At 68.2% G+C, this 56,628-nt stretch carries 54 protein-coding genes and 1 pseudogene (1 of these 55 only partly in view); 25 read left to right on the top strand and 30 right to left on the bottom strand.

The window, feature by feature from the left end; genetic code table 11:
* The 11 genes from FO059_RS18205 to FO059_RS18155 form a co-directional block, all read left to right on the top strand.
* Positions 1–1,100: the 3' portion of a cutinase family protein gene (locus FO059_RS18205; protein WP_143910931.1), read on the top strand. It extends 871 nt beyond the left edge of the window; the window shows 1,100 of its 1,971 coding nt (coding positions 872–1,971); its start codon lies beyond the left edge, outside the window; it ends in the stop codon at positions 1,098–1,100.
* 84 nt (positions 1,101–1,184) lie between these two features.
* Positions 1,185–2,348 carry a C40 family peptidase gene (locus FO059_RS18200; protein WP_143910930.1) on the top strand — a complete coding sequence of 388 codons (1,164 nt, stop codon included), beginning with the start codon at positions 1,185–1,187 and terminating at the stop codon, positions 2,346–2,348.
* 11 nt (positions 2,349–2,359) lie between these two features.
* The gene (locus tag FO059_RS18515) at positions 2,360–3,061 is read left to right on the top strand and encodes a hypothetical protein (protein ID WP_168226670.1); all 702 of its coding nucleotides are present in this window, start codon (positions 2,360–2,362) and stop codon (positions 3,059–3,061) included.
* A complete protein-coding gene (locus tag FO059_RS18190; RefSeq protein ID WP_143910928.1) occupies positions 3,058–4,302 on the top strand; it encodes a MinD/ParA family ATP-binding protein in 1,245 nt (414 codons plus the stop codon). The genes FO059_RS18515 and FO059_RS18190 overlap by 4 nt, the downstream gene beginning before the upstream one ends.
* Positions 4,299–4,610, top strand: a complete 312-nt coding sequence (locus FO059_RS18185) for a hypothetical protein (RefSeq protein WP_143910927.1) — start codon at positions 4,299–4,301, stop codon at positions 4,608–4,610. The genes FO059_RS18190 and FO059_RS18185 overlap by 4 nt, the downstream gene beginning before the upstream one ends.
* 49 nt (positions 4,611–4,659) lie before the next feature.
* On the top strand, positions 4,660–5,382 hold the full coding sequence (locus tag FO059_RS18180; protein ID WP_143910926.1) for a hypothetical protein: 723 nt from the start codon (positions 4,660–4,662) through the stop codon (positions 5,380–5,382).
* Between the two features lie 32 nt (positions 5,383–5,414).
* Complete coding sequence (locus FO059_RS18175) at positions 5,415–7,568, top strand: hypothetical protein (protein WP_143910925.1); 2,154 nt, start codon at positions 5,415–5,417, stop codon at positions 7,566–7,568.
* Positions 7,561–9,156: an SCO6880 family protein gene (locus tag FO059_RS18170; RefSeq protein ID WP_235671158.1), complete on the top strand. Its 1,596-nt coding sequence runs from the start codon at positions 7,561–7,563 to the stop codon at positions 9,154–9,156. Before FO059_RS18175 ends, FO059_RS18170 begins: the two co-directional genes overlap by 8 nt.
* Before the next feature lie 16 nt (positions 9,157–9,172).
* Entirely contained in the window at positions 9,173–10,699 is a 1,527-nt protein-coding gene (locus FO059_RS18165) for an ATP/GTP-binding protein (RefSeq protein WP_235671157.1), read from the top strand.
* Positions 10,699–12,474, top strand: a complete 1,776-nt coding sequence (locus FO059_RS18160) for a type IV secretory system conjugative DNA transfer family protein (protein WP_143910923.1) — start codon at positions 10,699–10,701, stop codon at positions 12,472–12,474. Before FO059_RS18165 ends, FO059_RS18160 begins: the two co-directional genes overlap by 1 nt.
* Positions 12,467–13,030, top strand: a complete 564-nt coding sequence (locus FO059_RS18155; RefSeq protein ID WP_143910922.1) for a hypothetical protein — start codon at positions 12,467–12,469, stop codon at positions 13,028–13,030. Before FO059_RS18160 ends, FO059_RS18155 begins: the two co-directional genes overlap by 8 nt.
* A 142-nt stretch (positions 13,031–13,172) precedes the next feature.
* On the opposite strand, the gene mobF is transcribed toward FO059_RS18155, so the two are convergent.
* Positions 13,173–17,804: a MobF family relaxase gene (gene mobF, locus FO059_RS18150; RefSeq protein ID WP_235671161.1), complete on the bottom strand. Its 4,632-nt coding sequence runs from the start codon at positions 17,802–17,804 to the stop codon at positions 13,173–13,175.
* 270 nt (positions 17,805–18,074) lie between these two features.
* Between mobF and FO059_RS18145 the strand changes: the two genes are divergently transcribed.
* The 5 genes from FO059_RS18145 to FO059_RS18125 all read left to right on the top strand — a co-directional run bounded on the left by FO059_RS18145 (position 18,075) and on the right by FO059_RS18125 (position 21,836).
* Positions 18,075–18,545 (top strand): hypothetical protein, encoded by a 471-nt coding sequence (locus FO059_RS18145; RefSeq protein WP_143910920.1) that lies wholly within the window; start codon positions 18,075–18,077, stop codon positions 18,543–18,545.
* On the top strand, positions 18,542–19,045 hold the full coding sequence (locus tag FO059_RS18140) for a hypothetical protein (RefSeq protein ID WP_235671156.1): 504 nt from the start codon (positions 18,542–18,544) through the stop codon (positions 19,043–19,045). The genes FO059_RS18145 and FO059_RS18140 overlap by 4 nt, the downstream gene beginning before the upstream one ends.
* Before the next feature lie 16 nt (positions 19,046–19,061).
* Positions 19,062–19,508, top strand: a complete 447-nt coding sequence (locus FO059_RS18135; RefSeq protein ID WP_143910919.1) for a hypothetical protein — start codon at positions 19,062–19,064, stop codon at positions 19,506–19,508.
* A gap of 102 nt (positions 19,509–19,610) precedes the next feature.
* A complete protein-coding gene (locus tag FO059_RS18130; RefSeq protein WP_143910918.1) occupies positions 19,611–20,231 on the top strand; it encodes a hypothetical protein in 621 nt (206 codons plus the stop codon).
* A gap of 423 nt (positions 20,232–20,654) precedes the next feature.
* Complete coding sequence (locus FO059_RS18125; protein WP_143910917.1) at positions 20,655–21,836, top strand: ATP-binding protein; 1,182 nt, start codon at positions 20,655–20,657, stop codon at positions 21,834–21,836.
* Between the two features lie 493 nt (positions 21,837–22,329).
* On the opposite strand, the gene FO059_RS18120 is transcribed toward FO059_RS18125, so the two are convergent.
* The 9 genes from FO059_RS18120 to FO059_RS18080 form a co-directional block, all read right to left on the bottom strand.
* Complete coding sequence (locus FO059_RS18120; RefSeq protein WP_143910916.1) at positions 22,330–23,871, bottom strand: acyl-CoA synthetase; 1,542 nt, start codon at positions 23,869–23,871, stop codon at positions 22,330–22,332.
* Between the two features lie 100 nt (positions 23,872–23,971).
* On the bottom strand, positions 23,972–25,540 hold the full coding sequence (locus tag FO059_RS18115) for an ABC transporter substrate-binding protein (protein WP_143910915.1): 1,569 nt from the start codon (positions 25,538–25,540) through the stop codon (positions 23,972–23,974).
* Positions 25,541–25,637: 97 nt separating this feature from the next.
* The gene (locus FO059_RS18110) at positions 25,638–26,387 is read right to left on the bottom strand and encodes an enoyl-CoA hydratase-related protein (protein ID WP_143910914.1); all 750 of its coding nucleotides are present in this window, start codon (positions 26,385–26,387) and stop codon (positions 25,638–25,640) included.
* Between the two features lie 28 nt (positions 26,388–26,415).
* The gene (locus tag FO059_RS18105; RefSeq protein ID WP_143910913.1) at positions 26,416–27,114 is read right to left on the bottom strand and encodes a nitroreductase; all 699 of its coding nucleotides are present in this window, start codon (positions 27,112–27,114) and stop codon (positions 26,416–26,418) included.
* Between the two features lie 29 nt (positions 27,115–27,143).
* Complete coding sequence (locus FO059_RS18100) at positions 27,144–28,091, bottom strand: TauD/TfdA dioxygenase family protein (RefSeq protein ID WP_143910912.1); 948 nt, start codon at positions 28,089–28,091, stop codon at positions 27,144–27,146.
* A gap of 17 nt (positions 28,092–28,108) precedes the next feature.
* Positions 28,109–28,723 carry a helix-turn-helix domain-containing protein gene (locus FO059_RS18095; RefSeq protein WP_233267128.1) on the bottom strand — a complete coding sequence of 205 codons (615 nt, stop codon included), beginning with the start codon at positions 28,721–28,723 and terminating at the stop codon, positions 28,109–28,111.
* 9 nt (positions 28,724–28,732) lie between these two features.
* Positions 28,733–29,677, bottom strand: a complete 945-nt coding sequence (locus tag FO059_RS18090) for a MaoC/PaaZ C-terminal domain-containing protein (protein ID WP_143910911.1) — start codon at positions 29,675–29,677, stop codon at positions 28,733–28,735.
* A complete protein-coding gene (locus FO059_RS18085; protein WP_143910910.1) occupies positions 29,677–30,873 on the bottom strand; it encodes a CaiB/BaiF CoA transferase family protein in 1,197 nt (398 codons plus the stop codon). The genes FO059_RS18090 and FO059_RS18085 overlap by 1 nt, the downstream gene beginning before the upstream one ends.
* Before the next feature lie 169 nt (positions 30,874–31,042).
* Complete coding sequence (locus FO059_RS18080) at positions 31,043–32,536, bottom strand: ABC transporter substrate-binding protein (protein WP_168226669.1); 1,494 nt, start codon at positions 32,534–32,536, stop codon at positions 31,043–31,045.
* 283 nt (positions 32,537–32,819) lie between these two features.
* Between FO059_RS18080 and FO059_RS18075 the strand changes: the two genes are divergently transcribed.
* Complete coding sequence (locus tag FO059_RS18075; protein WP_143910908.1) at positions 32,820–33,440, top strand: TetR/AcrR family transcriptional regulator; 621 nt, start codon at positions 32,820–32,822, stop codon at positions 33,438–33,440.
* A gap of 280 nt (positions 33,441–33,720) precedes the next feature.
* The gene (locus FO059_RS18070; protein WP_168226668.1) at positions 33,721–34,428 is read left to right on the top strand and encodes an IclR family transcriptional regulator; all 708 of its coding nucleotides are present in this window, start codon (positions 33,721–33,723) and stop codon (positions 34,426–34,428) included.
* Positions 34,429–34,896: 468 nt separating this feature from the next.
* Here FO059_RS18070 and FO059_RS18065 read toward each other — a convergent pair.
* A pseudogene (locus FO059_RS18065) lies at positions 34,897–35,502 on the bottom strand (recombinase family protein); the annotation flags it as partial.
* Between the two features lie 303 nt (positions 35,503–35,805).
* On the opposite strand from FO059_RS18065, the gene FO059_RS18060 reads away from it, so the two are divergent.
* Both FO059_RS18060 and FO059_RS18055 read left to right on the top strand, forming a co-directional pair.
* A complete protein-coding gene (locus FO059_RS18060) occupies positions 35,806–36,243 on the top strand; it encodes a hypothetical protein (protein WP_143910906.1) in 438 nt (145 codons plus the stop codon).
* Positions 36,243–36,797 carry a DUF3800 domain-containing protein gene (locus tag FO059_RS18055; protein ID WP_143910905.1) on the top strand — a complete coding sequence of 185 codons (555 nt, stop codon included), beginning with the start codon at positions 36,243–36,245 and terminating at the stop codon, positions 36,795–36,797. Before FO059_RS18060 ends, FO059_RS18055 begins: the two co-directional genes overlap by 1 nt.
* A gap of 696 nt (positions 36,798–37,493) precedes the next feature.
* On the opposite strand, the gene FO059_RS18050 is transcribed toward FO059_RS18055, so the two are convergent.
* From FO059_RS18050 to FO059_RS18040, 3 genes are all read right to left on the bottom strand, one after another.
* On the bottom strand, positions 37,494–39,425 hold the full coding sequence (locus tag FO059_RS18050; RefSeq protein ID WP_143910904.1) for an AAA family ATPase: 1,932 nt from the start codon (positions 39,423–39,425) through the stop codon (positions 37,494–37,496).
* A 90-nt stretch (positions 39,426–39,515) separates the two neighbouring features.
* Entirely contained in the window at positions 39,516–41,633 is a 2,118-nt protein-coding gene (locus FO059_RS18045; RefSeq protein ID WP_235671159.1) for a hypothetical protein, read from the bottom strand.
* Positions 41,630–42,391, bottom strand: coding sequence for a hypothetical protein (locus tag FO059_RS18040; protein ID WP_210416626.1), 762 nt, complete (start codon positions 42,389–42,391; stop codon positions 41,630–41,632). The genes FO059_RS18045 and FO059_RS18040 overlap by 4 nt, the downstream gene beginning before the upstream one ends.
* A 125-nt stretch (positions 42,392–42,516) precedes the next feature.
* Between FO059_RS18040 and FO059_RS18035 the strand changes: the two genes are divergently transcribed.
* Positions 42,517–43,017 (top strand): hypothetical protein, encoded by a 501-nt coding sequence (locus FO059_RS18035; protein ID WP_143910903.1) that lies wholly within the window; start codon positions 42,517–42,519, stop codon positions 43,015–43,017.
* Positions 43,018–43,216: 199 nt separating this feature from the next.
* On the opposite strand, the gene FO059_RS18030 is transcribed toward FO059_RS18035, so the two are convergent.
* The 7 genes from FO059_RS18030 to FO059_RS18005 all read right to left on the bottom strand — a co-directional run bounded on the left by FO059_RS18030 (position 43,217) and on the right by FO059_RS18005 (position 46,976).
* Positions 43,217–43,621 carry a helix-turn-helix domain-containing protein gene (locus FO059_RS18030; protein WP_143910902.1) on the bottom strand — a complete coding sequence of 135 codons (405 nt, stop codon included), beginning with the start codon at positions 43,619–43,621 and terminating at the stop codon, positions 43,217–43,219.
* Positions 43,618–44,133 (bottom strand): DnaB-like helicase N-terminal domain-containing protein, encoded by a 516-nt coding sequence (locus FO059_RS18025; RefSeq protein ID WP_143910901.1) that lies wholly within the window; start codon positions 44,131–44,133, stop codon positions 43,618–43,620. The genes FO059_RS18030 and FO059_RS18025 overlap by 4 nt, the downstream gene beginning before the upstream one ends.
* Before the next feature lie 83 nt (positions 44,134–44,216).
* A complete protein-coding gene (locus tag FO059_RS18985; RefSeq protein ID WP_143910900.1) occupies positions 44,217–44,627 on the bottom strand; it encodes a glutaredoxin family protein in 411 nt (136 codons plus the stop codon).
* 217 nt (positions 44,628–44,844) lie between these two features.
* Positions 44,845–45,117: a hypothetical protein gene (locus tag FO059_RS18015; protein ID WP_143910899.1), complete on the bottom strand. Its 273-nt coding sequence runs from the start codon at positions 45,115–45,117 to the stop codon at positions 44,845–44,847.
* A gap of 23 nt (positions 45,118–45,140) precedes the next feature.
* Positions 45,141–45,314 (bottom strand): hypothetical protein, encoded by a 174-nt coding sequence (locus FO059_RS18510; RefSeq protein WP_168226667.1) that lies wholly within the window; start codon positions 45,312–45,314, stop codon positions 45,141–45,143.
* A 196-nt stretch (positions 45,315–45,510) separates the two neighbouring features.
* Positions 45,511–45,891 carry a hypothetical protein gene (locus tag FO059_RS18010; RefSeq protein ID WP_143910898.1) on the bottom strand — a complete coding sequence of 127 codons (381 nt, stop codon included), beginning with the start codon at positions 45,889–45,891 and terminating at the stop codon, positions 45,511–45,513.
* An 872-nt stretch (positions 45,892–46,763) separates the two neighbouring features.
* Positions 46,764–46,976, bottom strand: a complete 213-nt coding sequence (locus FO059_RS18005; protein ID WP_143910897.1) for a hypothetical protein — start codon at positions 46,974–46,976, stop codon at positions 46,764–46,766.
* A 222-nt stretch (positions 46,977–47,198) separates the two neighbouring features.
* Here FO059_RS18005 and FO059_RS18000 point away from each other — a divergent pair, with 222 nt between their 5' ends.
* The 4 genes from FO059_RS18000 (at position 47,199) to FO059_RS17985 (ending at position 50,271) form a co-directional block, all read left to right on the top strand.
* Positions 47,199–47,771, top strand: coding sequence for a hypothetical protein (locus FO059_RS18000; RefSeq protein WP_143910896.1), 573 nt, complete (start codon positions 47,199–47,201; stop codon positions 47,769–47,771).
* Between the two features lie 286 nt (positions 47,772–48,057).
* A complete protein-coding gene (locus FO059_RS17995; RefSeq protein ID WP_143910895.1) occupies positions 48,058–49,230 on the top strand; it encodes a GmrSD restriction endonuclease domain-containing protein in 1,173 nt (390 codons plus the stop codon).
* Positions 49,231–49,239: 9 nt separating this feature from the next.
* Entirely contained in the window at positions 49,240–49,713 is a 474-nt protein-coding gene (locus tag FO059_RS17990; protein WP_143910894.1) for a hypothetical protein, read from the top strand.
* A gap of 189 nt (positions 49,714–49,902) precedes the next feature.
* Positions 49,903–50,271 (top strand): hypothetical protein, encoded by a 369-nt coding sequence (locus FO059_RS17985; RefSeq protein WP_168226666.1) that lies wholly within the window; start codon positions 49,903–49,905, stop codon positions 50,269–50,271.
* Positions 50,272–50,359: 88 nt separating this feature from the next.
* Here the strand turns inward: FO059_RS17985 and FO059_RS17980 are convergent, their stop codons facing one another.
* The 9 genes from FO059_RS17980 to FO059_RS17945 form a co-directional block, all read right to left on the bottom strand.
* Positions 50,360–50,800: a hypothetical protein gene (locus FO059_RS17980; RefSeq protein WP_143910892.1), complete on the bottom strand. Its 441-nt coding sequence runs from the start codon at positions 50,798–50,800 to the stop codon at positions 50,360–50,362.
* A 356-nt stretch (positions 50,801–51,156) separates the two neighbouring features.
* Positions 51,157–52,035 carry an ArdC-like ssDNA-binding domain-containing protein gene (locus FO059_RS17975; RefSeq protein ID WP_143910891.1) on the bottom strand — a complete coding sequence of 293 codons (879 nt, stop codon included), beginning with the start codon at positions 52,033–52,035 and terminating at the stop codon, positions 51,157–51,159.
* A 236-nt stretch (positions 52,036–52,271) separates the two neighbouring features.
* Positions 52,272–53,189, bottom strand: coding sequence for a DUF4192 domain-containing protein (locus FO059_RS17970; protein ID WP_143910890.1), 918 nt, complete (start codon positions 53,187–53,189; stop codon positions 52,272–52,274).
* Positions 53,190–53,391: 202 nt separating this feature from the next.
* Entirely contained in the window at positions 53,392–53,625 is a 234-nt protein-coding gene (locus tag FO059_RS17965) for a hypothetical protein (protein ID WP_143910889.1), read from the bottom strand.
* 433 nt (positions 53,626–54,058) lie between these two features.
* Positions 54,059–54,346, bottom strand: coding sequence for a hypothetical protein (locus FO059_RS17960; RefSeq protein WP_143910888.1), 288 nt, complete (start codon positions 54,344–54,346; stop codon positions 54,059–54,061).
* Positions 54,347–54,449: 103 nt separating this feature from the next.
* The gene (locus FO059_RS17955) at positions 54,450–55,055 is read right to left on the bottom strand and encodes a thermonuclease family protein (RefSeq protein ID WP_168226665.1); all 606 of its coding nucleotides are present in this window, start codon (positions 55,053–55,055) and stop codon (positions 54,450–54,452) included.
* Between the two features lie 86 nt (positions 55,056–55,141).
* Positions 55,142–55,294, bottom strand: a complete 153-nt coding sequence (locus FO059_RS18505) for a hypothetical protein (protein ID WP_168226664.1) — start codon at positions 55,292–55,294, stop codon at positions 55,142–55,144.
* Positions 55,295–55,374: 80 nt separating this feature from the next.
* Positions 55,375–55,713 carry a hypothetical protein gene (locus FO059_RS17950; RefSeq protein WP_143910886.1) on the bottom strand — a complete coding sequence of 113 codons (339 nt, stop codon included), beginning with the start codon at positions 55,711–55,713 and terminating at the stop codon, positions 55,375–55,377.
* The gene (locus FO059_RS17945) at positions 55,703–56,536 is read right to left on the bottom strand and encodes a ParA family protein (RefSeq protein WP_143910885.1); all 834 of its coding nucleotides are present in this window, start codon (positions 56,534–56,536) and stop codon (positions 55,703–55,705) included. Before FO059_RS17945 ends, FO059_RS17950 begins: the two co-directional genes overlap by 11 nt.
* Positions 56,537–56,628: the final 92 nt, after the last annotated feature.

The raw sequence follows: 56,628 nt of genomic DNA, 5'->3' as shown, positions 1-56,628 counted from the left end.
TCGGCGAGAATCCGCAAGCGCCGGTGGGCTGGTCACGCCGCTCGGCGGTGGCCTCCCAGGCGGCGATGATCGCCGACACGCTGACCCCGGTAGGGCAGACGCAGGCGTGGTTGTCGACGAACCCGGCCGCGCAAGACAAGATCGCCGCCGCCGACGGCGGCACCCCGTTGTCGGCGGCAGGCGATCTGCTCGCCGGCCTCGCCGACGTGGACGTGGCCTCGCTGGCGGCCACGGCCGGCCAGATCGCCGACGTGCTCGGGTCGACGCCGGGCGCGGGCGGCGGGGTGTCGGCGGCGGCCGACACCCTTGCCGAGGGGCTGTCCGGGATCGCCGGCATGGACACCTCCATGCTGACCGCCGCGGGCACGGCGCTACGCACCGTGCAGCCGGTCACCCTGCTCGACCAGGCATTGCAGATGGTCGCGGACGTGACCTCGGTCGACTACCTCGGAGTCGCAGGCGACTTCGGCTTGCTCGGTGGGCAACTGCTTGCCGGGGATATCCCCGCGGCACACGCCACCGCCGGCCGGATCAACAACAACCTGTCTCCCCTGGTGGAAGCGGCATCCAAGCTGCCGCTCGAACAGGTGGCGCAGGTACTCGCGCTGATCCCGGACCCGGTCTCGCAGGCGGTGGCGCTGGTGTGCCGGCTGCTCGACAACGTCGACGTGATCGGCCTGGCCAAGGCAGTCGGCCAACTCCAAGAAGTCGCCTGGCAGGTCGTCGAGACCGGCAACCCCCTTGCCCTGGGGCAACTCCTGCCGATCGGGCTCAACATCGCCCATATCGCGCTCGGAGTGTTCACCGGCGGCCAGGAAACCCCGGCCTCGGCGCTGCACTCGGGGCCGACGGCACTCACCGCGCAGATGGGCCAACAGGCGGCCGCATCCGATCTGGTCGGGCTGGGCCAGTCGGTGGCGGCCGCGGCCACCAGCGACGGGGCGGCCGACCTCGCGCAGCTCGTCGACGCGGGTTTCACCGCGGCCACCTTCTACGGCTCGCAGGTGCACCAGAAGTACACGACCTGGTCGCCGCGCGGCGATGGCACACCGGCGACCGCCGTGATGGCGGGGAAGTTCCGCGACGCCATCGGCGGCTAGGGCACGCCGCACATAACCGAATAGAGCCACCGATTTTGTGTTCCTGGTCGGGCACAACAACACACGCGAAGGGAGGTGGCGGCAGTGGCATCAGGAAAGGCGGCCTCGGGCGGGGCGCTCGCAGTGGGCGGCGTGCTGCTGCTGGCCGCCACCTTCATGGGCGGATTCTCCGGCGACGGGCACCGCGACGCCGCCTACCTGTGCCCGGGCGGCGAGGACACAGGAACGCGGACCCGCAGCGGTTCCGGTCTGCACGCCGAATCGCTGGGCCCCGGCTGCGGCACCACCGCCGGCGGCGACCGGCTCGATAAGAAAGCACTGCTGGCGGATCACCCGGCCGCCGCCCCGTTCATCCCGTGGATCACACAGGCCGCAGGCACGTGCGCGGCGGTGACCGCGCCGCTGCTCGCAGCGCAGATCGACAACGAATCCGGCGGGTTCAACCCGGCCGCCTACAACGCCGAGTCCGGCGCCCAGGGCCCGTCACAGTTTCTGCCGGCCACGTGGGAGGTATACGGCGTCGACGGCGACGGAGACGGGACGAAGGACCCGTACTCGATCGCGGACGCGACCATGTCGATGGCGAACTACGACTGTGCGCTCGCGGCCCTGGCCGAGCAGGACTTGGCGGCCGGCACCGTGTCGGGGCAGATCACCGAGCTGATGCTGTCGTACTACAACTGCGGGCCGGGAAACTCGCGGGCCGCGGGTGGGGTGTGCGGCAACGGGCAGACCCAGGGCTACATCGTCGATATTCCCGCCCAGGCGGCGGCCTGGACGCTGGCGGCGCCGGCATCGTCGGAGTTCGGGGCGCGGGTGGTGGCCGCGGCCCGCTCCCAGATCGGATTGCCGTATGCGTGGGGCGGGGGCAACCAGTTCGGCCCCACTCTCGGTATCTCCGATAACGGCGGTCCGGCCGATGCGCACGGCGACTACGCCAAGGTCGGCTTCGATTGCTCGGGGCTGGTGCAGTACGCGGTCGCGCAAGCCTCCGGCGGCAAGCTCAACGTGGTGCCGCCGGATTCCGCGCAGATCGTCTCGCCGCTGGGCACCGCGATCACCGACCCGGCACAACTGCGTGCGGGCGATGTCATCCAGCCGCATCCCGGCCACATCTTCATCTACTCGGGCGCGGGCACGGTCATCGAGGCGCCGCAGTCCGGCGAGTTCGTCTCCGAACGGCCCTACACCCCGCCGGCGACGGTGCGGGCGATCCGCTTCGGCCCCGACCAGGCAGACAAGCAATGAATGGAGAGTCGATGCGTACTCGTACTGGCAGGCGTGCCGTGGCCGCGGCACTGATCCTCGCCGCGTCCGCGGCGACCGTGGCGGGCTGCGGGTCCGGCCCGGGCCAGGATGCGGACTCCACGGCGAGCCGTACTCCGGCCCCGGCGCAAATGTGGGAGCCCTCGGCGGTCCCCACCGCCCCGCCGTCCGCGGCCCCGTCGACGACGGTGTCGGAGCCGCCGGCGCTGCCGACCCGCACCGTGCCGACGGTGCCGGCCACCCCGGCGGCGGCCATCGCGCAGGTGGACCGGACCGACTCGGACGCGGTCGCCGCCGAGGCGCTGCGCCAGTGGCTTGCCTGGCGGCCCACTAGTGACGGCGGAACGCTCGACGCGATGGCGCGAGCGGCGCCGCTGCTCACCGACGACTACGCCGACGCCACGCTCGGCGAGGCGCCGGTGCGCGGCCCGGGCGGCGATTTCGCCGCCTGGCGGGCCGATGGCGCCGACCGGGTCGAGGTGACAGTGACCGCCCAGCCGAACCAGGGCATGCGCGATGACTCCGACTCGCACATGCGGCATCTGGTGTTCACCGCCACCCAGACCGCGAAGGACGGGGAGCGCACGGTCGGGACCGCCGAGCAGGTCGTCTACGTGATCGTCCGCGAGCAGCCGGGCGGCGTGTGGGCGGTATCGAAGATCGTCACCCGCAGCACGGGAAGGAGCACCCGATGAGCGAGCCAGTGTATGGGCGCGAGACGCCGGTGAACCTGCGCAGCCAGCGGCTACGCCGCGCGGCCGGCAGCAACCAGGGGGACGCCGATCCGGTCGAGGTCGATGCCGCGGACGCCGACACCGATACTGCGGTCGGCCCGCCGCCGGCCGACCCGTACGGGGTGGGACAAGAGGCCCTGGCCGCTGCTACGCAACCCGCCCCGGCTCCGGCGGCCGCGGTGCCGGGCCTGTTCGACGAGGCGGCACCAGCCGCGACGGCCGAACAGGCACGGAGCGGCTGGCGCGGCCGGGTCAACGCGGCGATGGGCCTGCACCTGCGGGCCACGCCGACCGAACGCGATGCGGCCACCTCCGAGCGGGCACGCCGCGCGGCGATCCAATCGTCCCCGCCGGGGGTGGTGGTCATCGCCTCCCCGAAAGGCGGTGCGGGTAAGACGCCGACCGCGCTGATGCTCGCGGCCGTGTTCGGCAGCCACCGACGCGGCGTGGTCGCCTGGGACGGCTGCGAGTCGCCGGGCACCCTCGCCGACCGGGCGGCGCTACGCCAGCCCGGCGGCATCGCCGATGTACTCGCGTCGGCGGGCCGGCTCGCCTCGGGGCAGGCGGCCGCGGCCGAGCTGGCCGCCTATCTGACCGCCCAGCCTGCCGGGCACGAAGTGCTCGGCACCGCCCTTGACGGCAGCCAGGACCCGATCGCCGTCGGCGCCGACGAGTGCGCCGCGGTCATGGCGGTGCTGCGCCGGCACCGCGACTTGATGGTCGTCGATACCGGCAACAACACCTACGCGCCCGCGTGGCGGTGGGCGGTAGGGCACGCCGACCAACTGGTGGTTCCGGTGCCGCTACGCGTCGACGCGGCCAAGGCCGCCTATTGGATGCTCCACCGGCTGCGTGCCGAGGGCTACGAGGAGACGGCGGCGGCAGCCCGGGTTCTGCTGGTCGCGGTGCCCGGCGCCGACGGGGCCCTGGAACAGCGCATCGCCGAACAGCTCTCCGCGGCCGGGGCCACCCGGTTTTCGCGGGTGCCGTATGACTCGTTGCTCGCCGCCGGTGGCCGGATCGATTTCGGCCAGGTCGCGCCCGCGACGCGGGCGGCGTTTACGGACCTGGCCGCCCGCGTGGCCGGGGACCTGGCGGCCCGGGCCAGTGGGTCGGTGCTCACCGGCCGGGCCCCGGCGGGCGGATACAGCAGCAGTGATGGGGAGTTTCCCCGGATCGTGACCGAAGGAGACGCGTGGTGAACAAGGCCGTATTGGCGGTGGACAACCCGTTCGAGAAGATCAGCCCCGATCTGTCGATCCTGGGCCCGGCGATGAACGACACGTGGGCGCGGGTCGGGTCGGCCGCGTGGGCGGTGGCCCTGCTCTTCGTGGTGATCAAGTTGATTGTCGGCGTGGCGAAGATGAAATCGGCCGAGAAGCGCGGCTACGCCCAGGACGCGAGCGAATACACCGGGGAGGCGAAGGTCGCCGGCATCGCACTGGGGGTGCTGGTGATGCTCTCGGTGATCGTCGGGAGCATCTTGTTCGTCGTGCAGCCGGGGGCCTAGCGATGACCACCGAGTATGCCGCAGCGAAGGCGAGGGAGGAAAGGCAGTAATGAAGGCGAAGACGGATTATTCGAAGGTGGGCCCGGGTATCGACGGCGCGGCGGCGCCGGGGAGGAAGACCGGGCCGCGGCGGTGGCTGTGGCCGGTGGCGGGTCTGGCGGTGCTGGCGGTGCTGATTATCGTGGTCGCCGTCGCCTGCGGCGGCTCGGATTCGGGCGATTCCGGCAGTAAGACCGAGGCGATCAAGACGGCGCACGGCCCGTCGGCGTTGGTCGACGGAGTGCCCCGCGGCTATACCCACGACAAGGCCGGTGCCCTCACCGCCGCGGTCAACTTCATCCAGGCAATTAGCCAGGCAGGGGTTGGTCGTCTGGACGCGGCGGCTCTGCGTGAGCACGCGGTCGGCGAGAACCCCTCCCCATCTCTGCAATCAGCTCTCGGTGCTTCATCTGACCGTGTCGAGCACGACGACACCACGTTCAACTCCGTGCCGTTGGTAGCGACGGTCACCAACTTCACGCCCGAGGCGGCGACGGTGTCGGTGTGGGGCGAGTCAATCTCGCAGATGCGTACGGGCGGGCCAGATTCGCCGCTTGGCGTGTCCACCCTGTACTCGACGACGACGGTGACCCTCGCCTGGGAAGGCGGGGACTGGAAGGCCACCGATTGGGCCTTCGAGCCCGGCCCGAAGCCCGAAGACGCCCGGTTCCCCGAGGACGGCCCACTCTCGCAGCCCGGCGGGCAGGGCCTGTACGTGTTCTACCGCGACTGACCTGTGGCGTGAGGTGGTGAGGTGGTGAGGTGATGATGGTGCGACTGCGCCGGGCGGCCGCGGCGGTCCTTTTGGCAGTGGTGCTGCTCGTGACCGGGGCGGGGGCCGCGTCCGCAGCCCCCGAGCAGGCTGAGTCGGGGCCGGGCGGCACGCCCACGATGAACGGGCAGCAGCTCCCGGAGGATTTCCCGGCCGAGCTGCGCAAGTTCGTCGCCGGCACCGACGAGTTTCAGTCCGCCTGGTTCGACGGTGAGTGCGCGAACCGTGGCGGCGATTTCGGCTCGTATCTGGCTGGCGTGCTCGGATCACGGGATGGCCGGCCGGTCGAGGTCGACCTCATCAACGCCGCCTACGGCCAGGACTGGTCGCACAGCTTCCCCAACGGCGACCCCGCGTTCATCCCGAAGAACCCGATGTGTGCGGACGATCTGAAGAAGTTCGCGCAGCCACAGACCACCACGTGGGGTTTCCAATTCGCCGATACCCCTGATGACGCCTCGATCGAGGCGATGAAGGCCGCGATCGAGGCCAACCCCGCCGCGGATATGCCCGACAGCTCCGATCTGGGCGAAGCGTTCTTCACCGGGCAGGTGTGCGACTTCGGCGACGACCGGGCGCCGGCGCAGCTGTGCTTGCACCGCTTCTACCTCAACTGCGACAAAGCGGAAACACCCCCACTTCATAATGAGTGTGTGGCCTGGAATACGCGGGTGGGGGAGCTCCAAGGCGGCGCCTACTACTGGTGGGACCAGAACCGCGGCTTCACCGAACGCCTCTCGGACTCGGCATCGAACACGTTCGGCGCCTACGCCGACGGGTTCTCGTCGATCTGGTCGGTCACCGGAAAACCGGTGGTCGAGACAGTCAAGTTCATGGCTGATCCGGGCAGCGTCATCGACGATTGGGCCAACGCCCTCAAATCGTCGGCGGTCGATCTGACCGAAAAGGTCATCCGCGGGCTCACGACCACCGGCAGCTTCGACACCACCAACGACACGTTCCTCACCTGGTACGCCTACTCGACCGGCATCGGCATCCTCGCGATGGCGATTACCGCGATCCTGGCCGCTCAACGCATCTCCGACGGCAAACGACATCCGCGCGATCTGCTCATGGACTACGGCGGCTACATGCTGTTCGGCGTGGTGGCGATGCTGTTCGCCCCCGGCCTGGCCGCAGTGTTCCTCTCGTTCATCGAGCAGGTCTCACAGGGCATCGGAGACGCGCTCGGCGCCCCGGCCGACCAGGTCGTGACCAACATGTCGGCGATCCTGGGGCAGGCGACCTCCGAGACCGTCGCCGGCGGCGCGATCGCCGGGATCATCTTGTTCGGACTGATGCTCATCGGCGTGCTGGCCGCGTACTTCGGGCTGCTCATGCACGCCGCCGGGCTGCCGATCCTGCTGTGCGTGGCCGGCATCGGCTTCGGCATGTGGGTCCACCCCAAGTGGCGGCAAAAGGCCATGCGCCCGGTGATGATGTTCGTCGGCCTGGCGCTGATGAAACCACTGCTGTTGCTGCTGCTCGGCGCCACGTTCGCCACGATCAACATTTTTGCCGGCACCGCCCTCGGTGGCGCATCGGGCATGGAGCTGTTCACCGCGCTCGGCATGATCGCGGTCTGCTTCGTCATGGTCGGACTGGCCCCGTGGGCGCTGCTCAAGTACGCGCCGATCATGCCGTCCTCGGAGGACTCGGCCGACTTCGGCAGTGGTGGCTCGGCGGCGGGCATGGCCGCTGGCGGCATGGCCGGCTACGGCGCGGGCATGCTGCGCGGCGGCGGCGGGGGCCGGTCGGCGGCGTCCCGGTACGCCTCGGCCGCCTCGGCGCCGGGCCGTACCTCCGGGGGCATGGGCGCCGCCGCCGGCGGCGGGGGCGGTGCCTCGGGTGGTTCCAGGCCGGGAGGGTCTGCGTCGACGCAGCAGGCTGCGGCAGCCGGACGTAAACACAGCGGCGCCGCCAGCGGCGGCGGGGGCCGTGGCGGGGGGTCGTCAGTGGGCGGTCATGCCCTCGGCGCGGCCAAGGCCGGCGGCCGCGGCATCGGCGCGGCCGGACGACTCACCAAAGCCGCTGCCGCCGGCGGTATCCCGATCGCCGTTTCCGCGGCTGGCGCCGCGATGAACAAGGCCGCCTCGTCGGCCCAATCCGCACCGAACCGGGCCGATGGAGGTGTCCAGGATGAGTGAGCAGCGCACCTCGATGCTCGGCCGCGAATCGGCCAGCCGCGGCCGCATGGGCATCGCCGAACCGGTTCTCGCCGCGTATGTGATCGTGACCGTGCTGTGCCTGGCGGTGTACGTCATCGTCGGCCAATCGTGGTGGACGCTGGGATTCATCGCATTGGTCGCGGTATCCACGGTGGCCGTGACCCTGTCGCGGCCGGGGCACCGTTCGCCCGCCGAAGGGTGGGTGCACCGGCTGCGGGACCGACGCCGGCGCCGGGACGGCGAACACCTCTACGTCGGCGCCGCCGACCCGGACTACGGGCGGGCCGGTGTCGACCCCGGCTGGGCCCGGCCGGTACCGCTGGGCAAGGTCGACCCGGTCGAGGTCGCCGGCACCGGCCTGGACGAGATGTTCATCCTGGAACACCGGCCCGAAGGCGAAGACCACTACTTCTCGGTGGTCCTGTCGATCCAGGGACTCGCCGCCGGGCTGCGCTCGGACGCCGAGTGGGCCGCCGCCCAGGCACAGTTCGGGGCGGCGATGGCGTCGATGGCCCGGCGCAGCTCCCTGGTCACCGGCTGGGGCATGGTGCACCGGTCGGTGCCGGCCGACCTGTGGCCGCACGAAGCGTGGATCACCGCCCGGGTGCGGGCGAACCCGGCCGCGGCCGCGTCGGCCCCGGCGGCCGCCGCCTACGGGCAGACGATCGACGAACTCGCCCCGCACGTCGAGGAACACCGCGCCTACGGGGTGCTGATCTTCCGCCGCACCCGCGCCTTCGAGAAAGAGGCCAGCCGCGTCGCGGGCCGCAAGGGGGCACCGGTGCGCGGCGGCATCGCCCAGGTGATCCGCGACGAAACCGCCCGGGCGGTCGCTTCATTGTCGGCGGCCCGCATGGGGCAGGTGACCGTGCTCGGCGAGCAGCGGGCGTGCGCAGTGTTCCGGTCGTTCCTGGACCCGTCGTACCCGCTCGACGAGCACGCCGGCGCGGACTTCGACAATTGCTGGCCGTCCTATGTCGGCGGCGACGAGGCAATGGTCGTCACCGGCCGCGACGGGGATTGGTACACCCGCGCCGGCACGATCCACCCGGCAGACATTCAGCCGGTCGAGCTCGGGCCGCTGTGGCACGCGAGCGTGCTCACCGGTGTCGAGCCCGATGAGGGCGACGACGAGGTACCCCCGGCGCCGACGATCCGCACCGTAGCGGTGCGCCTGGATTTCATCGAGGCCGGCCGTGCCCGTTCGGACGCGAAGAAGCACGTCACGCAGGACGCGGCCCGGCGGCTGAAGGAGGAGAAGCAGGGCCGGATCACCGACGGCGGCTCGGAGATGCAGCAGGGCGCCTCGGAGCGGCGCCGCGCCGATCTGATGCCCGGCACCGGCCATCACGGCGGCGTGTTCACCATGTCGGTCGCGGTGACCGGCCGCGACGCCGACGACGTGCTGCGCGGCTGCGCCCGCGTGGAGGCCGCCGCCGACGAGGCCGGCATCGACCGGATCGACTGGCACGACGACAGCCACGACGTGGCCGTGTTCGCCACGCTGCCGCTGGGGCGCGGTTTGGCCGGCTCGAAGCTGACCCGCGAAACCAACCCGCTGCGCTGAAGAGAAGGGAACGCCTATGACGATCATCCGCGACACTGAACGGCCCACGCGTGGCGGCGAAGATGCGGCGGCCGCCGGTGGCAGCTCGGCGGGCCTGCCGTGGCACACGATTATCCCGTTCTACTCGCTGCTGGCCCGTCGTACGACGACCGCCGTACCGGATGCGCCGGAGAACCCGGAGTCCGCGGCGCGGCGGCGGCCGCCGCCGCGCCGGTCGAAATGGCTCGACCGGTGGGGCTGGTACGAGCACCGCGCTGCCGGCGCCTACACCACGACCCGGCAGGCCGAAGTGCTCAATCTCGCCACCCAGCGCCGCGACGCCCGTTCGGAAGGGGTGCTGTTCGGGCTGAACAAGCTCTCGCAGTCGTTGGTGATCATCGACCCGTTCGCCCTCTACGGCGACGAGATCGAGAACATCAACGTGTGCGCCATCGGCGACATCGGCAAGGGCAAGTCCTCCGGGATCAAGACCGGGTTCGTACTGCGCCAGATCGCCGCAGGCCGCCGCGTGGTGGTGCTCGACAAGAAGCGCCAGGGCGCCTCGGGCGGCGAGTACACCCCGATCGCCCGCGAGCTCGGAGCCGCCTCGGTGCGTTTCCGCACCGGCGGCGGCGGGGCGTCGCTGAACCTGCTCGATCCCGAAATCGCCGCGACCGGGCAGACCGGCGGCGGTGTCGATCCGGCCGGACAGAACGCCCTGGTCGCCGCGGTGTTGGAGGACACGATGGGCCGGACGCTGTCCGAGCGCGAGTACGCGGCGCTCAACCGGGCCCTGCGCATCATCACCGACCGCGCCGCCGCGTCCGGGACCGAGGCGACCGCCGCCGACCTCGCCGCGGAGATGCTGGCCCCGTCGACACACACCGCCGACGGCACCCCGGTCACCGACTTCGGCGAGCTGTGGGAGGACGAGGCCCGCCGGTGGGGCCGCGATCCGGGACTGGCGCTGCGCCGGTTGTGCGACGGCGACCTGAAAGGGCTGGTGGATCAGCCCACCAGCCCGGACGTGCGGGCCGCGTTGGAACATCCGCTGGTGCATTTCGATGTCTCCGAGATGCCGACCAAAGGTCCGGCGTTGCGGGTGATCATGACAGTGATCCACACGTGGCTGGCAAACGTGCTGGCCGCCCGCGCCGATCACCACGAGCAAACCCTGCTGGTGGTCGAGGAGGGCTGGCACATCGCCGGCGGGTCCACCGGGCAGGTGTTCCACGACAATATGAAGCTCTCGCGCGGCCTCGGATTGTCGACGGTGTCGGCGTTCCACCACATTTCTGATCTGCCGGCCGAATCGCCGGCGCGGGCGCTGATGAAAGAAGCCGGGATCGTTTTGCTCTACGGGCAGGAACGCTACGAGGACGCGGCCGAGGCGGTGGCGATGTATCACCTGCCGCCGGGAACCGAAGAAACGCTGATGAACCTGCCCAAGGGGCATTGCCTGGTCAAATACGGATCGCAGGACCCGATGCTCGTCGAGCATGTGCGCTCGTCGACCGAGCAGCGGCTCACCGATACCGACGCGATCATCAAGGGGGAGCAGTGATGAGCACACCGGCGTCGCGCTCGGAGCGGCAGATCATGCCGATCTGGTTCGCACCCGTGGCCACACTCCTAGTCGGGGTCGTGGTGGCCGTCGTGGGCGGCGGCGTGCTGGCGGGGGTGCTGTCTGGTGTCGGAGTGGTGTGGCCGCCGCACGGGCTCGTCGGCGTCGGACAGCTCCTCGCCGGGTTGGTCTCGTCGGCGTCCGACCCGGGGGCGGCGTGGGCGCCGCACCCCTCGCCCGGCTCCCCGGTGATCGTGTGGGCGTGCATCGGCGCGGTCGGCGCCGTCTACACCGCGGCCGCAATCAGCGTGGCGGTGTGGCTGTCGGGCCGGCGGATGGACCGCCGCCATGCCCGCGAAGGTTTCGCCGGCGCCGCCGAGCTGCGCCGCCGGTCGCTGACGGAGGCCAAGGCCCGCGAGGGCGGGTTCGCGGCCCGCGTTTCTCTCGCCGGCCTGCCCCGCCACCAGCGCCGCCGGGTTCCCAGCAGTGACCTCGCTGTCGACGTGGGTAACGTCGTCGGCGCCCGCGAACACATGTGGGCTCAGTTCCGTGATGGTGCGCTCGTCGAGGGACCGACCGGGTCGGGCAAAACCTGGCGCATCGCCTGGCACCGAGTGGTCGGCGCCCCCGGATTTTGCCTGGCCACGACCACCAAGCCCGACCTGTTGTCGTCGACGGTGGCCGAACGGGCCGAGCGCGGCGACGTGTACGTGTTCGACCCGGAGAACATCTGCGCCTGGCCGTACCGGCTGCGCTGGTCGATCATCGCCGGCTGCGACGATCCAGACACGGCGCTGCGCCGGGCCGAAGCGCTGGTGCAGGCTATGCCCATCGACGACGCCAAGAACGGCGCCTACTTCACCGCGAAGTCGATCGTGCTGATGCGCTGCTACCTGTACGCCGCCGCCCGCCTCGATGCGTCACTGCGCACGCTGCGCACGTGGGCGTCGCGCAGGCAGGTCCCCGAGGTGCGGGAGGTGCTGACCCGCGAACGCCCCGATTGGGCCGCCGAACTCGAACAGACCCTCGGGTCGAGCGCGGACAGCTCCGAGGACATCATCGGCGCCACGTCCCGGCTGCTCGAACCGCTCGCATCCCCGGTGCTGATGGATGCGCTCGACGTGTCGGTAGCCGACTCGGCCGATCTGCGCTCGATCATCGCCGACGGCACCAACACGCTGTATCTGCTCTCGGAGGGGTCGTCGGCGTCGGCGGCCCCGTTCGTCGCCGCCCTGGCCGCCGAGGTGCACCACATCGCCAAGCAACACGCGCTGAGCCTGCCGGGGGAGCGCTTGGACCCGCCCGCCATGCTTATTTTAGATGAATTGAATAACGTGGCACCCGTCCCGCGCCTCCCGTCGCTTATCACCGACAGTGGGGGCCGCGGGCTGTGTATCTGGGGTTTTGTGCATTCCGAGGCGCAGAACAAGGACCGGTGGGGGCAGGTCGGGGGCCGGCGGCTCACGACCGAGTCGCCGATGCGGATCGTGCTTCCCGGGCTGGCGGATGACCAGGAGCTCGCCTCCTTATCGCGGCTCATCGGCGACCGCGACGACTTCTACAGCCGCCAGGCCGGGCCGCGGCGGGTGCCGATCCTGCCGGCCGCAGAGATTCGTCAGATGCCCGCCGACCGAGCCCTGGTGATCTACCGCGGCGCCAAGCCGGCGCTCGTGTCGCTGCCCACGGTGTGGGACACGCCGGCCCTGCGGGAGCGTGTCACCGCTTCCCGCGACTACTACGAGTCGCACTGCCGACAGGAGCCCGCTCATGCGTGACTATGTGCCCGGACCGTACGACCTCGACGCGATGCCCGAAGCCCGGGCCGCCGCCGTGCTCGGCGAGTTGGCCGACTGGGTGGAGTGGCTACGGCGCATCTACGAGCTCGACGCGATCAAACCGTGCTGGTGGCGCCACCCGGCGCTGGTGCGTGAACTGCTCGCCGCGTTCGTGCGGTGGCGCGACGCCTACCAGCACGGCGCGGCGGAATCTGCGCCGTTCGCGTGGCATAGTGACGTGTTACGCCCCCTGGCGGCCCGCCTGGGTGAGATTACGAACATGGAGTCGTGCACGCCCAGCGGGTGCGGGTTGCGCCCGTCTCCACCCGCCCGAGACCCGGAGTTGGCGGTGTTCCTCGCCCAGCTCGCCGATGGTACTGCGGCACTGGGCGATACGCTGCCCACGTGGGAGGTCGGTCATGAACGCATGCTCGACCTCATCGACGCCGGCGAGGCGCAATCTGATGATCCCGGCGACCCGTACGCGCCGGTGACCTACCAGGGCCACCAGTGGGCGTTCGACCTTGACCAGGCGGTGTTTCGCCGCCGCATATAAGACTCGGGGCGGCTCGTGTGGGCCCGCGGCCGGCACCGCCCTGCCGGCCGCACCAGCCCGGCCCGCAAGGTCGCCCCGTTCGGCCCCCGCGCAGGTGTCCCGACCAGGACTGCGCGGGGGCCTTTTACGTGCTGAGGACGGCCTAGGACAGGCCGCGGCCGCGCCGCGGCCCGTCGATACCGGGGCTGCGCTGCGGCGCGTGATCGGTGGTGCGCTCGCGCTCCCGCTGGTCCTGGGTATTGCTCTGGGCGAGGCGGTCGCGTTCGCGTTGGGCCTGCTCGCGGGCCCGCTGGCGGGCGTGTTGTGCTTGGGCGTCGAGCTGGTCGGTGTTGGCCTGGTGCACACGGGCGTGCGCGGATTGTGCGGCCCGTCCCTCGGGGCGGGGCCCGGCCAGACTCGCGGTGTCGGTGACCCGATGGGTCTGCCGATACATATCGGCCTCGGCGGCCGCGGTATCCCACTGGCGGGCCAGGTCGGCGGCGGAGGGCCGGGGCCCGAGTTCGTTCGTCCATGCAGGCGCGGACTCACCGTCGTAGCGTTCACCTGCGGCGGCCCGCAGCTGCGCGTAGGTGTCGGCGAGTTGCTGGTAGTGGGCGTCGAGCCGGTCCGCCAACACCGGGTCGACCTGGCGGGCGTCGACCGGGGGCGGGGCGATCCAGTCGGGGGTGGCGCCGATCGTGCCCACGGGCGGGGCGGCGTCGAGGAGAGCGTCGAGCCGGGCGACCGAGGCGTCTTCTCCGGCGCGCGCGGCGAGCTGGCGGGCCATATCGGCGGCCGGCTCGCCGGTGACCTGCTGGCGGGTGATCATCCGCTCGGCGACTGCGTCCCAGCGGGGATCGTCGAAGTGCTGCGCCGCGGCCGGCAGTGCCCCGGTGATCGCGTCGCGGTTCTCGTCGAGCCAGGCGGCGCGCTGCTCGCGGCACTGCTGCTGGATCATGGGCCCGGCCGCCGCGGCCAGGGTCGCAGCGCTTTCGGGTGCGGCGCCGTCGGCGACGGCGCGCAGCACGGGTACCGGGTCGATACCGGCGGCGTGGGCGACGCGGGCCTGCCGGCCGACACGCCAGGCCACCGGATCGTCGGCGAGCCGGGCGGCGTCGGACTCGCCGAACGCCGTGGTGAGCACCGCGCGGGTGCGGGCCCGGTCGATTTCGTCGCGGGCGTCCTGGTAGGTCTCGAACGCGGTGGCGGTCTGTCCGGCGACGGAGTCTGCGGCGGGCTGGCGGATATCGAGCTCGCCACGGATACGCGCGGCGAACTCGCGTAGCTGCGTATCGGTCGCCTCGGTCGGCGGTGGCAGCGGAGGCAGCGGGGCCCCGGCAGCGTCGGGGACGGTGACCTGCGATGCGAGAGCGGCCGCCGCGTCGGCGGCATCGGAAAGGCCATGGCGCCATTCGCTGTCGATCGGCGCGTCCCCGCCGGCCGAGCCGCGGGCTGTGCTGATGGCGCGGGCCTGGGCTTCGGCCCGGCGGATCGCGCGTGTCCACTCGGCGTCGATCCGCTGCTCGCCGCGCAGCAGTGCCATGTCCACATCGCCGCCGGCGTCGTAGACGGCGGCAAGTTTGCTGGCGAGCTGCGTCTTCCCGCTGCGGCTGGCGGTCGCGGCGACGGCGGCAGGCAGACCGGACAGCCAGGCGTCGATCCGGCCGGTGATGTAGGCGTCACGGTCGCCGGAAAGCCGCGCGTAGGCGGCCTGGTACGCCTCGCGCAGCCGCTGCGGATCGTGCGCTTCTTCGAGCGCCGCCGCGAGCTGTTCGGTGGCCGACTTCTGGTGGGTATCGGTGACAACGATGTTCTCGAGTACCGCCCGGGCCGCGCCGGCGTCACCGGCGGGTTGGTCCGGAATCTCGCCGAGATGCATGCCCTCGGTATCCGGGCCCACATAGGAATCGAGCGGCACCCACACGGCGTTCTCGCTGCGCCCGCGGGTGAGACCCACATACAGCGCGGACCGGTCCATGCCCGGACCGGCGAGAACCTTCGCGGTGTCGACGGTCATGCCCTGGGCGCGGTGGATCGTCGCGGCGTAGCCGAGTTCGGTGTGCGCGGCGACGTAGCCGGCGGGCAGCACGATCTGCCCGCCCGAGTCGATGCTGCGCACCGCCAGCGACCCGTCTTCTCCGACGGCTTCGACCGCGAACAGATCGCCGTTGGCGACCCGGCGGCCGCGGCCGCGGCCGCCGGTCAGGCGCAGATGGTCGGCGTTGACGCGGGTGATGATCGTATCGCCGATACCGGCGGTCAACTCGTCGGATAGCCGCACGATGTCGGCGGAATCCACCGCCCCGTCGCGCCGGTAGATCGCCTGTATATCGGCGTTGAGCGCGGCCACATCATCGCGGGTGGCCGCGAGGATCACCGTCGACGCGCCAGCCTCCCTATCGGCCAGATACGCCTCCACAACACGATCGCGCACCTCGGTGCCGGTGCCGTGATGCACCCACCCGCGCCCCGCGTACAGGTCGAGCGCTGCGGTGTCGCCGGTGCGCAGGGCGAGGGATGCCTCGGCCTGCTCGATGTCGTCGCCGAAGCGCACGACTGTATCGAGCATGGGCGCACTGGTGCGCTCGGCGAGCAGCCGGAACGCGCCGCCGGTTTCGACGGCGTCGAGCTGCGCCGGATCGCCCAAGAGTCGCACGATCGCGCCGTGGGAAGCGGCGATGTCGGTGAGGGTGGCGAGGTCTTTCGTTGCTGCCAGGGAGGCTTCATCGACCAGCAGCATCGTGCCCTCACTGATGCTGATTCCTTCGGGAAGTGTGCCCGCCGGGCCGGTTTCCCCGCGCCACCGGCGGGTTAGTTTCGCCAGAGTGTAGGCGTCGGCGTCGATGGATTCGCCCAGCTCGATCGCGGCGCGTTTCGACGGGCCCAGCCCGATCACGGTGTGGCCCTCGGCCTGCCAGGCGTCGGCGACAGCGCGCATGGCGGTGGTCTTGCCGGTGCCGGCCGGGCCGACCCCGACCGCGAGTTGTGTGCCGGCTCCGGTGAAGTGCTCGGCCAAGCGGCGTTGTCCCGAGTTGAGCTTGCGGCCCGTGTCGGATTCGACCGCCGTGATGGCGGCCGACACCGTCTCGTCCATGCCGATGTGGGCGGAAGGTTCCCGGGCTGCTTCGAGGAGTTGTTCTTCCGCGTCGAGCACTGCGGTCGAGGTGAACGCTGCGGTGCCGTGGCGCACCGTCACCGCCATCCCGTCCCGGCGAAGCAGCGCTTCGGGAACCTCACCGAGCATCGGCGTCGGGAGCGGAATCGACCGGTCGAACACGCGCTTCGCGATCGCCGTTACGGCGGCATCGCGCTGGGAATGCGAGCGGAAGACGGTGCCGGCCAGGTGGGCCTCGATCGCCGAAAGCACGTGCGGTTCCTGCCACGTGGCCCGCGTGTTCTCCACCTGCGCGAGCACGGATTCTGCGGCCTGATCGAACGTGGCCGTCGTGCTCAGATACCCCGTCCTCCCCTTCGTCGGAGACAGCCGTGACCACACCCGCGACAGGGAAGAGACCTTGCGCTGCCCCCCGAGAAAATCGGCCGCCTGCTCGTGCCATCGGTCCCGCTTGTCGGACAGAGACGCGGACTCTTGCTTGGAGGCGCGGGTATCGAGATTCGCCTGCTGGTACAGCCCATACTGTTCACGCGGACCCGGGGTACGACCAGCGTAGGTGCGTCGGAACTCGACCACCAGAGCGTCATAGGAAGCTTCAATCTGGCGGCGCCGAGAGGAGAAATGCTCACACAACTCGCGGGGCACTTCGGCCAGCTCGATCACGTCCTGACGGCCCCGCCCCGTCGACCGCGGCAGCAACGAGAACCCCAGCTCACGGGACAACTGGTCCATGATCCGAGCGTTGTAGCGTTGCGACGCGGTCACCGCATACCGATGCAGTGTCGCACCGTCGATGGTGCGCCACCTGCCGTCGCCGGCGGTCTTGACCTTGTTCGATATGGCCGCGTGTGTGTGCAGGTTCGGGTCGCCGTTACGCGAGTCGTAATGCTCATAGAGGGTGGCAATCAGACCGGTCGTATCGACCTGCTCGGTCCCGCCGGCCCCACGCCGCGTGAACACGGCGTTGGCCTCCAACCAGGAGAGAGCGTCGTGAACGTTCTCGGTGTGAATGCGCTCGATCGCCCGGCGCGTTCTCTCGTCCCCGAGCGCCCATGCGGTCGAGACTGACTTCGGCGGGGTAAACACCAGATCGAATCCGGCAACCGGCTGATGCGCCGAGTTCGCCCGAGAGGTCACCCACCGGGCAAGCTCGCCCTCGTTGGATGGTGGCCGGCCTTTCATACCGGTGAAGCTCTCCCGATCCGCCTGCGCACACAGCTTCCGGTGCTCGTCCGTGCTCGGCACCCGACCATGCTCGGTGATCCATGCCTCGCGTGCAGCTGTGCGTGCGGCCTGGACGGCGTTGGCGTTCGCATAGTCGGCGAACTTCCGGCCCAGACGCGCCTGCCTGTGCACCGCGGCTGCCTTCTTCCGTCCACCGATCTGTGCACTGATCAGAGCGTCAGCGTTCGGGTGCATACCCTCACCGAACAGCGCTTGCATCTGCTTCTCGGACACGACGTTCCCTGTGATGATGCGTTGGTCTTCGTCGAGCGCAGTGCCGTGCTCCATCTGCCCTAGCGCAGCGAGTCCGCCGCCGAACCAATGGCCAGGCGGGGTTCCGTGCGCGTGGTAGTAGTCGACGAGCTTTTCTCCCCGCGCCAGCTCACGGTCATCGGCAGCAACCTGGCGTGTCAGGTAGCTGTATCCGTCGCCCGCATGGAGCACGTGCAGGGTCATCACGATGCACACTCTAACCGGTCATCGACGTGTCTACGGCGGGTCAGTTTACGCCGTAATGCGGACCGGGACAGTGGAGCTGTCTGACCAGCATATTTCTCGAACCACTTAATAGTGCAAGAGGTGTGTCTGGTTGCGTTGTCCACGAGAGTGGGTACGACAGCGGCAGGGGAGTGGGCGCGACAATCCCGAGGCCAAGCCAGCAAGGGCGGCGGTACTGTGGCACGATCACGGGCACAGGCCAACCACGAACGACACGAGGGGGTTGTGGTGGCATCGACGGCACAGCGGGCCGCGGCCCGCACCCGGGCCCGCGAGAAGATGACCGAACACCTCGCTGCCCGCCGCGAACGCGAAAAGCAGCTGCAAGACGATCTCGCGGCGTTCTTCAAAACCGAAGACAAACTCGCCACCGCACGCGAGCGCCGCGACATCGCCTACCGCCGGGCGGACGCACGCTATGACCGCGACACCGCCGCCGTGTATCAGCGCCGCGCCGAATTGGTCGCCGCAATGCGCACAACTGGGCAGACCGTCGCCGACATCGCCGCGCTGACCGGACTGCCCGCGGCCGAGGTGCGTGAGCTCCACCGCGCCGCGGGCACCCAGCGCGAGCAGACAGCAAAAAAGACGCCGGCGCCGGCCGCGGCGGACACCGGCGGCCCGGCGTCCACCGGAAATAGCCGCCCGGCAGGTGGCCACGACGAGAGCGACGGCCCGCGGGAGGCTGCGGCTTTGTGACCGGCCGGGCGATCACCGTCGGCGGCGAAGCCACGCGCTTCGCCCGGTTCGTCACCCGGGGCCCGGCCGTGACGGACTGCGCGATCTTCACCGGCGCGATCGCCGACGACGGCGGCTACGGCCGCTTCTGGTACGGGTCGCACCCGCGCCGCGTGGTGCGCGCCCACCGCTACGCACTCGCCCAAGCCTCCGGCGGACACCTGCCCGCCGGCGTGGTCGCCATGCACCTGTGCGATAACCCGATCTGCGTGCGCGCCTACGCGTGCGGGGGTGGGGAGGCGTTAGCCCGGTACGGGCCGCTGGCCGGCGCACATGTCGTGGCCGGAACCCAACGTGACAACCTCGCCCTGATGGCGAGGAAAGGCCGCGCTGGCACCACCTCCCTGACCCGGGCGCAACGCACCGCCCGATCACGGGCACTACGCGACGCCGTACGGAACGGGTGGGATGCCGACGCCGTCGCCGCCGCCTGGTTCGGCGACACACTGACTTTGTTCTAAGGGAAGGGAGAACATCATGAGCAAGACGATGGGCCGGAGGATCACGGCCGGACTCGCCGGACTCGCCGCAGCGGCCAGCATCGGCACCGCGGCCGCGCCGACCGCCGCAGCGGCGCCGGTGCCGCACTTCGCGGCGCTCGGCGATCATCTGCTGCTGCCGCCCACACTCGACGGGCACTGCTACGGCACGCTGTTCGTCGACCTGCAAACCACGGCCAACCCGGACGTGGTCGACGTGAACTTCGTCCCCACCGGCACCTATGGGGCGGCCCCCGGCTGCGACGTGCGGGTGTACGCGGCGGCATTGAGCGGTCTTAACCCGGGCGCGCCGACCTATGCGACCGTCTCCGGCGGAACGACCACCATACCGATTCACGCCGGCCGCGGACTGTCGATGGTGTCCGTCGCGGCCGTGCAGCCGTTCGGCATGGGCGGCGGCGGCTACGTGTGGCTCGCCCCGTGATCGAAGCGGTACTCGCCCGCCCCTTGTCCGATAGCGGCGACGCTGTGGACCATCTCGTCGACCTGGACCGGATGGGAGTGGGCGGGCTACACACTGCTCACTGTGTTCACGGCAGGCGTCGCTGTGGCTGCGGCCGTGCTCAACCTGGTCAGTGCCACCAGCGCGCGATACGACGATGGGTGGAGCCCACCGATTCTTCTGGGTCTCCTGTCTCTGGCCGCGACGCTGGCGTACGGCGCCGGAATCCACGCGCTCGCGATGCGATGCACGAGCTGGAATCGCGCATGGCTGCTCATCATCGCGGTGACCGCGGCGGCCGCAGCCTTGGCGGCAGCGGCGCACCGCGCGTCCGGGACTGTCTCCGATTGGACGCTGCGGTGGGCCGCGGCACCGGTGATAGCGGTGGGGGTGGTGCTGGGCCTCGTCGGTGGGGCGCTCGTGCGTGTCGGCGGTGGGCTGCTCGTGATCGAAGAGCTCGGCCGCATGGTGATCGACGGCGCGACCACGCGCACCCTGTGGCTGCTGGCCGCAGGAGTGGGGCTGTGGCTGTTCGGACACTGGCACCACGCGGCCAAACACAGCCTATGGAGGTCCAGCCTCGGACTGAAGGCGTTCAGCCTGCCGGGTCTGCACCGGCTCGCGCCGATCGCCACGAACCACCGGCCCCGCCGGCCGGGCCGCGGCGATTCCGGGTGGATCTATGATGCGCCGCCGGCGGCGTGATCCACACCGGACCTGTGGGCGCGGATCACTGCGACTGTTCCCGTCGAGGGTACGGGTGATCGTCGAGGCCCCTGTTGAGCGTCACCCGCGTTGGAGACGGTCTTGTCGCTCCGGGTGAAGATGTCCATTCCTCGATATCCGGCCCAGTTGTCGTTGCGGAGGAGGGCGCCAAGGTGGAGTCCCCGCCAGCGTAGCGAGGAGAACCGACCTTAACGCGCGACGAGCGGCGGCCCGCCACGGCTCGTCGGAGCTCGATGGTGGCGCCGCCAGAGCCGCCTCGCTGGCACGCCGGACGACCGGGTGCACCACCGGATCCGGCGGACAGGCCAGTGGCCGCCTGAATATATCTACCGGGATCTACATGGTTATAGTTATTCAAGGTATAACCAGGGATATGTGGGTAGAACACGAAGGAGCCGACACATGCGCCCCGAGCTGAACCCCTTCACCCCGGGATCGGGGCTGCGTCCGCCCGCCCTCGAGGGACGTGGCAAACAGATCGACGACTTCGACTTGATCGTCGCTCGCAGTAAGAGGCGCCAGTACGACCGCGGCATGATGCTCTCCGGGCTTCGCGGTGTCGGGAAGACCGTCCTGCTCAACCGGCTCGCCGAACACGCAGAGAACCAGGGCTGGATGGTCGCCCAGATGGAGGCCCGCGCCACCGACGTCGGCGTCACCGTCTCACGGCGCAGGCTCATCGGCGAGCTGCGCCGCGGCGTGCAACGCTACAGCCGCCGCCACGATCTGCAGAAGAAGCTGCAGCCGGTACTCGAGTTCGTCGAACGACTGCACCTGACGCTCGCGGCCGGCCCCGGCGGGGTCACGGTGACCGCGGGACGCGGGGCCCAGTCGGCCATGCCGACGATGGACTGGGAGTACGAGTTCGAGACCCTCGTCGAGGACATTGGTGCGATCCTCGCCAAGCACGGCAGTGCACTGGGGGTGTTCATCGACGAGCTCCAGGACATCGACGACGCCACACTCGAGTCGCTGCTCGCCGTGCAGCACACCGCAAGCCAACGGGGATGGCCGTTCTTCCTCGTCGGCGCCGGTCTCCCCAACCTGCCGTCACGGCTCGCCGAGTGCCGATCCTATGCGGAACGTCAGTTCGCGTTCTCCACGATCGGCGCGCTCGCTCCGGCCGACGCGAGTGACGCTCTCACCGTCCCTATCCGCGAGGTGGGCGGCGATCTCAGCGGTGAGGCACGCGAGATACTGCTCCACGCGGCCGACGGATACCCCTACTTCCTGCAGGAATACGGCAAGGCGGTCTGGGCGGTCGCCGAGACCGTGCCCTTCAGTCCCGAGGACGCGCACCAGGCCGTCGACATGGGCAACATCGAGCTCGACGCCGGCTTCTACCCATCACGCTGGGACCGCACCAACGCCTCCGAGCAGGCATACCTGCGCGGCCTTGCCGAGACCGGCCACGACAGCCCCCGGTCGAGCGATGTCGCCGCCCGCATCGGCAAGACCGGGTCGAGCGCAAGCCCGATACGCGATTCCCTAATCAAAAAGGGACTGATCTGGGCCCCCGAATACGGGCGGATCGCGTTCACCGTCCCGGGCATGGCCGCCTTCATCCACCGGCAACCCCTGTGAGAGAACGTCCGCCCGCTCCTTCGGATGGTCACCACCGCACGCGGAAGCACCGGCCCCGGCCGTAGCCCACCGTCCGCCGCAGGGTCGCGTGATGCCGCGTTATCGCGGTACCAGGTGCCGGCGCCGATGTCTCCCGACGGGATCGCGGTGACCGGCGGGGTTCCGGGGGTGTGTGCGGTAATCGGCCATTATCGTCGGCCACCCCGCACACACCGGACAGCACGCGCTCGGGCCGCCCGGCACCACCGCAACCATCCCCACGGCTGTGGGTTCCCGGCCTGCCTGTCGTTGTCCCAGCACCGCGTCACAGACGAACTCGACCACCGAGTTACACCACTGTATGGAGCACTACTATGGCCGCGCGGGCCTGGTCGTCGAACCAGAGGCAGCGCTGGACTGCGGCGATTGCAGGTGTGCTCGTGACAATGCCTTCCTTACGGTGGTCGTGCACAGGTGGACCGGCGCAGGAGAGCGGATTCATCGGCGCCGTGCGCTACCGGCGAGCGCTCGTCAGCCCCTCCCTCAGCAGGTTCTTGCGCAGCTTCCCAGACTCCATCCGGGGGAGCTCCGCCTGAAAATCAATGACCCGGGGCAACTTGTAGCGGGCCAGCGTCCGGCCGGCAAAAGCCACGAGTTCCTCTTCCAGGCCCTTCCCCGGCTCGACATCCCGCGCAGGTTGCACGACAGCGTGAACGTACTCGCCCATATCCGGGTCCGGCATGCCGAACACGGCGACATCCGCCACCCCCGGATGCATGATCAGGCGCCCTTCGATCTCCGCGGGGTAGATGTTCACGCCGCCGGAGATGATCATGAACGACTTGCGATCGGCGAGGTAGAGGTAGCCGTCCTCGTCGACATGACCCATGTCTCCGATGGTCGACCAGGTGGGTTCGCGCGGATGCCGCGCTTCGGCGGATTTCTCCGCATCGTTGTGGTAGCTGAAGGAGGCGAAGGACTGCTCGAAGTAGACGGCCCCGATGGTGCCTGCAGGAACTTCGACGCCCGCGTCGTCGCAGATATGGATCGCCCCGTACAGTGAGCGGCCGACTGAACCAGGACGTTGTCGCCACTCGTCGGCGCCGACGAACGTGACTCCGTGACCTTCTGTGCCTGAATAGTATTCGTCGACGATGGGTCCGAGCCAATCCAGCATCGCCGTCTTGACCTCGACCGGGCACGGCGCCGCCGAATGGATCACGGCGCGGAGCGAGGTCAGGTCGTAGCGTTCACGCACCTGCGCCGGAAGTTTGAGCAGTCGGACCATCATGGTCGGCACCAACTGGGTGTGCGTCACCCGGTGACGTTCCACGGTCGCGAGGAACTCTTCGGGGTCCCATCGCTGCATCACCAGCACGGTGCCCCCGATCTCCTGGACCGCCACCGCCCAATTCAGGCCCGCTGCGTGGTAGAGGGGGGCGGGGATCAGGTAGGCCGAGTCCCCGTCGATTGTGGTGATGCCGCGGACGAGGACGGAACTGCGATTCGCGGAGGGATCGTCGACCTGCAGGCCGCTGAGCTCGCGCCGCACCCCCTTGGGGCGGCCGGTCGTACCCGACGAGTAGAGCATCAGCTGCCCGCGCGGCTCGCTGCTCAGCGGCGTAGCCGGGTGCCCGGCCAACGCATCTTCATACGATTCGATGCCGTCGATGACCCCGTCGAACATCAAACGGTGCTGCACTTCGTCGAGCAACGGCAGCGTGGCCGCGACGGTGTCCCTCATCGCGTAGGACGTGATGAACGCCGAGGCGCCGGAGTCCTTCAGGATGTATGCGATCTCGTCAGGGGTGCTGTGCCGATTGACGGCGGTGATGTAGAGACCGGAACGTACTGCAGCCCAATAGACCTCGAAGAAGCGGATGTGATTCTCCGCAAGCAGCGCGATCGCGTCGCCCTCGCGCAGACCACGCGCCTGCAGTGCCCGTGCCAGGCGTATCGATTGTTCGTCGAGCTCCTTGTACGTTTGCCCGGGGCCGTCGCCGACTCGGACGGCGATCCGGTCGGGGTGGGCCTGGGCATGCGCTCCTGGGTACATCTGTGTTGTCCTCCGATGGTGAGCGGGATGGAATGCGCGCGTGCGGCAACGCGCCGGCGGAATGCGGGACGATCTTCCTGCGGCCTGGATTCGGCGCAGGTCAGCTCTGCTCGACCCATGCGTCGCCGAACAGCATGATGCCGTCTCGGCTCGGCGTGACGTTGTGCACCGAGTCGCTCATCGCGATGAACGAGCGGCTGGAGCCGATCGTCGCGAACGGTGCCGTGCGGTCGACAAGGTCCTGCACCCGTCCCAGAGCCGCGCGTTTGTCCTGTTCATTGCGCGCGGTTTGGACTTCGAGCAGGAGCCGGTCCATGTCGGCGTTCTCGTAGCCCATGGGGTTGGCGGGAGAGTCGCTGTAGAGGTTGCCGTATAGGCGGACGAACGGCGCGTCGTCCGGCACATTGAATCCGGAGTACCCGACGTCGTAGTCGTGCGTGGCATACATGCGCTTGACCAGGTCGTTGATGTTGTTTGCCAGGGCGAGTTCGACGGTGAAACCGACCGACTCGAGCATCGCCTGGAATGCCAGCGCGCTCTTGCGGCCGTTCGCCTCGTTCTGTCCCGCATAGACGAGTGTGCCGTCGTAACCATCGGCCTTGGCGGCGGCGAGGAGCCTCCTGGCCTCATCGGGGTCGAATGCCGAACGCTGCGTGCCGCTGAACCATTCCGAGCCCTCCGGGAACATGGCGCTTCCGGGGTCGCCGAATCCGCCGAGCACGCGGTTGTTGTAGGTATCGGGGTTGATGGCGGCCACGATCGCCTTGCGGACGCGTTCGTCCGCCCCGGCACGGTCGGGACGTGAGTTGATCAGCGCTACGCCGGACATGTTCGCTGTGTAGCTCCAGCCTGACAGCCCGCTGGCGATCGCGCTGTGGACGGTCTCGGCGTTCTTCACGTACGCCAGTTGCACGCCGCCGGCTTTGAGCGTGTCAATCTTGCCCTGCTCTTCGACGATGGCGGGGAACCGCAGCGTGTCCAGGTGCGGCGCACCACCCCAGTAGTCCTTGCGCGCTCGCAGGACCAGTGCGTTCTGCGGGTTGAACTCGGCCACCGTGAACGGGCCGGCGCCGACGGGCGTGAAGTCGTCGCCGTGGACCGACGACGGCGCGACGATCATCCCGGGCCCCGACGCCAACAGCGCGGGGAACTCGGCCCACGGGCGCGACAGGGTGAACTGCACCGTACGCGGATCGAGCACTGTGGTGGCATCGACGCTCGCCTGCCAGACCTGCGCGTGTGTGCCCTTCTTCTCCACGTAGCGTGCGATGCTCCACGCGACGGCGTCGGCGTCCACCGGGGTGCCGTCGCTGAACTCGGGTCCATCGCGCAGCGTGAGCGTCCACCGCGTGTCTGCGTCATCGGCGCGCAGTGACTCGGCGAGTTGCGGTACGTACTCGCCCGCCTCGGTGTCGTAGCGCATGAGCAGGTCGTAGATGGCGGCCATCTCGGTGCCGCCCGTGGCGCCGCCGTCCTGACGTGCCGCAGGGTCGAGGCTCGACACACCGCGATACGTGGCATAAGAGACGGTTCCGCCGTCGGACGGTGTTCCACCATCGGCGCGTTCTCCGACCCAGCCGGTGGTCGCGGGGTCGGCGGAGGAATCGGGAGTGCCGGTGTCGGCGCAACCGGCCATCAGCAGGGCCGCCACTGCGCTGAGCGCGGCCATTCTGGCGGTGCGTGCGGTGATGTGTCGTTTCAACCTTTGCTCTTCCGATCGTGTCTTCGGCCGCCGCACTCCGTGATCGGAGGCGGATCGCGGCGGATCAGTGTCCACTCCAGCGGGGCCGGTGCTTGTCACGGAAGGCTGCGAGTCCTTCCTTCATGTCGTCGGAGGCGAGCACTTCGGCGAGGGCGTTCTCCGTCGCCGCCCAACCGCGCGCGTCGTCGTCGACGGCCTGCGCCCGCAATGCGCGCAGCGTCGCCCGTACGGCGGTCGGCGAACTCCGGCAGACGTCCTCCGCGAGGGCCAACGCGCCGTCGAGCGCGCAGCCGGCCACGGTCACCTCGTTGACGACGCCGAGCACGTATGCGCGGTCTGCGTCAAGGGTGCGTCCGGAGATGAGCAGTTCGCGGGCGACGTTGGGGGGCAATGCGTTCGCCGCGCGGAACAGCGCTCCGGAAGTGGCCACGAGCCCGCGGCGCGTCTCGGGGAGACCGAACTGCGCAGTGGACGACGCGACGATCGCGTCGCACGCCAGGGCCGCCTCGAAACCGCCGCCGAGCGCGTAACCCTCCACCGCTGCGATCAGCGGGGTGTCCCTCTCACGGCGGATCAGCCCGTACTCGCCGCCGCGCTCGGTGGTCAGATCCGTTCCGCCACTGAGGTCGGTGCCCGCGCTGAACACCTCCGCGGTGCCGGTGATGACCCCGCACCACAGGTCCGGGTCGTCGTCGAGCCGGTTGAGCGCGGCGTCGATCCCGTCGGTCATGGCCCGGTCGATGGCGTTACGCTTGGCTGGCCGCTCCAGGCGGATGACCAGGATTCTGTCGTGTTGTTGCTCGATGACGGTCATGTGCAAGAGCCCTTACCGGTCGGAGCCGTCATGACACCCAGTCGACGACCATGCCGGTGTCGGCCCTGGTCGTGCGGAACGCATTCGCCGGGTGTTCCACGTCGGCGTAGCCGAACGCGATGGTGCACAAGATCCGCCGGTCGTCCCCCAAACCGAGGAATCGGCGCAGAAACGGGGCGCAGCCGGCGAGCGCGGCCTGCGGAATCGTCGCCACACCGAGGCTGTGCGCGGCGAGAAGGAACGTGTTGACGTAAAGACCGCAGTCGACCGCGCCGTAAACCCCCAGGGCGTCGTCCGATGTGATGACGGCGAGGTGCGGCGCGCCGAACAGCGCGAAGTTCTTCATCGTCTGCGCCGCCGACGCCTGCCGGTCGCCGTCGGCGATCCCCAGGCTGGAGTACAGCTGCATGGCGCATTCCTTGCGCCGTGCCCGGTACACGCCGCGATATTCGGATGGAAAGGCGAAGTCCGGCTCCTGCGGTTGGGAGCGGACGTGGTCGGCGAGGCCCGCCCGAAGCCGGTCGGTCGCGTCGCCTTCGGTGATGGACACCTGCCAGGGCTGCGTATTGCACCACGAGGGGGTGCGCTGCGCCAACGCCAGGATCTGCTCGATCGTCCCGCGCGGGACGGGTTGCGGTTCGAATGCCCGGCAGCTGCGGCGGGTGTCCAGCAGGTACGGCAGATCAGAATGCGTAGGTGTGCCGTCGGCCTCACGTTTTGCGGTCATGAGCGTGGAATCCGATCGCTCCGCGCGGCTCATCCCCGCACCCCGACGGGCTTGTCTCCGACGATGGAGATGCGGTCCATCACCCGTCGGGCCGGGAAGTAGTCGCTGGAGGCGTAGTGCTGGCAGGCGCGGTTGTCCCACATGGCGATGGTGTCGGGCTGCCACCGCAGCCGCACCTGCAGTTCCGGCCGCATCACGTGGCGGTACAGCAGCCGCAGCAGCTCGTTCGATTCGTCCTCCGGCATGCCGACGATCCGCTGGGTGAAGGCGACGTTGACGAACAGCACGCGCCGGCCGATCTCGGGGATCACCCGCACCACGGGGTGGCGCACCGGCGGGAACTGCGGCCGGAGCAACTCGATCGCGTCCGCGGGCATCCCGGAGCCGAACGACCTGATCCAGTCGTGTTCGGCCTCGAGCCCGTCGATGCGCTGCTTGATGTCGTCGGGAAGGAGGTCGTACGCCGCGCCGGTGTCGGCCCACAGGGTGTCGCCGCCGACCTCGGGGATCTCCACCGCCCTCAGGATCGCCGCGAACGACGGGTGCTCATGCCAGGTGACGTCGTTGTGCCAGATGTTCTCGGCGCCGACCGCGGTGGCGTCTTTGGCGAGGGTCGCCACGTCCACGTCGGTCTGGCCGGGCTGGGTGTACTTGTAGAAGGGATGCTGTTCGAGCGCCCCCCACTTCTCGGCGAACGCCCGGTGCTCCGCGCGGCTGATGTTCTGCCCGCGGAAGAACAGCACCTTCCACTCGAGAAGTGCACGACGCAACTCGCTCATGACCGCGTCGGAGAGGTTTCCGCTCAGGCGGATTCCCGAGATCTCCGCGCCGATCGTCGGTGCATGCGGTGTCAGCGAGAACCCCTCGTAGGGCCGTTCATCGACTCCGGCGGCCAGACGCGGCGCCACGATGGGGCCGAAGCACGCCAGCGGATCCGTCGGCGTGGGCATCGCCGTGGTGGGAATCGCATATGTCATGGGGTTTCTCCTGACTGTTAGTCTCCGGCCTTGGGGGCCGGTGCGGTGAGAAGTGCTGTGCAGCTGGTGATGAGGTCCTCCACGACGGCGGCGCTCTCCGGCCGTCGTGTACCCCGCCCCTCCTGCGTTGCGAGTGTGATCATGTTGAGCTGCGCGATGTTGTCGGCCCGCCAGCTCGCGGCGGGCTCTCCTGCGGGGCACAGGCCGATGAGCAGTTTGTGGACCATGCGGAAGCTCTCGGCACGGAGGTGCTTCTGAGCGATCTCGGCGAGTACGGGATCGAACAGGGTCTGCACGAGAAACCGGGCGTAGCGGCTGTCCGCGCGGCCGAGCGTCTCCGCCGCCAGGGGGTGGACAAGAGCCTCCACCGCCTGGCGGGCCTGCGGCGGATCGCCGGACCGCCCGATCCGGTCGAGCATCTCCTGACGCTTGTTGTCGACCGGGCGCATCCGGAGGTCGAGCACCGCCTCGAGCAGGTCGTTCCGCGATCCGAAGTGGTACCGGACCGCCGACCTGTTGGACTGGCGCGCCGCAACCTGAACGTCCTTGACCGTCAACGCGGCGATGCCGCGTTCCGCGACGATTCGCTCGGCCGCCTCGATGAGCGCCAGCTGTGGAGTGCTGTAAGTCACGAACCCAATTTAAGACTGCGACATTAATCTGTCAACCCTTCGCTCGATGGCGCCCTGGCCGAGCAAGTCGGCCTGCGACGATCGGGCGGCGGCCGCCAGCGTCAGGGCTCCGTTCTTCAACACCGGCGCGTGCCCCCTCTCGGGGCAGGTGGCGGAGAACAGCAGCTCCGTCGCCTCGATCCATACGCAAATCCGAATACTGTCGCCAGGGAGCAGGAAGTCGGAGAAGCGGACTGAAAGGCTCCCCGCGTGCTCGGTCGCTCCGCCCAGTAGTTCGTCGACAAGCGCCTTGTAGACGATCCCGTAGGTTGCCAACCCGTGCATGGTGGGACGTTCGAAACCGGCGTTCCGTGCGACCGTCGGGTCGACGTGCAATGGGTTCATCCCACCGTTGAGTCGGTACAGCAACGCCTGGTCTGCCCTGGTTTTGCGGTCGAGTACGACATCGGGCGGACGACTCGGTACCGTGCGTTGCGGGGGAGGGGCCGTCCCCGTGCGCCCTCGTTCGCCTCCGGCCCAGACCCGGGCGGTGCTCGTCCACCAAGGCCTGCCGTTCTCCTTGGTGGCAGCGGACTGCATCTCGATGATCGCCGCGCTCGCGGTATCCCACACCCGGGTGACACGCGAAGTGATCAGAGCGGTCCCGTTCGGCGATATCGGATGGTGCAGCTCCAGGGATTGGCCGGCGTGCAGGAGCTTCGCCGGTGCGACATCGATGCCGGGCAGCACCTGCGGACCCTGCGAGGAGACTGCGGAGATCCCCTTGCCGGCGACCAATGCGAAAGACGGAAACACCTGGAGATGTCGCTCATTGACCCAGCGCTGTTCGACAGGTGCAGTTGGATCGGCTCCGGCGCCGATGCTCAGGTGGTACAGAAGCACGTCGCGCTCCGTCCACCGCAGAGTCTGCGCCGGGGGCTCCGCAGTCACGGCGGCTTCGATGTCTATCGGCATCAGATCACCTCGGCATCACGTAGTTCCGCGAGATCCGCGTTCGAGAGCCCGAGCAGGTCCCGGTAGACCTCATCGGTGTTCGCGCCCAGGGCGCAGCCGAGACTGGCAATCTTGCCCGGAGTGGCGCTCAGGTGCGGGAGCGGCGCGACCATCGACACCGTGCCAAAATCGGGATCGTCCACCTCTACGAACGTCCCACGTTCACGGTAATGTCGATCCGCAGCGATATCGGCGATGCTCATGAGTGGGGACGCCGGAATGCCCGCGTCGGTCAGCTCCGAGACCGCCTCGTCGGCGCTGCGTTCCGACGCCCACCCTTCGATGATCTTGTAAAGCTGTTCGGGATTTTCTGCGCGAGCGGCGCGCGTCGCATAACGCGGATCATCAGCGAGTTCCGAGCGGCCCAGGACGTGTGCAAGACGTCGGAACAGTGGATCGGTGCCGGCGTGCACGGCGATTCGTCGGCCGTCTGCCGTGTCGAAATCGCTTGCCGGTACTAGCGCGGGGTTGGTGTTTCCGCTACGTTCTCGCACGGCACCTGTCGACGTGTAGGCGAGCAGCGCGTCCTCGCTGGCGCGGAATCCTGCCTCATAAAGCGAAGAGTCGATGATCTGTCCCGAGCCGCCATTGGCGTCTCGATGGTAGAGTGCAGTGACCGTTGCGAAGGCCGTCAGGTAGGCCGCCATGTAATCGATCATCGCGAACCCGTTGCGTACCGGTGGCCGATCGGGCTCACCGCTGACATAGGTCAACCCGGCGAACGCGCTTGCAATCCGGTCAAACGCGCCGCGATCACGGTTGGGGCCGGTCAACCCATAGCCGGTGACGAATACCAGGACTGCCCGCGGATTCAGTGTCTGCATCTCAACAGGACTCAGCCCCCACTTTTCGAGTGTGGACGGCCTTTGATTGCATACGACGACGTCGAAGTGTGGGATGAGTTCACGAAGGATCTGCTGCCCGCGAGGTGTTCGAAGATTGAGAGTCACGGACTTCTTGTTCCTTCCCTCCTGGGACCATTGCAGCGAACGAACTCCCGGATTGCGAGCGTAACCTCGGAGGAAGTCGCCGGCACTCGGTTCCTCGACCTTGACGACGTCTGCTCCGAAGTCGGCCAAAAACGTCGTCGCCACGGGCGCTGCGATAACCGAAGCGATATCAAGGACACGGATTCCGTGCAATGCGGAAACTGTCATTTCTCTCGGACTCCTTCATTGCTGGTTCAAGTTTTCGGACGCGGCGCGGTATCCGCAAAGGATGCGGACCTTCCACGTCCCGCAACGACAGTTTTGGTATTTCGGTTCCGGTTGTTCGAAGTGATCCGGCGTGTTGCTTCAGTGTTCAGGTCGACGCGGTAGTCGTTTCTCACGGTTCGATCCAGGCATTCCCGAAAAGGAGGATGGAGTCGATAGTGGGATCGACGCCGTACAATCTGTCGGACCAGAGCGTGAACGTCGGTGCCGCCCCGAGTGCGACGAACGGCACCGTGTCATTCACGAGGTTCTGGAGCTCCCCCAGGAGTTCCCGTCTCGCGGCGGAGCCGGCATCGGTGCTTTGCAGCCGACTCAACAGGCTGTCCATCTCAGAGTTATCGTAATTCAGATAATTGCTGTCCGACGTGCTTCGGAGTGCCCTCGTCAGCTTGTTCACCGGAGCCGCGTCCGGAAGGCTGATTCCGGAGAAACTGAGATCGTAATCGCGGTCGACATTGAGCTTCTTTATTACGTCCGCGACGCTGGCCTGGAGGTCCAGGGTCACCGTGAACCCGACCGCCTGAAGCATGGATTGCACTGCCAGAGCGGTTGTCTGGGACTTCGCAGCAGCAACGCCCAGAAAGCTCAGGTGTCCGTCGTACCCGTCGCGCTTGGCAGCATCGAGCAGCTGTGCTGCGGAGTCCGGGTCGTAAGCGATGCCTTCAACGTCGGGGTGGAGTGGCGACCACTCGGGGAAAATCTGCGCCCCGGGGAGCCCATCGCCGTCGTCGACGCGCTTGTTGAACGCATCCAGGTCGATCGCCTGCGCGATGGCCCGGCGCACCCGGACGTCACCACCGGGCCGACCGACGCTGTTGTTGACCATGAGCACACTCGCCAGCGGATACGTCTGAATGTAGCCGGCACGGTCGTCCGCCCGCGCCTGGCGGATGACTCGTGGTGACCGGAGGTACGCAAGCTGGACATCGCCGGCGTTGAGCGCCTCCACTTTCGCGGAATCCCCGGTCAGGCCGACGAACCGGATCGAGTCGAGGTGTGGTGGACCGTCCCAGTAATCCCGTCGCGCGGAGAGTTCGAGCTTCTCGTGCGGCGCGAAGCGGTCGAGGACGAATGGGCCGGCGCCGATGGGAACGAAGTCCTCGCCGGCCACGGAACGTGGCGAAACGATCATCCCGTGGCCTGCGGCAAGCATCGCCGGAAACTCGGACCACGGTTGACGCAAGGTGAACACGACGGTGTACGGACCGGTCGCCTCGACGGACTGGACCATGGATTCCCACAGCTGCGCCCCGTCACCGTGGGAGTCGTTGTAGCGCTGGATGCTCCAGGTGACGGACCGGGCGTCGAGGGGATCACCGTTGCTGAAGGTGACTCCGTCGCGGAGCGTCAGGGTCGACACGAGGCCGTCATCCGACACGTCCAGAGACTCGGCGAGCTGAGGTGCAAACTCGCCCTCGTCCTCGTCGTACCTCATGAGGACGTCGTATATCGCCGCAAGCTCCGTGCCGCCCGTCGACCCCATTGCGGGCGTCTTCGCCGGATCGAGCGAGGTGATGCTCGTGTAGGAAGCCATCGTCAGCATGCCGCCCTCCCGGGGCGCCCCCGGTTCGGGCTGGTCGCCGACGATCCCGTGCTCGACCTTCACCGCGGTATCGGAGTCTCCGCTCGCCTCGCCGTCCGCCGATGCGCATGAAGCGACGAGTGAGCCCGCGAGGGCAAGTCCTACGAGCAGTCGGAGCGGCCTCAGAGCTCGGGGCCGAATCGGTGGTTTCACACGCATGGAGACTCCCATCGAGAAACTAACACAACGTTAGTAACGAAATGATAGCGTGTTTGTATGCTGGACCACAACCCTGGACGTGCATCAACTGTGCGAAGCCGACAGAAGTGTGTTGCCTGTTGGCGTTGCGAGAGCATGAGGAGGCAACATGAGTGAGCCGTCGCCGTCGGAACCCGTGTCGGCCCCGGATCGGCGCAGGAACCGCGATAGGCAGGGCACTGAGCGTCGGATGCTGGACGCGGCCAGGCGGCTTCTCGAACGCGACGGAGTGCTGGCGGGCCTGAACCTCCGAGAAGTGGCCGACGAAGCGCAGGCGAACCGGGGCCAGGTTTATCAGTACTTCGGCTCTCGCCGCGAGCTGCTCCGGGCCGCGATCGCCGAGGAGCGCTGGGAGGAGTCGCCTGTTTTCTTCCAGGGGGATCGCGAGTTGCCGTTCGCGGAACGACGAGCGAGGGTCTTCGCGGAGACCATCAATGCCGAAGATGCCTTGAGGCTGACCACGCTATTGATGCTCGACGGGGATGAGGACGTCCGCCTGTTCCCGAAACTCGAGCGAAGCAGGGTCGACCTCCAGCGCGACCAGGGCGAAGGTCACTTGTCCTCCGATGTCGACCCCGTCGTGGCGCATGCGATGACAGCGGTAATGAACTTCGGATATGCCATATTCCGCAGCCAGGTCAGCAAAGAGATCGGGATTCCGGCGGACCGGCTCGACGAGTTGGCGAAGGACGTGGTCGTCCGGATGCTTTCCGGACTGGCCGACTCGTGACCCAGCACGCCGGCATCTGACCGCCTGACGTTGCATGCACTGGGCGCGAGGGCCCGAGGTGCCTCACGTAGAAGTGAGCGCGAAGCGGCGTGCCCCATGGCCGCGTCAACACGAGACCACCGCACGAGCAACAGGAAAGCGAGCGTGCATGACAATTGCACCTGACGTGCTGGAGCCACCGGACCGATCGATACGGGAGAGTGAACACTGTCGCAGCTTTGATTCACAGACCAACCGTGATGCGCCGCGGCCACAGCCCTCACGGTCAATACTCGAGCGTGTGACGGTCATCCTCGGCAGCTTCGCGGACAAGCGCGAGCGGCTGACCCTGCACGACCTGGTCCAGCGCACTAACCTTCCCCGCTCGACAACGCACCGCATACTTGACTCTCTGGTGCACCTCGATTGGCTCGAACACAGCGGCAACAGCTATCAACTCGCGCATCGTGCCCTACGCTTCGGCGGCCACGGTAGCGATCACATTCGGCTGCGCAGCACTGCGAACCCCCACCTGCTTGGCCTGCATGTGCGGACTGGGATGACCGTGGCACTGTCGAGCATCGAGGGCTCTGACGTAGTGGTGCGCGACCTGATCGGCGTCTACCGCCCCACCAGCTTGCAATGCAACGTCGGCGACAGCGGGCCAGCGTTCCAGACTGTCGCGGGCCGAGCGATGCTCGCTGCGATGACACCAGAGGCTGTTGATGAGATCGTCCGCAGTCAGCTTCCGAGCCGTGCCGGCAACGCCACGTGGACACGCCCCAAGCTGCATCGCGAACTCCACCGGATACGACAGTCACACGGAGTCTCCATCGATCGGAACGGACACAGCTCCGCGCACCCCGGTGTCGCCTACGCACTCTGCGACGATTATGGCGTCACAGCCGCCGTATCACTGCACCCGCCGACACGACAACAGATGCCAGACTGGCCCGTCCCGCTCCTAGTCAACTATGCGCAGCAGATCAATAACCATCTCCGCCAGTGACATCGACAAGAGGCAACCTACCGTCGATCAAGCACCCGCGCACCCCGGATCTCCATCACGGCGGCGCCATCATGTGTGGTCGCCGCAGATGAGCTCCGGCGCGGTCGTCCACTGGTGACGATGCAGCCACGCAAGCACCGGACCGGGGATCTCGCCTGCATCAGCAATGTTTCCAGTGAGCAATGGCCCGTCTCCGCACCGCATGCAGGTGACAGCGCGGACACGCTCGTGCGGTTGGCAGTGCGCACAGTGCCTGACCTCGCGTACGCTACCGTCTTCGAGGTGCAGCCACACGGTGTCCAGGTCCTGGCGGTGGACTATTTGATCTTGCGACCGAGTCGGCCGATACCCGCATCCGGGGCATCGCAACGGATCAACCGAGTCGGCAGGAGCCGCAACTTCGGCTGCCTCCGCATCTGGTAAGCCACTGGCCGGGTTCGTCCGTGCCGATGTGGACATCGTGCGTTCGGCGAGCAGCTTGCGCCCATCGTCCCGCAGCTGACCAGTCGGTGAGACGTGCCGGTACAGCGTCTGCCGGGTGATATCGAGCTCCACACACAACGCCCCAACGTGCGTGTCCCGGTCGGCCATCGCGGCCATCGCCAGGCGCAGCTTCGCCGGCGTCATCTTGTACGGCCGCCCGCCCCGACGCCCCCGGGCCCGTGCCGACGCCAAACCGGCCTTGGTCCGCTCGGAGATCAGCTCGCGCTCAAACTCCGCCAGCGCAGCGAAGATCCCGAACACCAACTTCCCCGACGCCGTCGTAGTGTCGATCGCCGCACCCTGACCGGTGAGCACCTTGATCCCCACGCCACGTGCGGTGACGTCCTCGACGATCGTCACCAGATGCCGCAGGCTCCGGCCGAGCCGGTCGAGCTTCCACACCACCAGAGTGTCGCCGGCACGCAGCGACCGCAGGCACGCCTCCAACTGCGGCCGGTCGGCCTTCGCCCCCGACGCCCGGTCCTCATAGATCACCCGCTCGTCGACGCCAGCCTCGAGGAGCGCGTCGCGTTGCAGAGCGGTCGACTGCGATCCGTCGTCCTTCGACACCCGCGCATAGCCCACCCACACCGCCGACCACTCCCCTCCACTCACTGTCACTTATACGACCGTTCACATGACAGTCCTTGCCAAGTGCGCCAGAGCACTCGACACTGTCACATAATCCGTCACTCATTCTATAGCACGTAGAAGGTGACAAATGTCGATATGTGACGATATGTGTGCGTTAGGCACGATGGACGCGATGAAAACCTGCAGACCGGTCTCTCCTGCTCTGCAAGCACGCGCACGTCGTCCGCCTTAGACGTCTGTTGATGCCGTATAGGTACTGGTGCATGCGACTGCGATAGCATCACCTTCTGGAGGTGGCAGATGGCATTCGAGGTGTTCGACAAGCGCAACACATCCCTGCGGCGTGCGCCGTCGGTGAGCATCCAGAAACGCGGCGTCATCTCGATCAACCGCGCCGCCTACACGCTCATGGGTGCGCCCGAGTGCGTGGAACTGCTCTACGACCGCGAGGACGGTGTCGTCGGCATTCGTGGCGTCGGCGACGACGTGCCGCACGGCTACGCGGTACGCGGCGCCGGGCGCAGCGCCGGCACCGGCCCGGTAATGGTGGCAGGGTCGGCGTTCACAGCGTTCTACGACATCGACACGACGATCTCGCGCCGGTACCCGGCCCGCATGGACGACGACGTCCTATGCATCGACCTCGACGCGGGCACCGAGATCATCGGCAACCGCGGACGCCGCCACGCTGCCCCACCCGCTGATGCTCCCCCCGCGGCCACAGAGCACGACCGGTAGTGCTCACCGCGTGGGCCGATGAGAGCGGCTCGCAGCCAGACCGTGACCCCGGCACCTACCTCATCGCGGTGGCACTCTGCGAAGCCGACGACGTACCCGCGCTGCGCGCGGCGATGAGCGAGCTGCGCCTTCCCGGCGAGAAGAAGGTGCACTGGCACGGCAGCAGCGATGCCCGCCGCCAGGACCTGATCGACGCCGTCGCCGCCCTGCCGGTGGCCGGGTTCGTCGTCGTCCGCAGCGAGTCCGGCGCCGCTGATCGGCGCCACCGCCGCAAGTGCCTCGAGTATCTCTTGCCGAACCTCGCCGACATGCCGTGCAGCCGGATCACCTTCGAGTCCCGCGGACCACGAGACCGCAGCGACACCGACCTGCTGCAGAAGTTTCGTGCCCAGAAGGTCGTTTCCGCAGGCCTGCGGATCGACCACGCGATCGGACGGACAGAGCCGGCATTGGCGGTCGCCGACATCGTCTGCGGCGCCGTCGTGCAGTCCCGTGTCGGCAACGCGGACTACCTCGCCGCTCTCGGCAACGCCGTCGAGCTCCACCACGTATGACTGAAGAGGCGACGCGAGCCGCAGGCCTCGTCGTCCGGCGAGTAATCCTGCGGCTCACTTCCAACCCCACCGCGATGGGGCGGCTACACCACAACTCTAGCAAGACGGCCGCACACGGCCAACCTCGCCGCCACCAGCACGATCACGCACTGCACCGCCGACACCCGTGTACCCGAGGAGCCTCATGCCGGCCCGTACGCCTCGACAACCCCCAGGAGCATCACGACTGAGACGAATGTCGGCGATACGCGTTCACAAGACAGTTTCCGGACCGTTGCCGCCCAGGTCGTCCGCAGCGGCCGACCCCTCGGGTTGGTGTCTCGTGAACCTTAGCTTTTCGAGACCCCTCGCCAGCCCTCTCCGGGCTGGCGATCTTGCTGCCCAGAACCGATTGCTTTCATGATTGGCGTGTATAGAATATATGTTCTAGTATCGTTCGTGCCTCGGACGAGGGAAGCGGCCGGGGTTGAACAAACGGTGCCGGCCCCGGCGCTAGAACGACGGGGCCGGCATTGCCTGTGGGGGTTGCTCACTCGGCGATGAGCATGTCGATCCACTCGTCCGATTCCATCTCATCGATGGCGGACTCGCCGAACTCTTCGAGGATGAGGTCGTACTCGGCCGCTCGTTCGAACGCGGCGGTGATGAAGGGCCCATCTCACACACCCGTGCCCGGCGGCCGCATGACCCGACGACTCAGCCCGCGTGCGTGGCGTTGATGGCCTTGGACAGCGCCTCGAAGTTCGCCAGGGTCGTCTGCGAGAGCTTCTCGAGCCTGGACGGGTCGCGCAGCAGGACCTCGGCCGGTCGCCAGTGATCGACCTTGCCGTCCAGCGCTTCCAGCCGGAGGATCACACGATCGGGGTGGTCAGGCAGGTCCCCCACCTTGTGCTTCTTGCCGAACGCCTCGTTGTAGAGCACGAGGTAGTCGCCGACAGTGAAGAGGTCCTCGATGTCGCTGTGCTTCTGCTCGAAGACAGACCCGACGAAGACGACGCGCTTAGCGGCGATCTTGTTCGCCTTCATGGCTGCTTCGACCTTCCCCGTGCCCTCAGTGCCGGAGTCGAGCAGCACGGTGACGGACACCTTCTGCCCGAGCAGGGCGACGAAAGCAGGCACGTTGGACGCGCCGCCGGCCGGGAGGATGCGCCAGCGCTCATCGAGACCTTCCCTGCCCTGGTCGCGCAGGTACCGGCCGATCACGTCCAGATAGGCCAGATCTGATGGGCCCTCAACGAGCAGGTTCCGCTCCCCGATGAAGAGGTTCTGCGACAGGTCGTAACCGAGCGCAGCCTGGAGAGGGAACGCGCTGTCCTCGCCAACCTCGAGAGCGTCGGAAGAGGTCACCGAGCCGATCTCGTCGCCACGGTCCTCCACGACGCGGACCCGCTCGATCTCTTCGACCATGAACGGCGAGTGCGTCGTGTAGAGGACCTGGCCAACCGGGGCGAGGCGCTTGTTGATGAAACGCAGGAAGTCGCGCTGCGCCTTCGCGTGTAGCGTCAGCGCCGGCTCGTCGAGCAGGATCACCACGTCGTCGCGGTCCTCAAACTCGCTGAACGCGGCGAGGAAGGAGAAGAACCACTGGTACCCGGACGACCGGAGGGAGAAGTTGTTGGTGAAGTCGTGCTTGCGGTCCTCGACCCGGAAGTTGAGGTGGCGCACGACCGTGGTCTGCCCGTTCGACTGTTGGACGATTTCCGGTTCGATCTCCACCTTGATCCGCAGCTCCGGGTTGGTGCTCCAGTACTCGGCCATCTCGCGGGAGAGGTCGCTCGACACGGCCTCGAGCTCTGCGGTGCGGGACTCGAACTCCGCGTCAGTCACCGAGTCGATGTCGGTGTCGGCGAGCCGGAGTAGTGCGCGAGCGGTCTGCTTCGACGAGGCACCCGGCTGCTCGTTCTCGGTGTTCCGCAGCGTCGCGACGTCCACGCGCCCTTCGAGGTTCTGGTACGACGCGAAGCGGAAGAACTTCGGCATCCGCTTCAGCACGATGCCTCTCGCGATCGCGCCAAGGTCTTCCTTGTCGCCAACGAGGGAGGTGATCCTCGTCAGAGCCTCGGCGTCCGCAGTGGCCGACGCTGCAGCTTCGGTCTTCTCATCGGCCTCTTCGACAGCCTCGGACTCAACTGGTGCAGGCGTAACCCGCGCAGCGAGCGCTCCCTTGAGCGAAGCGACCGTATCGTGCGCTTGCAGGAGCTCCGCGGTCTCCGGGTGCTCGTCGAGGACGTTCTCGAGGAAGCGGCGCTCGTCAATCGGGACCTGGAGCCAGCGGTTGCCGTTGTAGCGTCGGCCGATCTCTACCGAGGCAGCCGGCGTGACGCCCTCGCCCAGCGCGTCCCGCAGTGCCTCGATGTCGTCCTCGTCGAGCTTGAACGTCGCCTCGATCGGCGTGACGAGAGAGAGGTCCTCCTTCCGACCATCACGCTTCCAGCGCCACCGCGGGTAGTCGTCCCTCTCGACGAATCCGTCTCCGTATACAGGGTTCAGCCGGTACAGTGCGTCCAGCATCGTCGACTTGCCGGACTCGTTCATGCCGACCAGCGTCGTCACGTCCGACTCCACCGACACGTCCGTCGAGTCCAACACGTTCTTGTACCGGCGGACCCGGAACGACGTCAGCTTCATCGCTCACCCCTCTGAAGAGTCTCACATTGCCTGATCAGGCTACTTCCAGCCACCGACATCCGGCTGCGCTCACGGGTTCTGGCGCGAACGTCAGAACAACGCAGGCTCTCGATCCTGCGTCGTCGGCGCAGTGGACGCGAGTTCATCGATAGTCTCGGTCACGAACTCGTCCACGATCTCGGCGACCTCGTCATCAAGATCTCGCCCAGCGGACGCGAGATTCGCCAAGACCGTTCCTCGGACGACAGATCTAATGTCGCCGGCTCCGACCTCGACGCCAGCATCGCGCAGGCGTGCGAGCTCATTACGAGCGGTCTCACGGGCTTCGTCGAGCGTGCGGTTCGGGTTCGTCGCTCCGTCGACGGCCCGACGACAGACGACGACGCTGTCGAGATTGGAAGGTTCCCGTGCACCAGCCTTGACGACGCTCGTCGTCATCTCGCCCTTAACCGGCTGTACGGCGGTGACCACGAATCCAGCGCGGCGCAATGACTCGATGACCTGGATCCAGCCCGTGATCCGAGCCTGGTGGAAGGTGAAGGCCAAAATGCCGCCCGGTTTCAAAACGCGGGCACACTCTGCCCACACCGCCTCGATCGCCTTGCCGAACTCCGCCGGGTCCGCGTTCTGCACCTCGCCCGGCGCGCGCGTCGTCGTCGTCTTCGCGTACCCGCCGTGCGGTCTCATACCCTGAAGCCACGCGTGGAAGAAGTCCGCGAGCTCGGCGTAGTAGACGTTGTCCATGTACGGCGGGTCGGTGACGACCAGGTCGACGGATCCGTCGGGCAGGTCAGTGTCGGCGGAGTTCTTCGTGGCGACGTACGCTGCCTGTCCTTCGGCCCGCGCGAACGCCTCCCATGAGTCGAAGACGGTCGCGGCAAGAGACTGCGCCAGTCCCGTCACACGTTCGACGGCGGATCCGCGAGCGACGAGATCGGCTGGCTTCACCTTGTACTCGTGGGCGCGCTGCAGGCGGCTCTTGAACAGCGTGGAGAAGGACCCCGACGACTGCGGCGTCCCCCAGGGGTGGGCCTCGAGCGGGGTGCGCTCGGGCTTGAGGATGTGATGGCTGAACATGTGACGCACCGCGCCGGTCCCCTCGCCCTTGAACGAGGTGAAGAGGTTGTTGAACTCGAGAGTGCCGGAGAACAACGCCGCGAGCGCCTCGCGCTCCGGAGCCAGGCCCGGCAGATCCCGAATAGCCGTGGCGATGAGCGACAGCGAGACCATCTGACGCGCGTTGAAGAAGTCGCGCCACTGCCGGAAGTTCCACTTGAGCGCCTGGTCGGTGTTGTTCCCCGGTGCTAGGTCGCCAGCGGGGAGGACCGCATCGGCGGGGAGTCCTGCAAGGAGCTCGACGCACTCGTCGTACAGGTCGCGATCCCAATCGGTGATGCTCTCGTAGACCTTCGACCCGTCCCTGTTCGCTACCATCTTCGCGTACATCTCATACACAGGGATGCTGTCGTCCAGCGCGCGCAGGACCTTGAAAGCGTGCCCTTGCGAGCAGGTGGCGCTCTGGCCGCGCGCCGCCCCTCGCTGGGTGATCTCGTGCCCGTTGGGGCAGGTCTCGGACTCGAAGTCGTACCTGCTCGTCTTGACCGCGAGGCACTCGGGGCAGACAATCTGCGCTCTTGGGACCCGCTTGGGGTAGGCATTCCTCGAGAAGACCGGAGAATCGAACAGGCGGACCTTGTCCGCGCATTCCGGGCATTCCACGGTCGCGACCCAGAAGTAGTACAGGACCGCCCGCCCATCTTCCGTCCGATGGAGCCGGTCCACCTCTTCTCGGCAGGCCCGCTCGACGACCTCGTAAGCAGTCGCCAGGTCCTCGAAACTCCACGGTTGCATGGCCTGCCGCTCGACGAGCGTCGCCACCGGGTTGATGTCGAAGCAGACGGGCCGACCACCCAGCTTCAGCACCTCGACGCCAGTGACGCCGGACCCGGAGAACGGGTCCAGGACGACGGCACCAGCCAGGTCCAGTGGCGACTGGTATGCGACCGCGGCATCCTCGTCAGCGGCAGTGACGGCGGACGCGATGATCCCGCGGAAGACGGTGCCAAGGCGCTTCGCCCACCACTTATGCGTGCTGGTCGCCGGGCGGTGGACCTCCTTGCGCCAGGACTCTTTGGTGCCGACGGCGCTGAGCATCGCGGCGGGAAACGCCGACTCGAGACTGGTGCCTGCAGGGACGCGGGAAATCAATGGCGTGGCTCCTTCAGAGCCACGAACTTGTTGTCTCCGGCTCCGCGCGACCGGTAGGCGCGGAAGCTGTGCACCCTTCCGGCGTTCGGATTGGGCTCCTTGTACGTGACCATCTCGTTGGTCTGCATGTTGAACTCGTAGGAGACGAGGACCTCGGAGACCTCAACGCGGTCAAGGTCTCCGACCGGGACAAGAGCATCGGACTGGACCTGGTACTCGGCAGGGACTATCAGAGTGGCCAATCCAGCCGTGCCCGACGCCAGAGCGAAGGGCGTCGGCACGACGTACATCTTGCGATCACGGACAAGGATGTCGCCATAGGAGCCGAAGCCCCGGAACGACTTGTTCTTGTGGACGTACTCATTGTCTGCGTTCAGGAAGCTGCCGTGGCAGACGACCAGATCGAGGACTGGGTACTCCTCTACTTCCTTCTCTGCCTTCGGATAGCGCCCGAAGACGTAGAAGACCTCGCGGCCATGGTGCTCGCCTGTCGGGACCTGGGAGTTGGAGTCGTAGTCGGCTTCGCGTCCTGGAAACTCCAGGCCCTTGACCTCGTACCCCTCGGGGTGGTTGACCAACCGGAAGTCGGGGTAGGTGTTCCGCCCCGGCTCATCGGAGGCGAGCTGACAGGCTGCGATCCGATCGCCAACCCAATTCTGGAAGTGGAACTCCTTGTCTCTCGCAGAGACCCGTTGAATGAGGTCGCCTTGTGCACGCGCCCGCTCGCACTCCAAGAACACCTGCTCGACTGCGCCCATCATCACCCTCTGCTCGACCGATACGTTCAGCTGCACTGGACCGCTGATGGGTCGCGCCTGCTGCGCTCTCATCGTATCGGGGGGCACCGACGTAACCTCTTCAATATCACCGACCGACCTGATCGGTGTCGATCGTGTCGGCGGCCATCGCGTGGACGCAAAACCGTAAGGCCAGCAGCGCCGCCGCAGACGCGGCCGCCGTACAGCAGCGGGCAGCCGAGGCTGCCGCACAGTCGGCTGTGCCAGCTGCGCAATCCGCCGAGGCGCATACGGCGTTGGCCCAACATGCCGACGTCGCAGCGCAACGGCCACTGTGGGAGCTGCGGCACGCCGCAGGCGATAAACACGAGCTGGTCAACGACGGGCCGACGGACAGGTTCGCTGTCCGCGTCGACGGCGAGTCGATCGCGCTGGTCTCGGGACAGAATCCGATATCGAAAGATCGTCTTACCGCGGGCTCGTCTCTGCCGTTCATGGCGGCAAGTACGACGGAAACGAACTCAGCGATCAGCGTGTCCTGGCATGACGCGCCCGGCCTCCGGCCTGGGACAGTCCGGAGTGATGACTACGCCACCGGCAGCCCTGTCGGCACCCCGAGCAGTGGCTACGCGTGGATGCAGCCGTGATCGAATAAGTGTTCTATAGTCTGTTGCGGCCGTGGTCGGCGAGGGAAGCGCTGGCCACGGCCGCGTGCCTACTGGACGGCGCGGATGCGCCCGCGTAGTAGCTAGTTCACGGCGAGCAGGGCCGCGGTCGTGGTGACCCACCACCTGGCCGGGGAAAGTGTGTTCTGCCGGCCGCTTGCGGCCGTCCGCTTGTCTGTGTCTACCGGCTGTAGGTGCTTCCGCGTTCGATGGGGACGCCGTACTTTTCGGCGATTCCGGCGACGTGCCACCACCAGCGGGCGGGCATGGCGTGGTGTTCTGGCCACACGGCATGGAAGGCGGCGTCGTCGTCGGGGGATGCGAGCACGAGCGAGGTGGGGCCGTCCTCGGCGGCGTGGGTGAGGTGGTCGGCGCGGTCGGCGACGAGGGCTCGCGCGGCGCTGGCCGCAGCGGAGCGGAGGGCGGCGAGGTCGGTGGCGATGCCGGCGGGGATGGTCTCTTTTCCTGATTCCCACCGGCGGTATCGGCGTAGGTCCACGCCGAGAATCCGGGCGAGGTCGTCGCGCGGTAGGCCCGATTCCATGCGCAGCATGGTGAGACGGGCGGGGCTTAGCAGGGTGCTCATGCAGCGGCTCCTTCGTCGTTGGGGTCTGCGCCGAGGGTGCGGCGCAGGGTGTGCAGCCGGTATGCCTGGGTGCGTTGCCGGCGGCCGTGTTCGACCAGGATGGGGAACAGCTCGTCGGTGGCGGCGGCCTCGGCGGCGTGGGCGATCGTGGCCGCGAGCGCTGTGTAGCTGCGGCGGTAGGCGGCGGTGACCACGTCGAGAGCGTGGGATGCGGCTGCGGTGGGTTCGGCTCCGAGGGTGATGATTCCGCGCAGTGCGGTGTGCACTGTGCGCGGTACTTCGTCGGTGCCGGCGGCGGTGAGCCGGGCGAGTACGGTGGCCGCGTCGTGCGGCTGGCCGGCGCGGACCTGCCGCTGCCAGGCTGTGTAGATCGTGGCGTGGGCGGGCCTGGTGAAGTCAGCGGCGTGCACGTGTTCGGCGATCAGGCGTGCCCGGGTCGTGTCGCGGAGCCATAGTGCGGCGCATAGGAGTGTCGCTTCGGTGTCCAGCTCGGCGGGTAGTTCCTCGTCCATCGCGGCCTCGTTCGTGTCGTCTGCGCGGCGGCTTGCCAGGTGTGCGCTGGTGGGGCGCCGTGGCACCCTCGCCGGCGGGGCGGTTAGCGGGTGATCTGCGCGATCCTGTCGGGCCGGTGCCCGGACCAGTGGATCAGCTCATCGTCGTCGCGGCCGGCTCTCTCGATGACGACGACGGGAAGCTGCCGGTGCCCGAGCGTGTCGGCCACGTACTCGCGCGCCTCGTCGTTGTCGGTCACGTCCTCCTCGCTGTAGGCGATCCGGCGATCGTCGAGCATCCGCTTGGTCATGCGGCACGCCTGGCACTGCGCTGTGGTGAACACGCGGACGTGGACCAGGTCGTCGCTGATGACATCACGGACGCACGCATGCCACGTGGCCTGTCCGGCGTCTTCGTATCCGGCGAGGTCGTCGAACAGGGCATCGCTGCCGGTGGTGTGGTCGGGGACGGTCACCGTCAGGGTGTCGGTGCGGGTGTAGGTGATCTGTCGCATGGTGTTCCTCCTGGGGTGCGGGGGTGGGCCGCTTGCCCTCCCTCGTGCGTCTCGGATTCCGTCCCTTCCGATATCGTCTATTGTAGTCTATTAGACGTATGGCGTCCAGTCGTTTTGGCGATTTCTCTGCATGTTCTCGCTGGGCATGGCGGTAATGGACGGGTCCGGCGGCGGGGCCGGCACCCTGGCCCCGTGTTGCGGGGCCAGGGTGCCGGTGTCACATCTCGCCGATCTGCTGGGCGATGTCGTCGGCATCGACGGGCTCGGGCGCCGGGTTGCCGAGTTCGCGTTCTGCGCGGTGTTCGGCGCCGTTGATGGCGCTTTCGAGCAGGAGTGCGAGCTTCGCGCCGTCGCGGGCGGCGAGCGCTCGGCGCAGTGCGTCGGCGCGGTCGGCGTCCTCGTGGAACTGGTCGTGGAGGAAGTCTCGGTAGGCGTCGACCCGCTGGCCGGCGGTGCCGTCCTGGATGCGGGTGTCGCTGTCGGTGAACATTGCGGGCTCCTCGTGGTGGTCGGTCAGTTGGCTACGGCGTCGACGGCGTCACTGAGGGCGGTGAAGTCGCCTGCGGCGATGGTGCGGGTGCCGCGGGGGCCGGTGATGATGAGTACGTCTTTGCCGGCCTCGTCGACGGCGCTGCGGATGACGGGTTCGGCGCCGGTGAGGGTGTAGTTCTCGACGGTCTGTCGCATGGTGTTCCTCCTGGGGTGCGGGGGTGGGCCGGTTGCCCTCCCTCGTGCGTGTAGGATTCCGTTCCTTCTGACATACTCTATTATAGTCTATTAGGCGTGGGGTGTCTAGCCGTTTCGGCCGTTGTTCTGGGTGTTTGTGCTGGTTGTGACGGTGGGCCGCCCCTTGGTGTGGGGCGGCCCGTGGTCGGTTGTGGGGTTAGTGGTGTTCGGTGGTGGTGGTCCAGTGGCCGGGGGTGATGCCGCAGGCGGCGTCGTCGGGGCCGTAGATGCGGGCGGCGGTGTCGGCGAGGATGGGCCAGGGTTCGTCGGTGGCGTTCTGCCAGGTGCTCCACAGGTGGCCGGGTTCGCTGTTTGTGGGGGTGATGCGGGCGGTGGCGGTGCGGATGGCGGCGCGTTCGGCGGTGCGGTAGGTGGCGGGGGTGGCGCTGGTGCGGAAGGCGGCCATTGCGAGGGCGTCGGTGACGTGGGGTTCGGTGGCGGCGATGTCGGCGGCGGTGAGTAGTACGGCGATGAGGGTGCCGTACATGTCGTAGGGGATGGTGGCCGGGGTGTAGCTGGTGTGGGTGTTCTGTCGCATGATGTCCTCCTGGGGTTGTGGCGAGTGCCTGTTGCCCTCGCCGGGGGTGAGGTGGGAGCGGGTCTGTACCCCTGTGGTCCCCCCTCATCTTTTTTGCTAATGAAGGCACGCAGTGCCTGCTTCCCGCTGCGAGCGGCGGACCGGGGGTCGTGGAATAAAGAGCGGCCGGAGCTTGCGGAGGCCGCGGTTTATGCCGCGAAAGCCCCCGGGGAGCCGGGAGAGCGGGTTTATGCTGCCGAAGGCTTCATTGGCAAAAAGATGAGCGCCGAAGGCGCTGTGCTGTCGGCGCCCCCTCGGGGCGCCGTCGATGATGCGGCCGGCCCCGCCCGGCCGGCCCGCCGCCAGGCGTGCCACTCCCCCACCACCGCCGCCGCGCCCCTCCATGCCTGGCACCACCCGCGGTGGCCGCGGGGACGCCGGCACCCGCTCGGGGTGACCGGCGCGGGAGCTACGACAGCCGCGGAAGGGCCCGGTCGTAGCTCATCGTCTGTTTTGCTGGCCACTCCCCCGCCGGCGCCCGCTGGTCGGCGTCACTGCTGGGCGCCGTGCTGGTCAGCGGCCACGGCGGCCGGTGCCGGCCCCGTCCGAGTCCGAGCTCTGCCCGGGCTGGTGTGCGCCGAGCAGGGCGACGACTTCGTCGAGCTGGGCGTAGAGCCGCCGGGCGTGCTCGGTGTCGGGCGCGGGCGCACCATCGAGGTGCCTTAGCGCAATCTCGTAGTCATCCACATGGTCTTGGACGCGCCCCGCCCGGGCAGGGTTCCTCTGCCGCTCAGGCGTCCTCGTAGCTGCTGGTTGTGCGAATCCGGTCGGTCACGCTGTAGATGTCCACGACCGACTCGATGTCGTGCCGGGTACCGGCCGTGTCCTGAACGTCAAGCGACGCCGGCAACGGTCGATGCGACGCCGAGGGCGGCGGCGCCGAAGCACAGCGCAGCGACGATGGTAGCCAGCCTGGGGAGCTTGTGGTCGTGCTCTCGGACCTGTTCACCGCGCCTGCGTTGCTTCCGGTTCCGCTTTTCGAATACCCCCGCCACCACGAGTGATACGGCCGCGGCGACCAGGAGAGTTGCGATGTTGCTCATCATGGGCCCGACTCTTTCAGATGGCCTTCCGGCCTTGCGGCAGTCCGCAGCGGCCCTCGGCGCCGGGACGCGGAGCTGGCCGCCACCGGCGAGGTGACTGGCTCCTCGGCCGGCGCCGCCGCGCCAGGCAGCCGCAAGGGCGAAGTCGTTCGCCCACTCGTCTCAATCAGAAGGTACAGTAAGTACGTACCTAGTACGTTGCTTGTACTTAGAAGGGAAGCGGATATGGCGTCGAAGGCGGAGCAGGCGGCAGCACTGGCGGATGCGTTCGCCGCCCTGGTGGGCGAGGGCCGTCCGGTGACGGTGCGGTCGCTACGGGAGAAGGCCCGGGTGGGCACGGACGCGGCCCGCGAGTGGCTGGTGCGCAATCGGCCTGCCGCGGAGGTGCCGGAGGTGCCGGCCGACGCGCTGGTGCCGGTGTTGGGGCCGTTGTGGTCGGCGGCGGTGACTGCGGCCCGCGACGAGCTCGCGGAGACGACAGCAGCGGAACGTGCCGCGCTGGTGGGCGCTGAGGCTGACGCGCTCGCAGAGGCGGCCACCCAACGTAGCCGTGCTGAGCAGGCCGAAGCTGAGGTGGCCCGGTTGGCCGCCGAACTCGACGCCGCACAGACGGCGGTGCAGGAGGCGGGACGCCGGGCTGTGGCAGCGGAGAAGGCGGCGGCCACCGCGGCCGAAGCGGAACACGCCGCCCGCGAACGGGCGCACACCGCCGAACTCAACGCCGCCGACGCCCGGGCCACCGCCCGCACCCTCCGCACCATCCTCGACAGCACCCGCAGCGACCAGGACGGAAACTGAACCGGCCGCACGGAACACTAGCCAGCCCCTCCGACAGGAAACGCGCCCCTTGACATTCGCCCTGATCATCACCGCCAACGTCATCACCATTGCCGCTAACGCCCTGCTCCTCCGCAAGCTGCGCGCAGACCGGCACGCGGACTAGCCGGCTTCTGTGAGGCGGCGGCTGTATGTCTGCGGGGGTTTAGTATCTCAACGAGTACAAGCCAGTGGTGGTCCTGCCGGGCCCTGCGGCGTAGAACGCGAGCGCTGCCGTCCCGATGGCGCGATAAAGGAGCCTGCCGGAATGTCCAGCCCGTACGATCCGTCGCAGTACCAGCCGCCGCAGCCACCAGGGCTGCAGCCGCCGGTGAGAAAGCGTCGTAAGTGGCCGTGGATCGCTGGCGGCACGGTCGCCGTGCTGTTCGTCATCGGCACTGCCGTCGGCAACGACGAGAGCCACACCGCGACCACCACTGCCGCAGCAACCGCCACCACCTCGACCACCACCGCGGCCGCTGCTACGTCGGCTACTCACGCATCCGCCGCCGCGTCCCCGTCAGCCGCCCCAGCTGCTGCCGGGGGCGCCGCGGCCGCCACGAGCACCGGCGCCGGCGCCGCCGCGGCGCCGGCCGGTAGCAGCGCCACTGCCGCACTCGCGAAGCTCGACACCCTGCCGATCAAGGGGCGGGCCCCGAAGACCGGCTACGACCGGGACCAGTTCGGGTCGGCCTGGACCGACGATGTTGCCGTCCCCGGTGGTCACAACGGCTGCGATACCCGCAACGACATCCTGCGCCGTGACCTCACCGGCATCACCTACAAACCCGGCACCGGCGACTGCACCGTCCTGACCGGGACGCTGCACGACCCGTACACCGGTAAGACGATCGTGTTCCAGCGCGGCCAGGGCACCTCGAACGATGTGCAGATCGACCATGTCGTGGCCCTGTCGAACGCGTGGCAGACCGGCGCCCAGCAGCTTTCCGCTCAGCAGCGCGAGAATCTGGCGAACGACCCGCGGAATCTCATGGCCGTCGATGGCCCGACGAACGCGTCCAAAGGCGATGGCGATGCCGCCACGTGGCTGCCGCCGAACAAGGCATACCGGTGCACCTACGTGACCAAACAGGTCGACGTGAAGGCCCTCTACGGGCTGTGGGTGACCCGGCCCGAACATGATGCGATCACCCGGATCCTGCACAACTGCGGCGGCCAGCCGCCGGCGGCGGCCGCCACCTCCACACAGGTGACCACGTCCGCGCCGGCGCCTGCGCCGGTCATCATCGAAACAACCGTGCCCGCCCCACCGCCTGCGCCCGCCCCCGCTCCGGCACCAGCCCCTGCACCGCAGATGCCGATGCAACAATCCGGCCCGGACACCGACTGCTCCGACTACACCTCCCCCGTCCGCGTGCTCGCCGGCGACCCGCACCGGTTAGACCGGGACGGCGACGGCATCGGCTGCAACGCAAACTAGGAACAGGCAATGGGATACATCGGATGGCGGATGGAACGCGCCGCGGCCCGCGGCGTGACCCGCGGCTCAACCGGGATCGTCAAATACACAGCGTTGCTGTGCTGGTGGATGCTGGCCTGGCCGTTCTACCTGGCCGGATGGGGAATCCGGCACCGAGGCGAGGTTGCGCAAGCAGGCCGTGCGACCGCCGACGCGGGAAGGCAGGTGCGCGGGCACGCGCAGAAGCACCCGAAGCGTGCCGCCTGGGCGGGACTCGTGGCCGGCCTGGTGTTCTGCGCTGGCGGCATCGGCGGCGGCACAGTGCTCGGCGCGGTGATCTTCGGCGCCGCGGCCGCCTGGTGCGGTTACCTGCTGCTCAAGTGGCGGCAAGCCGAGAAGAAGACCGCCCTCGCGGCGGTCGCGGCACGCGCAGACTACGAGCACCGGCTCGCGGCCGACGGCGATGTACGCGGCCTGTACGGCCAGTACCCGCCGACCGCGTAGCCGGAGCTCTGAGCCTGGCGGCACGATGCGGGATTCGGACCGCTGCCACCGCATATCGCCTCGCGTCGCCATACAACCGGAGATTCCACGGAGGTGATTGTGGACGTCAACGCCACAACTGGATCGGCCAGCGAGCTGGTCGCTGCGGCACATCGAGCGCGGGCAGTGGCATCGTGCGCGCGCCGCGACTTGAGGGACGCGGTGCACCGGCTCGTCGACGTGGGCATGACGGAGTCGGACATTTCTCGAGTACTGGGGGTCAAACGGCTGGCAGTGTGGAAGCTGCTCGTCCGTGCACCGCAGATCGTGCCGGACGGGTTCGCTGATGCGACCGCGTACGGGATTTGCGAACGATACTCGGCCGGCTACATCGACGGCGACGAGCTCGCCCGGCAGTTGTCGCGGTGGGAGTTCGCGCCGATGCAGTGGGCGGGCAGCCTCGTCGAGGACGTGGGCCCGGTCGAGGGGACGTTCAGCTCCGAGATGGGCCAGGCGCTGAGAGACGGCCTGATCGACGGTGAGCTTTACGAGCTGGTGTTGAACGCGCAGCAGCCCTGAGCCCGCACCGGGGGACGTTCGCCCGCCAGGAGTTGTGAACAGCTGACGCTTGCGTGCCGGCCGCTTGCGGCCGTCCACTCTTCTGCGTTTATCGGCTGTAGGTGCTGCCACGTTCGATGTCGATGCCATAGTTCTCGGCAATGGCGGCGACGTGCCACCACCAGCGGGCGGGCATGCCTGCGTGCTCTGGCCATGCGGCGTGGAATGCTGCGTCGTCGAGGGGGCCGAGAGTCAAGGGTGTCATGGTGATGTCGGCGGGCCCTCGTTCGCCGGCGTCCCGGTGGGCGGTGATGGTGGTGTTGGCGGCCCGGGCTCGATCGGCGACGATGCCGGCGGCCGCGGCTGCCGCGGCGGCGTCGATGGCGGCGAGGCGAGCGAGGATGCCGGGCGGAACGTTCTCTGTGCCTGATTCCCAGCGGGGGACGCGGTGCGGGTGGACCTCGAGCATGGCGGCGAGCTCGCCGTGGGTGTAGCCGCGGTCGAGTAGCAGGGTGGTGAAGCGGGCGGGGTCGATGGCGTGCGTGGTCATCTCATGCCTCCCTGGCTGGCGGGGTGTGTGCCGGTGGTGGTGGCCGGTTCGACTGTGGTCGTCTCGTTGGTCCTATTGTGTCGGTGCCGCGCGATAGGGTGGTCGCCGAGTGCCGGGCGGGTTCCGGGCCCGGCGGCTCAGAGTTCAGCAGCGATGCCGCGGAGGCGCCTGCCAGTGGCTTTACTCATGGGCGCCGTTGTCTGTTCTTCGGGTGCGCCGGCTGCCGGCGTCGTTCCGGCGGCCGCGCTGCGGCGGCGTGTCGGCACGTGGCCGCGTGAATGGGTTCTGCCGGCCGCTTGCGGCCGTCCTTATGCGTTGCATCCCCGGCCCTGGGGGTTCCAGGGCCGGGGATAGGTTTATGCCGCTGCGGCGTCGTCGGTGGTGGTGATGGCGTCGGCGAGGGTGTGGGCGGTGGACAGGACTCGCGCGGCGGTCTCGCGGATCATGTCGGTGTCGCCGTCGGTCCAGCTGGCGACGTAGCCGACGCTGTAGCTGGCGGTATCGAGGCCGCATATTCCGGCGACGATGTAGGCGACGGATTCGGCTTCGGTTTCGCAGAGTCCGCGGTGCGCGACGTACTCGCCGCTTTTCAGGTCGGCGTGCATGAGGGCGTGCGCGGTCTCGTGGATGGTGGTTTTGGCGGCCTGGGCGGCGCTGATGTTCTGCTCGACGACGATGCGGCGGTTGTGTGGCGTGGTGTATCCGTAGGCGCTGCCTGCGATGGTCTCGCGGGTGATCGTCCATCCTTCGCCGGTGATGTAGTCGGTGACGGCGGCGGCGATGCCCGCCGGGTCGTCTCCGGTGAGAGCGGTTGCGGGGCTGGTAACGACGGTGTCGGCGCCCTCGATCGGGTCGGTTTGGCTGATGTCGAAGACCGACAGCACCGGGAAAATGGTGATGCGGCGCTCGGTCTCGTCGCCGTTGCCGTCGTCCTCGGTGATCTTCTTGGTGCTGTAGCCGAAGATCTTGATGGCGCGCTCCCCCTTGCGGACCTGGCGGCCGAGCTGCTGCCACTTGCGGAAGCCTGCAACCTGGGTGGCGGCGGGCTGCTGGGCCATGATGAGCATGACGTTATTGAGGCTGTAGGCGTGGAACGCCTGCGCGAACTGTAGGAACTTGCGCCACTGGTCGGAGTCGCGGAACTGCTCGACCTGTTCGGCGATGCTGGCCTGAAGTGCTGCGGCCTCTTCGCGGCGCTGTTCGGGGGTCTTGCGGGTGCGGACTTTCTTTGCCATGGGTGTTCCTCCTGGGGTGCGGGGTGGGCCTGATGCCCTCCACTGTGGGTGTCGGATTCCATCCCTTCCGACATACTCTATTGTAGTCTATTAGGTGTAGGGTGTCCACTGGTTTCGGTGGTTCGTCTGGCGTGTTTTCGCTGCATATGACGGTGGGCCGCCCCTTGGTGCGGGGCGGCCCATGGTGTGCCGGTTGCGCGCCCCGGGGGGTAGTCCCCCTGGGGCGCGCGGTGGTGTTACTCGGCGGCGGCTTCGGCCACGCGGCGCATCATCGACGGCGGGGCGGCGATGCTGAGCGCTTCGAGGAGCAGATCGGCAAGCGTGTTGAGCGGGTCGGCGGCTTTGGCGGCTTTGGCGGCGATGAGCGCGCGCGTGCCGTCTCCGTCGATGTACATGCCCATTGCGTAGACGGCGGCGGCGTCGCTGCGGGCGGGACCGTCGGTGCGGCGTGCGGTGGCGATGCACACGGCGGTGATGGCGTGGCGGGCGTCGGTGGCCAGCATGCCGATGACGGTGTCGCGCACGGCGGTGTCTCGCAGTGCGGTGCCGATGGTGGCGGCATCGTCGTCGCTGAGGACACTGCCGGTCGCGTGGCGGCGGGCGATGGCGGCGACGGCGCTCACGGCGGCGGCGGGGTCGGTGTCGAGCCTGCGCGGGGCGGGGGCTGCGACGGGGCTGCCGGTGGGCGCGATTTCGTCGGCGATGGTGTGGCGGTCACGGTCCATGCTCCGGCCCGCGAGTACGCGGTGCGCGGCTGCCTCGGTGGCTTGGGGGTCGGGCAGGGTGCCGCTCTCGCCGGTTTCGGGTGCGGTCCAGCGGCTTCCTGCGGTGATCGCTTCGGTCCACAACTGGGTGGGCACGGTGATGCCGTTGGTGATGAGGACTTCGGCGGCGACGGCGGCGACGGCCTCGCCGGTGATCTGGTCGGCGGTGATCGCGACGGGCACGATGGTGGTGATCTGGTTGGTTGCGGCGGCTGCGACGACCTGCCGGGTTGCCTGCATGGCGCCCTTGATGTCGATGCGCGCGGCGAACGCCACGCGATTGTCTGCGGCGATGGCGATGAAGGCGACGGAGTCGGTGGGGGTGAATCCGAGCAGTGCGGGGATGGCGGCGATCAGTCCTGCGTGGCTGGTCACTTTGGGGTTTGCCATGGGTGTTCCTCCTGGGGTGTGGGGTGGGCCTGTTGCCCTCCCTCGTGGGTGCCGGATTCCGTTCCATCCAACATACTCTATTGTAGTCTATTAGGTGTGGGGTGTCCACTCGTGTCGGTGGTTCTTCTGGCGTGTTTTCGCTGTATATGACGGTGGGCCGCCCCTTGGTGCGGGGCGGCCCACGGTCTGCCGGTCTGGTGGGTTAGTGGTTTTCGTTGTCGCCTTCGTCGTCGTCTTCGCGGTGCATGCGGACGATGAATGCGGCGGTGTCGTCGTGTCCTGCTGTGCGGAAGACTGCGGCGAGGGTTTCGATTTCTCCGCAGTTGAATCCGGTCCACAGGTTGCCATCGGTGATTTGGTCGGCGCAGTGGGCCCATTCGTCGACGGCGGCGTGCAGCGGGTGTGCTGCTTGGTCGTTGCTGGTGGTGTGGGGCATGGTGTCCTCCTGGGGTTGTGGCGAGTGCCTGTTGCCCTCGCCGGGGTGAGGTGGGAGCGGGTCTGTACCCCTGTGGTCCCCCCTCATCTTTTTTGCCAATGAAGGCACGCAGTGCCTGCTTCCCGCTGCGAGCGGCGGACCGGGGGTCGTGGAATAAAGAGCGGCCGGAGCTTGCGGAGGCCGCGGTTTATGCCGCGAAAGCCCCCGGGGAGCCGGGAGAGCGGGTTTATGCTGCCGAAGGCTTCATTGGCAAAAAGATGAGCGCCGAAGGCGCTGTGCTGTCGGCGCCCCCTCGGGGCGCCGTCGATGATGCGGCCGGCCCCGCCCGGCCGGCCCGCCGCCAGGCGTGCCACTCCCCCACCACCGCGGCGTGGTGACCTGCGCGGGAGCTACGAAAGCCGCGGAAGGGCCCGGCCGCAGCCAATGTGAGCTTCTACGCGCTGGTGGTGGGGTTTTCGCGCAGGCGGCTTGCCCGCCGGGTGGCTTCGTCCCAGGCGGTGTCGGCGAGGGTGAGGATGCGGGCGAGACGGGCGAGCGCGTCGCGGGTCTCATCGAGCGCAGCGGGTCCGCTGACCGGTTCGCCGAGCGTGTCGGTGCCGACGGCGGCGGGGTCGAGGCTGCCGTAGGCGAGAACGGCCTTGTCGATGGTGGCCCGCACTTCGGCAAGCTGGTCACGCCGCTCATAGAGCTGCTGGTAGAGGTCGTACGGGGTGGGGGTCATTACTGGTCATCCCTTCCTCGGCGGCGTGCTGCGGCGCCGTCGACACACATTAGGCGTATTCGATGTCAATAGACTCTTTTACGGGTGTTGCCGTTGTATGGGTCTATTGCGGGCATGCGCCCCACAGTCCGCGGCCGGCGGTGCGGGCGTCCGCGGCGGCGGCGGCGATCTGCCGGGCCTTGCGCACCGGGTTGTCGTGGTAGACGTATGGCTTCGCGTAGCCGCCGCGGGCTGCGGCGATCGAGTAGTCGCCGGTGCCGTCGAGCTCGACGTACCGCAAGGCGCGGCCGTACCGGTCGGCGGTGTCCTGCGCGGGGTCGGTGCGCAGCGTGACGGTCTTGCCATCGAGCGTGTCGTGGGCGAACGCGCTGGCTTCGGGCCCGTAGCACTGGGTGGGCTGGTCGGGGTCGACGGTTTCGGGGGTGTCGATACCGAGGATGCGTACGCGCAGCTGCGTGCCGCCGGCCTCGGCGAGGATGGTGTCCCCGTCGACAACTCGTGTCACGGTCGCCGGCTCGGTGTGGCCGGTGAGTACACCGCCTTGGCGGTGTCCGGTCATGACGCCTCCCTGCGGGTTGCTGGCCGCGCTGCTCGGCGCCGCGGCCGGCGTGGCGGGGTCCAGGCTCGTTGTGGCGCAGCCTGCGGTGGCGAGGGCGGTGATGCCGGCGAGGCCCGCGAGGCCGGCGGCGATGCGGATGCGATGGCGCATGGGATGCTCCTGTCGTCGTGATCGGTGCTGGGCACGTGCGGTCTGCATCGTGGCAGTGCCGGTTCCGCCGGTGCGGCAACCCTCGATCACACAGCACCTAATCCCCAGGTCACGGCGACTTGCAGCGCCCCCACGGCGAGCACGTAGACGACGACGGCGCCGACCGCGAGCACGACGATGAGCGCGCCGAGGCGACGGCGCCGGTAGACACGGTCGGTTAGCATCCTGTTCTGGTACATAACCAGGTCCTTTCTGGTGGTGTGCCAGGTCCTGGCGGGACTCCTACCTCCCGCCAGGACCACCTTCTTCGCTTCTGCAGTTATCCCTGGGGGCCTCGCCTGCTGCGCCCCTCGAAGACGGGGAACGGCTTGCCCGCGTTGTATTCACGTTCGAGGTGATCGACATAGAAGTTGATCGCGGCATCGGCCATCGCCGAGATTCCGTCGGGCAGGTCGACGCGGCTGGCGGTGCCCTTCGTGGCGTCTTTGAGCCGCTGGACCGTCTCACGCTCTAGGTAGTAGCTCTTTTTGATCTTCCCATTGGCCAGGTAGACGCCGGAAGCATTGCCGCGGGCAGGCTCGGGCGGGCGTTGCTCTGCCGGGACGGCGGGGTGCGGCCGCTGGCGCCGCAGCCCGCGAGGTTCAGGCTTACTCGGCATGGACGTGGTCCTCTCGGGTGGCGATCGTGTCGAGGCATTGCCCGTACACGCGGGCGAGCTCACGTGCCGGGGCGGTGCCGAGGTCGGTCAGGCTGACGCCGGCCTCGACGGCTTCGGGTATCCAGGTGGCGCGCTGGATGGGCCGTTCGAGGTAGTCGAGCCCGTACCCGACGAGGGCATCGTCGAGGACGCTTTTCCAGTGGGCCATACGGCGGGTGCGCTCAACCTGGTTGAGCAGGACACCGGCAGTGACCAGGGCGGGGTTGATGTAGGTGCGCACGGTGTCGATGGTGTCGAGCAGGTCCTCGAACCCTTGCAGCCCGAACTGTTCGGGGCTGGTGGGGATGATGACGGCGGTCGCGGCGGCGAGCGCATTGGTCATCAGCAGGTCCATGTGCGGGCCACAGTCGATGAGCACGGTGTCGTAGCCGTCGGCATCGGCGAGGATCTCGGCGAGGCGACGTTCCCTGCCGACTCGCTGAGCCCAGGGCGCTTTGTCGGCGTCGGCGAGGATGACCCCGGGGGAGGGTAGGACGGTGATGTTCTCGCGGATGCCCGCCACGGTTAGGTCTGCGGGCGAAAGCGTGGTGCGCGGTTCGAGTAGGTCACACAGGGTGTCCCGTCCGACGGGGTCGTAGGTGTCGGCGGCGAGGGCGTCGGTGAGGTTGCGCTGCGGGTCGAGGTCGACTACGAGAACCCGTCGCCCGGCCGCGGCGGCGGCGTGGGCGAGGTGGTAGGTGCTGGTGGTTTTGCCGGAACCGCCCTTCTGGTTGCACACGGCATATACCCGCCGCGGCCCGCTGATTCCAATGGAGTCCGTCATAGTTCATATCCTATCATGGAGTCTATTAGGTGCTATAGGTGTCGTGTCGCGCATAGGATGGCCACATCCGCCGCCACGAGCGGCCGCACAGG

The sequence above is a fragment of the Tomitella fengzijianii genome, assembly GCF_007559025.1.
In the GTDB taxonomy this organism is placed as follows: domain Bacteria; phylum Actinomycetota; class Actinomycetes; order Mycobacteriales; family Mycobacteriaceae; genus Tomitella; species Tomitella fengzijianii.
This window is presented reverse-complemented; position numbering and strand designations above follow the sequence as displayed.

Coding starts and splice junctions, on each gene's coding strand:
- FO059_RS18515 (WP_168226670.1), top strand. CDS start 2,360: ATGCGTACTCGTACTGGCAGGCGTGCCGTGGCCGCGGCACTGATCCTC.
- FO059_RS18190 (WP_143910928.1), top strand. CDS start 3,058: ATGAGCGAGCCAGTGTATGGGCGCGAGACGCCGGTGAACCTGCGCAGC.
- FO059_RS18180 (WP_143910926.1), top strand. CDS start 4,660: ATGAAGGCGAAGACGGATTATTCGAAGGTGGGCCCGGGTATCGACGGC.
- FO059_RS18175 (WP_143910925.1), top strand. CDS start 5,415: ATGATGGTGCGACTGCGCCGGGCGGCCGCGGCGGTCCTTTTGGCAGTG.
- FO059_RS18170 (WP_235671158.1), top strand. CDS start 7,561: ATGAGTGAGCAGCGCACCTCGATGCTCGGCCGCGAATCGGCCAGCCGC.
- FO059_RS18165 (WP_235671157.1), top strand. CDS start 9,173: ATGACGATCATCCGCGACACTGAACGGCCCACGCGTGGCGGCGAAGAT.
- FO059_RS18160 (WP_143910923.1), top strand. CDS start 10,699: ATGAGCACACCGGCGTCGCGCTCGGAGCGGCAGATCATGCCGATCTGG.
- FO059_RS18155 (WP_143910922.1), top strand. CDS start 12,467: ATGCGTGACTATGTGCCCGGACCGTACGACCTCGACGCGATGCCCGAA.
- mobF (WP_235671161.1), bottom strand. CDS start 17,804: ATGACCCTGCACGTGCTCCATGCGGGCGACGGATACAGCTACCTGACA.
- FO059_RS18135 (WP_143910919.1), top strand. CDS start 19,062: ATGAGCAAGACGATGGGCCGGAGGATCACGGCCGGACTCGCCGGACTC.
- FO059_RS18125 (WP_143910917.1), top strand. CDS start 20,655: ATGCGCCCCGAGCTGAACCCCTTCACCCCGGGATCGGGGCTGCGTCCG.
- FO059_RS18120 (WP_143910916.1), bottom strand. CDS start 23,871: ATGTACCCAGGAGCGCATGCCCAGGCCCACCCCGACCGGATCGCCGTC.
- FO059_RS18115 (WP_143910915.1), bottom strand. CDS start 25,540: ATGGCCGCGCTCAGCGCAGTGGCGGCCCTGCTGATGGCCGGTTGCGCC.
- FO059_RS18110 (WP_143910914.1), bottom strand. CDS start 26,387: ATGACCGTCATCGAGCAACAACACGACAGAATCCTGGTCATCCGCCTG.
- FO059_RS18105 (WP_143910913.1), bottom strand. CDS start 27,114: ATGACCGCAAAACGTGAGGCCGACGGCACACCTACGCATTCTGATCTG.
- FO059_RS18100 (WP_143910912.1), bottom strand. CDS start 28,091: ATGACATATGCGATTCCCACCACGGCGATGCCCACGCCGACGGATCCG.
- FO059_RS18090 (WP_143910911.1), bottom strand. CDS start 29,677: ATGCCGATAGACATCGAAGCCGCCGTGACTGCGGAGCCCCCGGCGCAG.
- FO059_RS18085 (WP_143910910.1), bottom strand. CDS start 30,873: ATGACAGTTTCCGCATTGCACGGAATCCGTGTCCTTGATATCGCTTCG.
- FO059_RS18075 (WP_143910908.1), top strand. CDS start 32,820: ATGAGTGAGCCGTCGCCGTCGGAACCCGTGTCGGCCCCGGATCGGCGC.
- FO059_RS18060 (WP_143910906.1), top strand. CDS start 35,806: ATGGCATTCGAGGTGTTCGACAAGCGCAACACATCCCTGCGGCGTGCG.
- FO059_RS18050 (WP_143910904.1), bottom strand. CDS start 39,425: ATGAAGCTGACGTCGTTCCGGGTCCGCCGGTACAAGAACGTGTTGGAC.
- FO059_RS18040 (WP_210416626.1), bottom strand. CDS start 42,391: ATGGGCGCAGTCGAGCAGGTGTTCTTGGAGTGCGAGCGGGCGCGTGCA.
- FO059_RS18030 (WP_143910902.1), bottom strand. CDS start 43,621: ATGAGCACCCTGCTAAGCCCCGCCCGTCTCACCATGCTGCGCATGGAA.
- FO059_RS18025 (WP_143910901.1), bottom strand. CDS start 44,133: ATGGACGAGGAACTACCCGCCGAGCTGGACACCGAAGCGACACTCCTA.
- FO059_RS18985 (WP_143910900.1), bottom strand. CDS start 44,627: ATGCGACAGATCACCTACACCCGCACCGACACCCTGACGGTGACCGTC.
- FO059_RS18015 (WP_143910899.1), bottom strand. CDS start 45,117: ATGTTCACCGACAGCGACACCCGCATCCAGGACGGCACCGCCGGCCAG.
- FO059_RS18510 (WP_168226667.1), bottom strand. CDS start 45,314: ATGCGACAGACCGTCGAGAACTACACCCTCACCGGCGCCGAACCCGTC.
- FO059_RS18010 (WP_143910898.1), bottom strand. CDS start 45,891: ATGCGACAGAACACCCACACCAGCTACACCCCGGCCACCATCCCCTAC.
- FO059_RS18005 (WP_143910897.1), bottom strand. CDS start 46,976: ATGATGAGCAACATCGCAACTCTCCTGGTCGCCGCGGCCGTATCACTC.
- FO059_RS18000 (WP_143910896.1), top strand. CDS start 47,199: ATGGCGTCGAAGGCGGAGCAGGCGGCAGCACTGGCGGATGCGTTCGCC.
- FO059_RS17995 (WP_143910895.1), top strand. CDS start 48,058: ATGTCCAGCCCGTACGATCCGTCGCAGTACCAGCCGCCGCAGCCACCA.
- FO059_RS17990 (WP_143910894.1), top strand. CDS start 49,240: ATGGGATACATCGGATGGCGGATGGAACGCGCCGCGGCCCGCGGCGTG.
- FO059_RS17980 (WP_143910892.1), bottom strand. CDS start 50,800: ATGACCACGCACGCCATCGACCCCGCCCGCTTCACCACCCTGCTACTC.
- FO059_RS17975 (WP_143910891.1), bottom strand. CDS start 52,035: ATGGCAAAGAAAGTCCGCACCCGCAAGACCCCCGAACAGCGCCGCGAA.
- FO059_RS17970 (WP_143910890.1), bottom strand. CDS start 53,189: ATGGCAAACCCCAAAGTGACCAGCCACGCAGGACTGATCGCCGCCATC.
- FO059_RS17965 (WP_143910889.1), bottom strand. CDS start 53,625: ATGCCCCACACCACCAGCAACGACCAAGCAGCACACCCGCTGCACGCC.
- FO059_RS17960 (WP_143910888.1), bottom strand. CDS start 54,346: ATGACCCCCACCCCGTACGACCTCTACCAGCAGCTCTATGAGCGGCGT.
- FO059_RS17955 (WP_168226665.1), bottom strand. CDS start 55,055: ATGCGCCATCGCATCCGCATCGCCGCCGGCCTCGCGGGCCTCGCCGGC.
- FO059_RS18505 (WP_168226664.1), bottom strand. CDS start 55,294: ATGTACCAGAACAGGATGCTAACCGACCGTGTCTACCGGCGCCGTCGC.
- FO059_RS17950 (WP_143910886.1), bottom strand. CDS start 55,713: ATGCCGAGTAAGCCTGAACCTCGCGGGCTGCGGCGCCAGCGGCCGCAC.
- FO059_RS17945 (WP_143910885.1), bottom strand. CDS start 56,536: ATGACGGACTCCATTGGAATCAGCGGGCCGCGGCGGGTATATGCCGTG.